50 protein-coding genes and 2 tRNA genes (2 of these 52 cut by a window edge) are annotated in these 57,671 nt (G+C 50.5%); 17 read left to right on the forward strand and 35 right to left on the reverse strand.

The genetic code is table 11. The features are described 5' to 3' along the window. A protein-coding gene (locus ABD852_RS13525; protein WP_345029750.1) for a transketolase crosses the window boundary here: on the forward strand, positions 1–10 show its final stretch. Its footprint begins 818 nt before the window's first position; the window shows 10 of its 828 coding nt (coding positions 819–828); the start codon falls outside the window, past its left edge; its stop codon occupies positions 8–10. Next, entirely contained in the window at positions 3–1,994 is a 1,992-nt protein-coding gene (locus tag ABD852_RS13530; RefSeq protein ID WP_345029751.1) for an NAD-dependent epimerase/dehydratase family protein, read from the forward strand. Before ABD852_RS13525 ends, ABD852_RS13530 begins: the two co-directional genes overlap by 8 nt. 516 nt (positions 1,995–2,510) lie before the next feature. Here the strand turns inward: ABD852_RS13530 and dgoD are convergent. Beyond that, positions 2,511–3,677: a galactonate dehydratase gene (gene dgoD / locus ABD852_RS13535; RefSeq protein ID WP_345029753.1), complete on the reverse strand. Its 1,167-nt coding sequence runs from the start codon at positions 3,675–3,677 to the stop codon at positions 2,511–2,513. Between the two features lie 157 nt (positions 3,678–3,834). Here dgoD and ABD852_RS13540 point away from each other — a divergent pair, with 157 nt between their 5' ends. From ABD852_RS13540 to ABD852_RS13565, 6 genes are all read left to right on the forward strand, one after another. Further along, a complete protein-coding gene (locus ABD852_RS13540; RefSeq protein WP_345029755.1) occupies positions 3,835–4,788 on the forward strand; it encodes a sugar phosphate isomerase/epimerase family protein in 954 nt (317 codons plus the stop codon). 23 nt (positions 4,789–4,811) lie between these two features. Beyond that, entirely contained in the window at positions 4,812–5,849 is a 1,038-nt protein-coding gene (locus ABD852_RS13545; protein ID WP_345029757.1) for a Gfo/Idh/MocA family oxidoreductase, read from the forward strand. 98 nt (positions 5,850–5,947) lie between these two features. Further along, positions 5,948–7,111 (forward strand): AIR synthase related protein, encoded by a 1,164-nt coding sequence (locus ABD852_RS13550; protein WP_345029759.1) that lies wholly within the window; start codon positions 5,948–5,950, stop codon positions 7,109–7,111. An 83-nt stretch (positions 7,112–7,194) separates the two neighbouring features. Then, positions 7,195–8,643 (forward strand): M28 family peptidase, encoded by a 1,449-nt coding sequence (locus ABD852_RS13555; protein WP_345029761.1) that lies wholly within the window; start codon positions 7,195–7,197, stop codon positions 8,641–8,643. Between the two features lie 39 nt (positions 8,644–8,682). Then, on the forward strand, positions 8,683–9,489 hold the full coding sequence (gene ispE, locus ABD852_RS13560) for a 4-(cytidine 5'-diphospho)-2-C-methyl-D-erythritol kinase (RefSeq protein WP_345029762.1): 807 nt from the start codon (positions 8,683–8,685) through the stop codon (positions 9,487–9,489). 33 nt (positions 9,490–9,522) lie between these two features. After that, complete coding sequence (locus ABD852_RS13565; protein WP_345029764.1) at positions 9,523–10,146, forward strand: cytochrome c oxidase subunit 3; 624 nt, start codon at positions 9,523–9,525, stop codon at positions 10,144–10,146. 121 nt (positions 10,147–10,267) lie between these two features. Here ABD852_RS13565 and ABD852_RS13570 read toward each other — a convergent pair whose 3' ends face one another. Next, positions 10,268–12,499 carry a tetratricopeptide repeat protein gene (locus ABD852_RS13570; protein WP_345029765.1) on the reverse strand — a complete coding sequence of 744 codons (2,232 nt, stop codon included), beginning with the start codon at positions 12,497–12,499 and terminating at the stop codon, positions 10,268–10,270. A 307-nt stretch (positions 12,500–12,806) separates the two neighbouring features. On the opposite strand from ABD852_RS13570, the gene ABD852_RS13575 reads away from it, so the two are divergent. The 8 genes from ABD852_RS13575 (at position 12,807) to ABD852_RS13610 (ending at position 21,319) form a co-directional block, all read left to right on the forward strand. Further along, positions 12,807–13,748: a 3-keto-disaccharide hydrolase gene (locus ABD852_RS13575; RefSeq protein ID WP_345029767.1), complete on the forward strand. Its 942-nt coding sequence runs from the start codon at positions 12,807–12,809 to the stop codon at positions 13,746–13,748. Positions 13,749–13,825: 77 nt separating this feature from the next. After that, complete coding sequence (locus ABD852_RS13580; protein WP_345029769.1) at positions 13,826–15,853, forward strand: OmpA family protein; 2,028 nt, start codon at positions 13,826–13,828, stop codon at positions 15,851–15,853. Between the two features lie 51 nt (positions 15,854–15,904). Next, a complete protein-coding gene (locus ABD852_RS13585; protein WP_345029772.1) occupies positions 15,905–17,650 on the forward strand; it encodes a glycosyltransferase family 39 protein in 1,746 nt (581 codons plus the stop codon). Between the two features lie 11 nt (positions 17,651–17,661). Next, positions 17,662–18,396 carry a glutamine amidotransferase-related protein gene (locus ABD852_RS13590; protein WP_345029774.1) on the forward strand — a complete coding sequence of 245 codons (735 nt, stop codon included), beginning with the start codon at positions 17,662–17,664 and terminating at the stop codon, positions 18,394–18,396. Further along, on the forward strand, positions 18,384–18,902 hold the full coding sequence (locus tag ABD852_RS13595; RefSeq protein WP_345029776.1) for a phosphoribosyltransferase family protein: 519 nt from the start codon (positions 18,384–18,386) through the stop codon (positions 18,900–18,902). Before ABD852_RS13590 ends, ABD852_RS13595 begins: the two co-directional genes overlap by 13 nt. Before the next feature lie 20 nt (positions 18,903–18,922). Then, entirely contained in the window at positions 18,923–19,798 is an 876-nt protein-coding gene (locus ABD852_RS13600; RefSeq protein WP_345029777.1) for a flavin reductase family protein, read from the forward strand. 110 nt (positions 19,799–19,908) lie between these two features. Then, positions 19,909–20,205 carry a YtxH domain-containing protein gene (locus tag ABD852_RS13605; RefSeq protein ID WP_345029778.1) on the forward strand — a complete coding sequence of 99 codons (297 nt, stop codon included), beginning with the start codon at positions 19,909–19,911 and terminating at the stop codon, positions 20,203–20,205. A 58-nt stretch (positions 20,206–20,263) separates the two neighbouring features. Beyond that, positions 20,264–21,319 carry an AI-2E family transporter gene (locus ABD852_RS13610; RefSeq protein ID WP_345029780.1) on the forward strand — a complete coding sequence of 352 codons (1,056 nt, stop codon included), beginning with the start codon at positions 20,264–20,266 and terminating at the stop codon, positions 21,317–21,319. A gap of 3 nt (positions 21,320–21,322) precedes the next feature. Here ABD852_RS13610 and ABD852_RS13615 read toward each other — a convergent pair whose 3' ends face one another. Together ABD852_RS13615 and ABD852_RS13620 are read right to left on the reverse strand one after the other, a co-directional pair. Then, positions 21,323–21,643 carry a heavy metal-binding domain-containing protein gene (locus ABD852_RS13615; RefSeq protein ID WP_345029781.1) on the reverse strand — a complete coding sequence of 107 codons (321 nt, stop codon included), beginning with the start codon at positions 21,641–21,643 and terminating at the stop codon, positions 21,323–21,325. Between the two features lie 147 nt (positions 21,644–21,790). Next, positions 21,791–22,732, reverse strand: coding sequence for a ComEA family DNA-binding protein (locus ABD852_RS13620; RefSeq protein WP_345029782.1), 942 nt, complete (start codon positions 22,730–22,732; stop codon positions 21,791–21,793). A gap of 235 nt (positions 22,733–22,967) precedes the next feature. On the opposite strand from ABD852_RS13620, the gene ABD852_RS13625 reads away from it, so the two are divergent. Continuing rightward, positions 22,968–24,422 (forward strand): glycine--tRNA ligase, encoded by a 1,455-nt coding sequence (locus ABD852_RS13625; RefSeq protein ID WP_345029784.1) that lies wholly within the window; start codon positions 22,968–22,970, stop codon positions 24,420–24,422. Between the two features lie 55 nt (positions 24,423–24,477). Here ABD852_RS13625 and ABD852_RS13630 read toward each other — a convergent pair whose 3' ends face one another. The 31 genes from ABD852_RS13630 to ABD852_RS13780 all read right to left on the reverse strand — a co-directional run. Further along, positions 24,478–24,990: a cupin domain-containing protein gene (locus ABD852_RS13630; RefSeq protein WP_345029785.1), complete on the reverse strand. Its 513-nt coding sequence runs from the start codon at positions 24,988–24,990 to the stop codon at positions 24,478–24,480. Positions 24,991–25,133: 143 nt separating this feature from the next. Further along, positions 25,134–26,423, reverse strand: coding sequence for a citrate synthase (locus ABD852_RS13635; protein WP_345029788.1), 1,290 nt, complete (start codon positions 26,421–26,423; stop codon positions 25,134–25,136). Positions 26,424–26,489: 66 nt separating this feature from the next. Continuing rightward, positions 26,490–27,230 (reverse strand): YggS family pyridoxal phosphate-dependent enzyme, encoded by a 741-nt coding sequence (locus ABD852_RS13640; protein WP_345029790.1) that lies wholly within the window; start codon positions 27,228–27,230, stop codon positions 26,490–26,492. 168 nt (positions 27,231–27,398) lie between these two features. After that, on the reverse strand, positions 27,399–28,289 hold the full coding sequence (locus tag ABD852_RS13645) for an OmpA family protein (RefSeq protein WP_345029792.1): 891 nt from the start codon (positions 28,287–28,289) through the stop codon (positions 27,399–27,401). Positions 28,290–28,554: 265 nt separating this feature from the next. Next, positions 28,555–29,313: a GLPGLI family protein gene (locus ABD852_RS13650; protein WP_345029794.1), complete on the reverse strand. Its 759-nt coding sequence runs from the start codon at positions 29,311–29,313 to the stop codon at positions 28,555–28,557. A 95-nt stretch (positions 29,314–29,408) separates the two neighbouring features. Further along, complete coding sequence (locus ABD852_RS13655; protein WP_345029796.1) at positions 29,409–32,198, reverse strand: TonB-dependent receptor domain-containing protein; 2,790 nt, start codon at positions 32,196–32,198, stop codon at positions 29,409–29,411. Between the two features lie 536 nt (positions 32,199–32,734). Next, complete coding sequence (locus ABD852_RS13660; RefSeq protein ID WP_345029798.1) at positions 32,735–33,409, reverse strand: carbohydrate-binding family 9-like protein; 675 nt, start codon at positions 33,407–33,409, stop codon at positions 32,735–32,737. A 42-nt stretch (positions 33,410–33,451) separates the two neighbouring features. Then, positions 33,452–33,667: a hypothetical protein gene (locus tag ABD852_RS13665; protein ID WP_345029800.1), complete on the reverse strand. Its 216-nt coding sequence runs from the start codon at positions 33,665–33,667 to the stop codon at positions 33,452–33,454. 390 nt (positions 33,668–34,057) lie between these two features. Then, positions 34,058–34,624, reverse strand: coding sequence for a hypothetical protein (locus ABD852_RS13670; RefSeq protein ID WP_345029802.1), 567 nt, complete (start codon positions 34,622–34,624; stop codon positions 34,058–34,060). Between the two features lie 311 nt (positions 34,625–34,935). After that, positions 34,936–35,009, reverse strand: a tRNA-Arg gene (locus ABD852_RS13675). Between the two features lie 65 nt (positions 35,010–35,074). After that, positions 35,075–35,148: transfer RNA gene (locus ABD852_RS13680), tRNA-Pro, on the reverse strand. A gap of 145 nt (positions 35,149–35,293) precedes the next feature. Beyond that, positions 35,294–37,546, reverse strand: coding sequence for a sodium-translocating pyrophosphatase (locus ABD852_RS13685; protein ID WP_345029803.1), 2,253 nt, complete (start codon positions 37,544–37,546; stop codon positions 35,294–35,296). Positions 37,547–37,828: 282 nt separating this feature from the next. After that, positions 37,829–38,887, reverse strand: a complete 1,059-nt coding sequence (locus ABD852_RS13690) for a response regulator (protein ID WP_345029805.1) — start codon at positions 38,885–38,887, stop codon at positions 37,829–37,831. Between the two features lie 65 nt (positions 38,888–38,952). After that, positions 38,953–40,218, reverse strand: coding sequence for a PAS domain-containing sensor histidine kinase (locus ABD852_RS13695; protein WP_345029807.1), 1,266 nt, complete (start codon positions 40,216–40,218; stop codon positions 38,953–38,955). A gap of 143 nt (positions 40,219–40,361) precedes the next feature. After that, positions 40,362–41,714: an oxygen-independent coproporphyrinogen III oxidase gene (gene hemN, locus ABD852_RS13700; protein WP_345029809.1), complete on the reverse strand. Its 1,353-nt coding sequence runs from the start codon at positions 41,712–41,714 to the stop codon at positions 40,362–40,364. A 116-nt stretch (positions 41,715–41,830) separates the two neighbouring features. Further along, positions 41,831–42,526, reverse strand: coding sequence for a sulfite exporter TauE/SafE family protein (locus ABD852_RS13705; RefSeq protein ID WP_345029812.1), 696 nt, complete (start codon positions 42,524–42,526; stop codon positions 41,831–41,833). Positions 42,527–42,535: 9 nt separating this feature from the next. Beyond that, complete coding sequence (locus ABD852_RS13710) at positions 42,536–42,982, reverse strand: FixH family protein (RefSeq protein ID WP_345029813.1); 447 nt, start codon at positions 42,980–42,982, stop codon at positions 42,536–42,538. Between the two features lie 115 nt (positions 42,983–43,097). Next, on the reverse strand, positions 43,098–44,501 hold the full coding sequence (gene ccoG / locus ABD852_RS13715; RefSeq protein WP_345029814.1) for a cytochrome c oxidase accessory protein CcoG: 1,404 nt from the start codon (positions 44,499–44,501) through the stop codon (positions 43,098–43,100). Positions 44,502–44,597: 96 nt separating this feature from the next. Then, positions 44,598–45,629: a cbb3-type cytochrome c oxidase N-terminal domain-containing protein gene (locus tag ABD852_RS13720; RefSeq protein ID WP_345029815.1), complete on the reverse strand. Its 1,032-nt coding sequence runs from the start codon at positions 45,627–45,629 to the stop codon at positions 44,598–44,600. A 62-nt stretch (positions 45,630–45,691) separates the two neighbouring features. Then, complete coding sequence (gene ccoN, locus ABD852_RS13725) at positions 45,692–47,845, reverse strand: cytochrome-c oxidase, cbb3-type subunit I (RefSeq protein WP_345029816.1); 2,154 nt, start codon at positions 47,843–47,845, stop codon at positions 45,692–45,694. 45 nt (positions 47,846–47,890) lie between these two features. After that, positions 47,891–48,097 (reverse strand): cbb3-type cytochrome oxidase assembly protein CcoS, encoded by a 207-nt coding sequence (gene ccoS / locus ABD852_RS13730; RefSeq protein ID WP_345029817.1) that lies wholly within the window; start codon positions 48,095–48,097, stop codon positions 47,891–47,893. Positions 48,098–48,237: 140 nt separating this feature from the next. Then, positions 48,238–50,724, reverse strand: coding sequence for a heavy metal translocating P-type ATPase (locus ABD852_RS13735; protein ID WP_345029819.1), 2,487 nt, complete (start codon positions 50,722–50,724; stop codon positions 48,238–48,240). Positions 50,725–50,870: 146 nt separating this feature from the next. Further along, a complete protein-coding gene (locus tag ABD852_RS13740; RefSeq protein ID WP_345029821.1) occupies positions 50,871–52,025 on the reverse strand; it encodes a DUF2062 domain-containing protein in 1,155 nt (384 codons plus the stop codon). 3 nt (positions 52,026–52,028) lie between these two features. Then, a complete protein-coding gene (locus ABD852_RS13745; RefSeq protein ID WP_345029823.1) occupies positions 52,029–52,403 on the reverse strand; it encodes an ApeI family dehydratase in 375 nt (124 codons plus the stop codon). Positions 52,404–52,410: 7 nt separating this feature from the next. Next, positions 52,411–53,058 carry a flexirubin biosynthesis/transport protein LolA2 gene (lolA2, locus tag ABD852_RS13750; protein ID WP_345029824.1) on the reverse strand — a complete coding sequence of 216 codons (648 nt, stop codon included), beginning with the start codon at positions 53,056–53,058 and terminating at the stop codon, positions 52,411–52,413. A 28-nt stretch (positions 53,059–53,086) separates the two neighbouring features. Next, positions 53,087–53,830, reverse strand: a complete 744-nt coding sequence (locus ABD852_RS13755; protein ID WP_345029825.1) for a polysaccharide deacetylase family protein — start codon at positions 53,828–53,830, stop codon at positions 53,087–53,089. Further along, complete coding sequence (locus ABD852_RS13760; protein WP_345029827.1) at positions 53,820–54,761, reverse strand: beta-ketoacyl synthase chain length factor; 942 nt, start codon at positions 54,759–54,761, stop codon at positions 53,820–53,822. The genes ABD852_RS13755 and ABD852_RS13760 overlap by 11 nt, the downstream gene beginning before the upstream one ends. 4 nt (positions 54,762–54,765) lie before the next feature. After that, a complete protein-coding gene (locus ABD852_RS13765; RefSeq protein WP_345029828.1) occupies positions 54,766–55,947 on the reverse strand; it encodes a beta-ketoacyl-[acyl-carrier-protein] synthase family protein in 1,182 nt (393 codons plus the stop codon). Continuing rightward, positions 55,948–56,211, reverse strand: coding sequence for a phosphopantetheine-binding protein (locus ABD852_RS13770; RefSeq protein WP_345029829.1), 264 nt, complete (start codon positions 56,209–56,211; stop codon positions 55,948–55,950). 31 nt (positions 56,212–56,242) lie between these two features. Beyond that, entirely contained in the window at positions 56,243–56,845 is a 603-nt protein-coding gene (locus tag ABD852_RS13775; protein ID WP_345029831.1) for a hypothetical protein, read from the reverse strand. Beyond that, positions 56,842–57,671, reverse strand: the 3' portion of a protein-coding gene (locus tag ABD852_RS13780) for a beta-ketoacyl synthase N-terminal-like domain-containing protein (RefSeq protein ID WP_345029833.1). 259 nt of this gene lie beyond the right edge of the window; 830 of the gene's 1,089 nt are visible here — the last part of the coding sequence; its start codon lies off the right edge, out of view — the gene reads right to left on this strand; the stop codon is at positions 56,842–56,844. The genes ABD852_RS13775 and ABD852_RS13780 overlap by 4 nt, the downstream gene beginning before the upstream one ends.

Genomic DNA, 57,671 nt, shown 5'->3' on the forward strand with positions numbered 1-57,671 from the left:
GAATGCCTGAAAGCTTATCTGCTCACGATAAAATTGCCCGGCTTAAAGGGCCTGTTTTTGTTTTCGGCGCCAGCGGATTTATAGGAGCCAATCTCTTCGAAGCTATTCTAAAGGTCAGGAAGGATTGTTACGCGCTCACGCATGATGCAACCAAGGCCTGGCGACTGAAAGCCTTGAATGTACCGTTTGACAATATTGTACATTGCGACATTGTCTCTCCGAATTCCGTACGGGAGGTATTTGAGAAGTACAACCCCGGCACGGTTTTTAACCTGGCTGCCTACGGTGCGTACAGCAAGCAAAGCAACCTGGCGCTCACCTACGAAACCAATGTAATCGGCACCGTCAATTTACTGGAACAGTGCCGGGCCGGGATCACTTACGTCCATGCAGGCAGCAGCTCCGAATACGGCCTGAATTGCACGGCGCCGGGAGAAGAGGATAAAGCCGAACCCAACAGCCACTACGCAGTTTCTAAGGTTTCGGCCTCTTACCTGATTGAATTTTATGCCCGGACCTACCAGGTCCCGGCGATCAACCTGCGGCTCTATTCCATTTACGGCCAATGGGAGGAGCCTGACCGGCTTATTCCCAGGCTGATTGAAAATGTCCGGCAAAACCGGCTTCCTTCCCTGGTATCGCCCGACATCAGCCGGGATTTTGTCTATATAGACGATTGCGTGGATGCTTTCCTGGAAGTTGCCCTGCAGATCAGTCCCGCAACCTCAGGAAAATCCTATAACGTCGCGACCGGGAAGAAAACCACCATCGGCGACCTGGTTGCGCTAGCCAAAGAGCGTTTTTCTATCCCGGAAGAACCCCGCTGGGGAAGCATGGGCAACCGGAAATGGGATCTGGCAGACTGGTACGGAGATCCTACCCGAATTTCTGAAGACTTTGGCTGGAAAGCGAAAACTCCGCTTGCTGAAGGTCTTGCAAAATACCGGCAATGGCAGGATGACATCCACTACGAAGCCACCATTATTCCTGCCTTCGAAAACCCGAAGCTGAACCCGGTCATCACCGCCATCATTGCGTGCTACAAAGACGCGAAGGCAATTCCGCACATGTATGACAGGTTGGTGAAGACGTTCAACGAAATGAAGGTCCGCTATGAGATCATTTTTGTGAATGACAACTCCCCCGACAACCAGGAGGAAGTTATCGATGCCATTTGTGAAAAAGATCCCAACGTAATCGGGATCAGCCACTCCAGGAATTTCGGATCACAGTCTGCTTTCCTGAGCGGGATGGAGATTGCGACCGGTGATGCAGTGGTGCTGATGGACGGCGATTTACAGGACCCGCCGGAGGTGATCCCTCAATTTTACGAAAAATGGATGGCCGGGAACGACGTCGTCTACGGAGTGCGCGTGCAGCGGGAAATGAAACCCTGGCTTCATGTTTTCTACAAGACGTTTTACAAGGTCTTCCAGAGCATGAGCTACATCCCCATTCCCCGAGATGCCGGCGACTTTTCCCTGATTGACCGGAAAGTGGTAAAAGAACTCGTGGCCCTGCCGGAAACCGAACAATTTCTGCGGGGGCTCCGCGCCTGGGTGGGCTTCAGACAAACCGGCGTACCCTATGTGCGCCCGGAACGGATGTTTGGCGTTTCCACCAACAACTGGCGTAAAAATATAGGCTGGGCCCGCAAAGCCATTTTCAGCTTCAGCTTTACGCCGCTAGAAATGATGAGCTATGCAGGCTTCCTGCTTACCGGTGTTTCCATTCTGGGCATTATCTGGCAGATACTTGCGAAATTCGTATTCTTCCCCGATACGCCGCGCGGTATGAGTACTGTCATCATCCTTATTGTTTTCTTTGGGGGGCTTACCATCCTGGGTATCTCCTTCCTGGGGGAATACATTTCCAAGATTTTCGAAGAGACCAAGAAGCGGCCCAAGTTTATACGGACAAGAATCCGGGCCGGCCAACGTCTCTACCACTCCGCGGATGCTATCCGGGAACTTGTGGAAAAGAGAAAAAAGTAAGTAGTGATGGCCACGAATTCACGAATGAAATTGCTTTTTCGTGAATTCTGTACAACGAAGTACAAGTGCCTGATCGTCACACGCTGGGTTTCTATTGAGTTTATGTTCAAGGATAAAAGGCCTTCGACAAGCTCAGGCACCATCCGGAGAACACCATCCGGAGAACACCATCCGGAGGACACCATCCGGAGGACACCATCCGGAGGACACCATCCGGAGGACACCATCCGGAGGACACCATCCGGAGGACACCATCCGGAGGACATCATCCGGAGGACACCGTCCGGATGGTGGGTGAGCCCGTCGAACCCTTTTTATGCCCCAAACCCACTGCCTTCGTATGTTCAAACAGGGCAAAATCAAACACTTGAAGAATTTGTTGTACAACTAAATCAGGTCGTCCGGCCCGCTGGAATTGGTGGCTCTTACAATCCCCGGGGCCGCACTATTGACAATAACCGGGATGAGGTGATTTTTTCAAAAGAACCTTTTTTTCACGACGCCACGGTCCATTTCTCACCATTCTGCAAAAGAACCGTCGGCATTCCTCCAGATCGGGTTCTTCCAGTCGTGGCCTGTTTTTGCCATTTCAACGACTTTTTCCTCATCGATTTCCAACCCGAGACCGGGTTTGTCCAATAGATGAATATACCCTTCGTCTACCCGAAGCGCCTCCGGATTTTTCACATAGTCAATCAAATCAATTTCTCCGTTATAGTGGATGCCCATGCTGGTTTCCTGGATAAACGCATTGATGCTCACAAAGTCGAGGTGCAGGGCCGCAGCAAACGAAACCGGGCCGAGCGGACAGTGAGGCGCCACCGCTACATCATAAGCCTCCGCCATGGTCGCAATTCTCCGGACTTCGGAAATCCCGCCGGCGTGGCTCAGATCAGGTTGCACAATATCCACCGACCGGTCTTCAAACAAACGCTTGAAATCCCAGCGGCTGAACATCCGCTCGCCGGTCGCAATCGGTGCGCTGGTCATCTGCTGCAATACCTTCAGCGACTCATTGTTCTCCGACAATACCGGCTCTTCTATAAACATAGGTTTTACCGGCTCCAGCTCCTTCATAATCACCTTTGCCATCCCGCGGTGAATCCGGCCGTGAAAGTCCAGCCCTATCCCCACATCGTCGCCTACGGCTTCCCTTACCACCATGGCCCGATCAATAATCTCAGACACTTTTTTCGGTGTGTCAATCCATTCCATATCGGACGAAGCATTCATCTTAACCGCTTTAAATCCGGCAGCCACGCGTGCTCTTGCCGCTTCCGCTACATTCTCGGGACGGTCCCCTCCTATCCAGCTATAGATCTTCATTTTATCCCGGACCGGGCCGCCCAATAACTCATAAACGGGAACACCGAGAGCCTTCCCGCGAATATCCCAAAGCGCCTGGTCAATTCCTGAAATCGCGCTCATCAGTACAGGTCCGCCCCTGTAGAAGCCACCGCGGTACAACACCTGCCATATATCTTCAATCCTGCGCGCATCCTGGCCGATCAGGTAACCGGAGAGTTCCTCTACCGCCGCCTTTACCGTATCGGCCCTCCCTTCCACAACAGGTTCGCCCCAACCGGAAAGACCGTTGTTCAGGGTAATTTTCAAAAACAGCCACCGCGGTGGCACTTTGTACAACGAAATACTTTTAATAGAAAAATCCTTCTGCTCTGACATGGGTAGGTCGTAAGGTGAATAACAATCAAAGGGTGATAAATGACTTGTTTACTGAAGCCAGGCTTCCGTAATTACACGTAATATTCGTAAATAGAAGGCAAAAACAGTATTTTGGAGTTTTCAAATACCTTTTTCTGCCGATCAAACTACTTTTCACATGCGTGATTCACAATTTTCCCGGCGCGCTTTCATCAAAAACACCACCGCTCTGGCCGCCATCCCCTTTCTTTCACCGGAGCTGCTGAAAGCCGAAAACAAGACCAGCCAGGAGTTTCCCAAAATCCATATTTTCTCGAAGCATCTCCAGTTTCTCGACTACGAGGCCATGTCGGACGTGGTCCGCGAGATGGGATTCGACGGCATAGACCTGACCGTTCGCCCAAAAGGCCACGTACTGCCTGAACGGGTCGAAGACGACTTGCCGAAAGCCGCCGAAGCAATGCGGAAAGCCGGCCTCTCCCCTTCCCTTTTCTGCACGGCGGTAGAAAGCGCCGTCAATGCGCAGGACGTCAGGCTGCTTCAGACCGCCTCGAAACTGGGCTTTCAATACTACCGCATGAACTGGTACCGCTATCCGGAAAACCAGACGCAACCAGCGGCGCTTTCGAGCTTCAGTCAAAAAATCGGCGGACTTTCCAAACTCAACAAGAAGCTGAACCTGGTAGGTTGCTATCAAAATCATGCGGGGTTGCTGATCGGATCCTCCATGTGGGAGGTATTTCAATTGCTTAGCAGGGCCGATACGCAGAGCATGGGCTCTCAATATGATATCCGCCACGCGGTAGTGGAAGGCGGCCTTTCCTGGCAAAACGGGCTCAGGCTCATCCGGCCGCACATCAAAACCGTAATCCTGAAAGACTTCCAGTGGAGTGACCGGACCGGCAAATGGGCCGCCCAGAATGTCCCTCTGGGACAGGGAATGGTAGACTGGCTGACCTATTTTAAACTTTTAAAACAATACAACGTACAGGTGCCATTTTGCCTTCACCTCGAATACCCGCTCGGAGGCGCTGAAAGCGGGTCATCCAAAATCAACGTCTCGCCGACCACGGTCTACGAAGCCATGAAACGGGACCTTGCAAAGGCAAAAGAACTTTGGGAAAAAGCATAGAAACCCAGACAAATTTCAAGAACATGTCCGATACAATAGTTAACGTAGGATTGGTTGGCTTTGGCCTCTCCGGCAGGTATTTTCATGCCCCCTTTCTTTCAACAATTCCCGGCTTCAAAATAAAGGGAGTGGTTGAACGAAACCGGAATGATGCGCAGGCATATGATCCGGCCATCGAAAACCACAAATCGATTGACAGTCTGCTAAATGACGACGCCATACAGGTTGTTTTTATTTGTACACCAAACGAAACCCACTTTGAATATGCCATGAAAGCCCTCGAAAAGGGCAAGCATATTGTCATAGAAAAACCTTTCGCCAACACCGAAGCGGAAGCCGCTGAAATATTCCGGCTTGCAGAAAGCAAGGGGCTCGTCGCTACCGCCTACCAGAACCGGCGGTGGGATTCGGATTTCCTGACGGTAAAACGTCTTATTTCCGATGACCGGCTCGGGAATATTTTCGAATTCGAAAGCCGCTACGATCGCTACAGGCCCGTGCCGGTTACCAATACCTGGAAGGAACAGGGCGGGGTCGGCGCGGGAAATGTATATAACCTAGGGCCGCACCTGATTGATCAGGCCCTGGTTTTGTTCGGAACGCCCGAAACCGTTACGGCAAATATCAAGTCGCTTCGTGGCGGCAGCGCTATCGATGACTATTTTTCGATCGTTCTTGGGTATCCCGACAAGGTGGTAACCCTTAAATCGAGCCTGCTGGTCTACCACAATGAACCGCGTTATCTGCTTCACGGAAGCAAAGGGTCGTTTTTCAAAGGCGGACTCGACGTCCAGGAAGAAACGCTCCGGAAAGACCAGCTCCCGACAGGAGAAAACTGGGGAGCAGAGCCCGAAAACCGCTGGGGAACGCTCTACTCCGACGCATATACGGGCATTGTTAAAAGTGAGCCCGGGAACTATTCACCTTTTTACCGGAACATTCGTGACTGCGTTGCCGCCGGCGCCCAACCTTTGGTGAAACCCCGGGAGGTGCTCAACACAGCGCGGGTAATCGACCTGGCGTTTAAAAGCGAAGCCGAAAAATCGGTACAACCTTTCTGATGTTCTGTGGTCAATACCTTATTTCCTCCCGAACTATCTCTCTCTGAAATTTGGTTCGTACCTTTGCAGGGCAAATATTGAAAAATGTACCCGGCAAAATGACTGAGCGTTATATGCAGAGAGGCGTTTCGGCCTCAAAAGAAGATGTGCACAAAGCAATCGAGAAGCTTGACAAAGGGTTATTCCCAAAGGCTTTTTGCAAAATCGTGGCCGATACGCTGACGGGGGATCCCGACTATTGCACCATCATGCATGCAGACGGGGCAGGGACGAAAACTTCCCTGGCCTACCTGTACTGGAAAGAAACCGGCGATCTCTCGGTTTGGCGCGGAATCGCCCAGGATGCCATCGTCATGAATACCGATGACCTGCTCTGTGTCGGGGCTGTCGGGCCAATGCTTCTTTCTTCTACCATAGACCGGAATAAAAACCGGATACCGGGAGAAGTCATTGCCGAAATCATCAACGGTACCGAAGAAGTGCTGGAAATGCTCAGAAACCACGGCGTGGACATCCGGAGTACCGGCGGCGAAACGGCTGATGTCGGCGACCTGGTTCGAACCGTAACCGTAAACAGCACAGTGGTAGCGCGGATGCGCAGAAGCGAAGTAGTTGACAACGCGCGCATTCAGGCGGGCGACGTTATCGTAGGCCTTTCCTCTTACGGTCAGGCGACCTATGAAAAAGAGTACAATGGCGGTATGGGCAGCAACGGGCTTACTTCCGCCCGCCATGATGTTCTCGCGAAATATCTTGCCGGAAAATATCCTGAAAGCTTTGACGGAGAAATTGACGAAACATTGGTTTACGCCGGCTCTAAAAAACTGACCGACCCGGTGGAAGGCTGTGACCTCGATGTCGGAAAGCTTATCTTATCCCCCACCCGGACCTATGCTCCGTTTGTGAAAGCATTGCTGGAAGCACACCGGAGCGACATCCACGGGATGGTACATTGCAGCGGCGGCGCGCAAACCAAAATTCTTCATTTCGTCGAAAATTTGCACATTATCAAAAATAATCTGTTACCCGTTCCTCCTCTTTTCCGTCTTATTCAAAGTGAGAGCAAAACCGACTGGAAAGAAATGTACAAAGTATTCAACATGGGTCACCGATTGGAGTTGTATCTTCCGGAAAAGATTGCCGGGGAAGCCATACAACTATCGAAGTCTTTTGGAATTGAAGCGCAAGTGATAGGCCGGGTGGAGCCCTTCCCTACCAAACAGGTTTCTATTCACAGTGAATACGGAGATTTCGTTTACTAGCTGAAGATCAATTAATAAATACCCTCCTGATATCTGCACACGCTGAATAGTCGGATTTCACAACTCGATTAAGGAAAGCTTTCATGAAAAGACTATTACTACTACTTGCCGCGTCCTTCGGGGGAATTTTCCCCTGCAAAAGTCAAAACGAATCGGCTTTCCGAAAGATTGACGAGGAGGTTTCCAAAAATTCCAAAGTATACGAATCGCTTCAGAACGCGGTTAAGACCGTCGGGCACCGGCTGACCGGCAGCGCCAACGGCAGCCATGCCGAAGAGTATGCATTCAACCTTTTTAAGTCCTTCGGGTTCAAAGATGTCAGGTACCAGGCTTTTGAAGTCGAAGCGTGGTCGAGAGATACGGTAAGTCTGAGCATCGCGCCCCGGGCAAGCGATAACTACCGGGAAGTCCCTGTGACAGCGCTGGCCTTTTCGCCCGTATCTGCCCAGGTGAAAGGTGAAATTGTGGACGCAGGGAATGGGCTGGCGGAAGATTTTGAAGCATTAAAAGACAAGATTTCCGGTAAAGTAGCCCTGGTTAACCTTCATTTGGCCGGAGCGCCGGGCAAGACCAACATTCACCGTTCGGAAAAAACTGCACTGGCCATCCGGTACGGTGCAATGGCAATTATTTTCATCAACAGCGCTCCCGGAGAAACGCTGCTTACCGGGACCGCCTCTATATCAGGAGCGCTGATCTCAATTCCGGCAGTCTGCATTTCCAGCCATAGCGGGAAGGAACTGCGGGCCTGGGCGGAAACAGAAAAGCCGCTGGTTGCAGAGATTGACATGCAGAACACTTCCCGAAAAACACAGGCGCGCAATGTAATTGCCACACTGAAAGGGAAATCCAAAGAGAAAATCGTTATTGGTGGCCACCTTGATTCTTGGGACCTGGCCACCGGGGCCATCGATAATGGAATCGGGTCGTTTTCCGTTCTCGACATCGCCCGAACTTTCCAGAAATTAAAAATCAAGCCGGAAAAGACCATCGAGTTCGTCCTGTTCATGGGCGAAGAACAAGGGCTTCTCGGCTCAAGACACTATGTCAGAGAAGCCATACGCCGCAACCAGCTACAGGAAATCGGTTACATGATCAACCTGGATATGACCAACAACGCCAACGGAACCATCTCTTACGGACGCCCGGAAACGGAGTCGTTTTTTAAGAATATCGGCGAGCAGGCAGCCAGGTTTGACACCACCTATAAAAACACGATCAACAACAGTGCCGGGCTCCATTCCGATCATCAGCCCTTTATGCTGAATGGCATCCCGGTTTTGGCTTTCGCGGGATCTTTGCCGCCCAAAGTGAGTTACTGTTACCACGCAGACTGCGACAACTTTGACCTGGTAAACCGCACGGAGGTGGAAAAAACAGTTCGGATCGTATCGATGTATCTCTACGCCCTGGCGTCGAGCAGACAGCTTCCCGCACAGCGGCTATCGTCAACCGAAGTCCGCGACCTTATGATCCAACAGCATCTCAAGGAACCACTGATACTCGGAAACGACTGGCAGTGGGACCAGTAACTTCTTTCCGGTCAGATTTAACCAGAAGCTTATTTCAAGGTGCTTACATTTCCGAACGCCAAGATCAACATAGGATTGAATATCCTCCGGAAGCGGCCCGACGGCTACCATGATCTGGCGTCCTGCTTTTATCCTATCGGGTTATCAGACGCGCTCGAGGCAATTCCTGCTCAGAAAGCCGCTTTTAAAACCGTTGGACAGGGCATTCGTGAAAGCGAAGTAAACCTGGTATCAAAAGCCATTAACCTTCTGGCGAAAGATCACCGCGTGCCACCCTTGTCGGTTTTTTTATTGAAGGGAATCCCGATTGGCGCCGGGCTGGGCGGCGGGTCTGCAGACGCCGCATTCATGATCGGGATGCTGAATGACATGCTGAATCTTCGCCTGTCTGCTGATCAGCAAGAAGACTATGCACGCCAGCTGGGAAGTGACTGCGCCTTTTTTGTGCGGAACGTACCCATGTATTGCTACGAAAAAGGGGACCGCTTTGAAGAGATCGGCCTTTCGTTAAAAGGCCTGCAGCTCTTCCTGGTCAACCCGGGCATTCACGTTTCTACACCGGCAGCTTACGCCGGCGTAACGCCGGCCATCCCTCCCCTCGACCTTCGTGAAGCGTTGGCCGGGCCAATATCCGGCTGGAAGGACAACGTAGTCAATGACTTCGAAAAATCGGTATTCCAGGCCCACCCCGAACTTGCGATAATAAAAAACCGACTATATGACGCCGGCGCTCTTTATGCGAGCATGAGCGGATCGGGATCGTCGGTTTACGGGATTTTCCAGAATCTTGAAACGATGCGCAATAAATTCAAAAACTGTTTCGTTTGGCAAGGAGAATTAAATTAATTTTGATCAGCAATTGTTTCTTAGCAGCGTAAAGTGCCAGCCAATTCTTCAACCCAATTAAAGGATGGATTACATGCCCGTAAGCGGGAGCCCTATCAGTTTATGATGTGGCTCGGGCTTGCCGGGAGCTCGCTTCTTTTCCTTTCGCTGGTCATTATATCTTTTTTCAGAAAGGAATCTATCGGCTGGGAAGAGCTCTCTATGCCGGGGGCATTCTGGCTCAGCTCTCTTCTGATTTTTTCCAGTAGCGTCACGCTTTTTGAAGCGGTACTGGCCTTCAAAACAGAACGTTTCAAGCACTACCGGGTTTGCCTGGCGCTCACTTTTGTATTGGGAGTTATTTTCATTACCACCCAGGCCATTGGCTGGCTTGAGCTTTTCGAGCTTGCAGACGCTGTTTCAGACCGTTCGTCGCTGTCGTTTATTTACCTTATAACCGGGCTTCATTTTCTTCATATTCTCGGCGGGCTTGCTTTCCTGGGCATCTTGCTCACAGAAGCTATCAGGAACAATTCTTATATAGATGCCTTCGTCTACAGTGTAAACGGGCCTAACCTGATCCGCATCAGGCTTCTCAGTATCTACTGGCACTTTATCGGCGCCCTCTGGCTGGTGCTTTTTTTCGTAATGCTTTTTTTGCTTTTGCCGTCACATTAGGGGTGAGGGGTGAGATATGAGGTATGAGGGTGAATTGTAAGTATGAGGGGCGCAATATCGGCTCAAACTCACATCAACCTGAGTGCAGGCTCAAACCCCAAACCTCACGGCTCATACCTGCTTAAAAAACCGGACATTGCGTTCCGCTTCGGGAGCGTTTTCCTTTTGTCCGCGGCATTCGTACTGACCTTTTCTTTACGTTGGTCTGCTTTTCTTTCGGGCTATACGGGAGGAATGAAAAATCAAATTCCGGGATAAGGTAGTCGTCCGTGAATGCAACACGGGGCAATTCTGCCTGATGACGCCCTTTGAACAGGATCCGCTCATACAGGTAATCGTACAGGTAGATGGTTACGTAGCCATCCAGGCTGTACTTCAGGCTTATTTCCGAATAGGGGCCGTCATCACGGGCCGAGGCTACAAATTTCGCCGTTTCTTTCGATCGGCCGTTCGCCAGGAGGTTCATGTTGTATTGAAATGCTCTATGCGTAGAGTCAATCTGAAGCGCAACGCCCATATAATATTTGGCGTCTTTCAGCCGCTCCAAACCCGCCAGGAGCACCGCTGTGTTGTTGAGCGCACTTTTGTCCTGATACGATTGATAACTGTCGCGGGCATCCTCGTATTGTTGCCAGTACCGCAGCACATTACCTTTATTCACGTTGTAGAACTTCTTTTCCGGCGCAGATGCCATAGCAGCCTCGAAATCGTTTTGCGCCCTGGTGTAACTCTTGTTTGCCACTGCGGCCTCTTCCCGTTGACTCGCACGGTTACCAAGATAGGCACTTACAATACCGCGGTTGTTAAGCAAAAACGATTTTCCGGGGTTGGTCTTCACCAAACTATCGAAAAGCGCTTTCGATTCCGGCAGCAGGTCCCTTTCCAGCAAAGTGATCCCTCTCCCGTTTTGGGCGTTCAGACTGTTAGGATTAAGCTCGGAGGCAGTTTTAAATACCGAAAAGGCCTTGTCATACATATCAAAATGCATCAGCAAATTTCCATAGTTGGTCCAAAGCCGGTCATTTTTCTTTTCATAAGCCAGTGCCGCAAGCAAATGTTTACCGGCTTCCGGGTACTTTCGCCGGTCAATGGCGATCATCCCCAATCCGGCATGCGCTTCAAACCAGGACGGATCAATCTTGATGGCCTGTTGAAAATCCCGGGCCGCTTTTTCAGGCTGGCCGGTGTTGTAGTAAGAATAACCGCGACACACCAGCAAATCGGCCCGGATGGCTGCCGGCATATCCGCTTCGCCAACCAAGGCTTCAAAACCCCGAAGCGCCCCATCATAATCGCCTACCCCGTATAACGATATCGCTCTGCCACGTAACGCAGACCGGTTGGTCGAATCCCTGGACAAAACCAGCTCCCAAAGTTTCCTTGCCTGGGCATACCTGTTTTCGACTAACGCGATGTTTCCCAAACCGCATATCCCCCCGATCCTGGTGGAAGTATGCGTAGCCGCCCTTTCATAATAGTTTCTGGCCGTTTCATATTCACCAAGGCTATACATCGAGTTCGCAATACCCAGGCTGGCTTCGGCCCGGTAATGCTGGTCTCCTGATTTCAGGTAAGCATCAAACAAGGCTTTTGCCTGTTCATATTGCCCGAGAACCATATACGCATTTGCCATCCTGACAGTTCCGCCGGGCATTTTTCTTCCGAAAGCTTCAAAATCTGCAGCGGCCTGCGCTGTAAGTCCGAGTTCCATCAGCAAATCGGCACGCCTGATCCTGTACCAGGCGCTCTCACTTTGCCCGGCAGCGCGGTCAAGGTACGTCCTGGCTTTTTCTTTCTCGCCTGCCCGCTCCAGCAGGATCGCAGCGTTATAAGCACCCTTCGCCTGACTGCCGCCGTACCGGCGTGCCAACGCCAGCCCATCCGCCGGTTCAGGCAGTTTCCCCAAGGCAACCAGTGCATTTAAAGATGCGTTTTCCTGAGCGCTTTTTTGAAGCAGGCCTGCCGCCCGGCGGTAGTCTCCCTGCCCCAGAAGGCTCAATCCTTTGTGATATTCGAGTAGAGGTACGGGGTCTCTAACCATTGAAAGCTGATGGAAAGCCTTACCATATTGCCTGCCCAGGAACAGTAGCACAGCCTCGTTGTTGGCCTTTGCTACGGAGTCGCCTTCGTCAAAATAAGCCCTGTGGTAGGCCGAATATGCCTTTCTCAGCTTGTGAAGCTTTCGGAGGTAAGCCCTTGACTTAAGTTTTGAGAGGTCGTTTTGTTCAAAAGCCTGATTCAAACCCTGCTGCGCTTCGGCCAGTAGCTCCTCACATTTCCGGAAAGACTGCGCAGAGACAATTCCCGAAAAAAGGAAGACAAAACAGGCCGAAAAAAAACCGGGGTGTCGCATTGGCTTCGGGCAACTACAACAGAGATTGACAAGCGCCGGAATCGCATACAGCATACCGGGGCGGATAACCAAAGTTAGTGAACTTCGAACGATTATCCGGTTTTGCCGGGCAAAAGTTATATTTCGGCAAGGATCGGAAAGTACAGCCTTAAAATTCTTTCTGCATCGTTTCAGCAATCTTTCACAAGGGCTCATTTAGCCCGTAATTCTTATATTTGCATATTCAGGGAATTTACGGCCCGGCAAGCGGTGAAATCCCGAAAACCAATCAACCTGGCCCACAGCGGCTCAAATCTATTTTATGCAGATGAAGAATATTACAACCAGACTCAGCCTGTTGACCCTGTTTATCGCGGGTTTGCTTTCTTTCAGTTTCGCGGCGGCACCCAAGCCTCCCATAGAAGGCAGATGGGACATTACCGTGGATGTGAAAGGCACTCCGCTACCCTCGTGGCTGGAAGTACGTCATTCGGGATATAATACATTGGTAGGGCAGTTCGTAGGTACGTCCGGAAGCGCTCGTCCGGTTTCACAGATACATTTTAAAGACGGGAGCTTCAATTTTTCTATACCGACCCAATGGGAAAAGGGCAACTCCGAAATCAAAGTTTCAGGGAAAGTGAATGGTGACAAAATCTCCGGGACCCTGGTTTCGGCTGAGGGTGAGACCTTTCAATGGACCGGTCAGCGGGCGCCGAAACTCAGGAAGTCGGGCGAGCCGAATTGGGGGCAACCTATACCGTTGATAAAGGCTAACTCGTTTGCCGGCTGGAAAGCATTGGGCAAGAATAACAACTGGGTTGTAAAAGACGGTGTGCTGAGCAACCCTAAATCCGGCGCCAATATAGCGACAGAGGCCACATTCGAAGATTTCAAGCTGCACGTGGAATTCAGGATCCCTAAAGGCAGCAACAGCGGCGTGTACCTTCGCGGGCGTTATGAGATCCAGGTGACCGATAGTCACGGAATGGAGCCAGAATACGATCAGCTGGGCGCTATTTACGGTTTCCTTACACCGATTACCCTTCCGGCCAAACCTGCCGGCGAATGGCAGTCCCTTGATATCACCCTCGTGGGCAGACTGGTAACGGTCGCTTTAAACGGCGTGACCATTATTCATCCTCAGGAAATTCCGGGTGTTACCGGGGGAGCACTCGACAGCAATGAAGGCGCGCCGGGTCCGCTTATGATCCAGGGCGACCACGGCGCGGTAGACTACCGAAACATTACCATTACGCCAGCGAGGTAATTCAGTTGCCAGGTGCGCCGCCTTCCTGAAACGATTTTGTAAAAAAGTTACAGAAGGATTTACCCGTTTGGCCTTATTTGATCAAGGCTTTGCGTTTTCAGATCGTTACCCTCATCATTTTCCTGTCCGTCGGAAGTATCACGCTCTCCGTCGGACAGGAAGTGTTATGGGGGCACCGGCTGCTCGGGTTTTCTTCGGAATACCGGCCGGGCCAGTACGGTCAGCAATACCGTGCCGTTCAGCTTCTCGGGCCGCCTGATAAGCTCCCCTCTTCCGGGAACAGCCCCTGCGCCTGGAGCCCTGCCACTGCCGACGGCAATGCCGAAGAATGGGTAAAAGTTGCGTTTTCCAAAGCAATCCATCCCAAACAGGTAGTTATTGCCGAAAATTATAACCCCGGCGCACTGGTGCGCGTGCTGTTATATGATGTAACCGGGAAAGAATACCCGGTCGGGGAAGCCGCCCGGTTTGAGCGGGGGCACCAGGCGGCGAGATTGCTCAGGCTTTTTCCGAAAATCCCGGATAACGTTCGCATCAATGCCCTCAAAATTGTACTCAATCCATCGCGCATCCTCGGATTTAACCAGATAGACGCTGTCGGCTTGTCTGATTCCGAGGACCCTGTAAAAATTGAAGTCGACCTTGCGCCCGACTATCCGGCCAGTCTCAGCAAATCACCGCTTTCGAAAGCCATTAATTCCGAAAGCAGGGAAATTGCCCCGGTAATTGCCGCCGACGGCCAGACTCTGTACTTTACACGGGAGCACCCCGACAATATCGGCAGCCCGACCAAACAGGATGTCTGGTTTTCGGTCCTTCGCTCCAACGGACAATGGGAAAATGCAAAAAACATAGGACCGCCTATCAACAACGGTGGCGATAACGCCGTACTGGGTGTTTCGGCAAACGGGAAGACGCTCTACCTGCTGAACGCCTACCGTCCCGACGGAAGCATGATAGAAGGCTTTTCGAAATCTCAATGGACCAAAAACGGTTGGTCTTTCCCCGCCTCGTTTCAAGTCGAGGACCATTACAACGACATCCGGCCTAAAAATACCGAGATGGCAGTCTCCCCGGATGAAAATGTGCTGATCTTATCGGTACAACGGCGTGACACCGAAGGTCATAAAGACCTGTACGTGAGTTTCAAGAAAAGTGCTGACAGTTGGAGCGCTCCTGTCAATCTCGGCAAGACCATCAATACGGCCGACTATGAAGGCGCTCCGTTTCTCGCCGCAGACAACAAGACCCTTTACTTTACTTCTTCCGGTCATCGCGGCTTTGGCGGAGGTGATATCTTCGTAACCCGTCGGCTGGACCATACCTGGACCAATTGGTCGAAACCTCAAAATCTGGGCCCCGCGATCAATTCATCCGGCTGGGACAGCTTTTTTACAATTCCTGCTTCAGGCCGGTATGCCTATATGAGCTCGTATAATGCGGCCAGTCAGTCAGATGACCTTTACCGTATTGAGCTTTACCCTTCGGTTCAACCCCTCCAGCTCCTGGCGCTTTCAGGCAAAATCACCGACAGGGAAACCGGAAAACCGATCTCCGGGACAGTATGGACCAACGGAAAAGAACCGGACCGTACGGGAGCTGGATTTGAAAATGGCGAATACGGGCTCCTCGTTCCTTTTGACAGTGTTTTAACGCTATACGCAAAAAGCCCCGGATATTTTGCTTTTGAGGAGCCCTTGCTCACCGGGAAGTCCACAACACACCTGTCAAAAAATATCGAATTGACCCCGATCCGGAGCGGACAGCGCCTCCCGCTGGACCAGGTCCGTTTTAAGCAGAGCAGCGCTGAACTTGACTCGGGTTCGGTGGAGCAGCTCGGCAAATTACTGCTGGTAATGCAGGAATACCCGACTATGGAAATCCTGTTGGAAGGTCATACCGACAACCAGGGCGACGCAGAAAAAAACCTGTTGCTTTCCGAAGAACGGGTGAAGGCCGTCAAACAATTTTTGCTATCGGGCGGAGTAGCAGCAAGCCGGATCAACCTGAAAGCCTGGGGCGCCACAAGGCCCGTAACCCACAATCTGACCGAAGAAGGCAGACGACAAAACCGTCGGGTTGAACTTACCATTCTTAAGCTTTAGTAGGGATAAATTACTAGATTTGGTACTTTGTTCATGCGATTCAAAAAACAAATGCGCACATCTTTTTCATCTTCCCGGTCGCTTTTTCTCCTGATCGGTATTATGTTGCTCGGAACCTTCCTGAGGTTTTATCGCCTCGATACGTTCAGTATTTTTTTCGATGAAAAAAGCAGCATGGTCGTCAGCCAGGGAATTGTCCTGGAAGGGGCCAACCAAAAAGATGTTTTCAGCAAACCTTCGTTTACTCCGGCAGATTTCTGGAAACCCAAATCGCTGGCGGACTATTACGAGGCTATGACCCGGAGTGACATCGGCAACAGCCCGTTTTACTACCTGGCACTTCACCTGTGGATGGATGTCTTCGGCCTTTCGGACTTTTCGGCACGGTCGCTTTCAGCGGTATTCAGCGTGTTGATTATTCTTTTGACCTATCATTTTGCCAGGAAATACTTTTCCGAAAAGACCGCGTTAATTGCTGCGTTTATTGTAGCAATTGAACCGTTTTTTATCGCTTACAGTCACCAGGCACGGAATTACTCCCTCACATTTTATCTCACGCTGCTAAGCACTTACTATTTGCTGCGGATCGTGGAAAATGAAAACCAGGGAAAAAGAAGTTATGGCGACTATGCCGGCTATATTGCCGCGTCTTTTCTTTGTCCGCTTACCCATTTCCTGACCGTATCTGTATTTCTCGGACATGGCTTGTACGCGCTTTTCTTCCTGAAAGCAAAATCCTGGCTGCGCCTGGCGCTGGCAGGGCTTATCGCCATTTCAGGCCTTGCCTGGTGGCTCACGCTGGGCGGAGGGCAGTGGACCCTGCATACGCTGGACTACCAGGCGAAAGAATACAAAAGAGTAGCAGAAACCATGCCGTACAACAATCCATACGGCACCGTCTTGCCGGCCACTCCTGCCAACGTCGCTGCGAAATCAATCCCGATTTTCAGCGATCTGCTGATTTTCACCAATGGCCTCAGTGAGGCCCTGGTTGGAAAAAAGAACCTCATTGTGGCTTTTCTCGCCGGTCTGGTACTCATTTTCCTCTACCATAGCCGGGTAATGCACACGCTATCGCTCCGGCTGCGGAGCCTTATCCTGGCGGCCGTCGCGTTTGCCCCCATCCTATTTTACTCCCGGAATAAACTTCAGTTTGTCGTCTTTTCCGTGGCGATGCTGATCATCACCCTGTTCCCGGCAGTTCACAAACGGGCCGGGCAACAAGAGAAAAAACGTCTCTGGCTGCTGTATATCATGGCGTTGGTACCTACCTTTTTCCTCATTGCATTTGCATTCAAAAGCGGCCATACTTTTGGCCTTACCCAACGCTACTCCGGCTTTTCGTTTCCCTATGTGATTATTTTCCTGGCTTTGCTCGCCCAATATATTTACACCCTGAAAGCCGACTTCAAATCGTTGATTGCAGTAGTAATGCTTGTGCAGCTGGGTTTTGTTACCTTAAGACTCCGGGAATTTTTCCAGGACCGTTCGCTCAAATACGGGTATTTCAGTGAACCGCGCCCACGAAACCCCTACTACCTGGCCGCCCAGAAAATTAAAAATCATTATCAACCGGGAGACACCGTATTTTACGGGGCCCCGCGTATCCAGCCTTTCAATGAAATGGGTAGAACTTTTTTCTCTCATTCCGTGCAGGATGCACAGCTTACCAATCTTTACCTGCCGAAAGATGCCGCCTTTATACAAGTTCTGGACACAATCAGGACCAATAAAATTATTTTGCGGCAAAAAGGGAAGGATATTGAACTTGCCGACCTGACGAATCTGAGATTTTAAAGCGGATACGCGTGAAAAAACTAACGATAGGGCTTCTCGAATGCGATCATGTGCGCGCGGAACTCCGGCCGGTACACGGCGACTACAGGGATATGTTTCCGAAACTGTTTGGCCCTGATCTGATCAGCTTCAGATTTTATGACGTGATCAATGACCGGTTCCCCGAAAACCCCTCCGAATGCGACGGTTATATCTGTACCGGCTCCTCGTTTTCAGTTTATGACGATGTTCCCTGGATTCACAGGCTCTCCGCTTTCGTTAGAACATTGAGAGAAGATAAAATCCCATATGTAGGTGTCTGTTTCGGTCACCAGATGCTTGGTTTTGCATTGGGCGGGATAGTCCACAGGGCGGACGCGGGTTGGTGTGTGGGTGTTCATACGTTTACCGTGTTGTCCCGGGAATCCTGGATGCAGCCCGAAAAAGGCACTGTCAGCTTGCTGATGATGTGCCAGGACCAGGTGATATCGCTTCCGGAAGGCGGCGTTCGCCTGGCTTCGGCACCTGGTTGCCCCAATGCAATGATCGGTGTGGGCGAGACGATGATAGGCATCCAGGCCCACCCGGAATTCACGCGCGAATACGACCAGGCGCTAATGGAGATCAGGGAGGAGCGAATAGGCTCGGAGAAGGTAAAAGCGGCCATAGAAAGCCTTCGTCAGACAACCGATGAAAGTGCCGCAGCGCGTTGGATTGTCAATTTTTTCAGTAATTTGCAGCAAAGGAATCAGATATGTCACCAATAGAGGAAGCGCACAGAATCCTGACGCCCGTTCAGATCGGACAGAAGATCAGAAGGATGGCGTACGAGATATACGAGCGGAATTTTACCGAAACGGAAATTGTCATTGCCGGTATCGTGGGAGAAGGGTATGAATTCGCCAAACGTTTGTCTGCCGAGCTCAACCGGATTTCCCCTCTGGGGGTGAAACTGATTGAGCTTCGCTTCGATATTCATGCGCCCAAACAAAGCTATATTGAGTTCGGCGATGACGACGAAGTCGTTTTGGAGGACCATGTGGTGGTGGTGGCCGATGTAGTTCTGAACACTGCCCGTACCATGACTTTTTCGTTGCAGCCCTTTTTACAGAAAGGAGTCAGAAAGCTCCAGGTGGCGGTCGTAGTCGACCGGAGCCACAGGCTGTACCCGGTATCGGCAGATTATGTAGGATATTCGCTGAGCACTACCATCAACGAACATATCCAGGTAATTCTGAGTGATCCCGGTAAAGAAGGGGCTTATCTTTTGTAACCTGGTAGTTTTTCCGACCCATGAAGTCAGTTGACCCGGCTAAGACAGAATCCCGCGCATTCTACCGCTACATGGTCAACTCGGTTGCACCGCGGCCGATCGCCCTGGTGAGTACAATTGACAACGAGAGCCGGGTAAACCTGAGTCCCTTTAGTTTTTTTAACTACATGGGGATCGATCCGCCCATACTGGCCTTCGCCCCTAACCGGAGAAGCGGAGATAGCAGCGAAAAAGACACCATACTCAACCTGAAGGAAATACCCGAAGCAGTGGTGAACCTGGTAGACGCGGACATGGTGCAACAGGTTTCGCTCGCCTCATCCGTCTACGACCGCGGCGTCAATGAGTTTCAAAAAGCAGGATTTACTGCGTTACCCGCCAGTTTGGTGCGACCACCCAGGGTCGCCGAATCGCTCATTCAACTCGAATGCAGAACACTTGAAATTATCGAGAAAGGTACGATGTCACTGGTAGTTGCGGAGGTAGTGATGGCGCATTTTTCGGAAAAAATCCTGGACAGCAAAGGCCAGATAGACCCTTTAAAAACCAGTTGGGTGGGGCGATCGGGAGGAAACTGGTATAATTTAAGTGACAAAAATACGCTATTTGAAGTACCCAGGCCCGTGTTGGGGATTGGAATAGACGCCCTGCCTTTATCGGTACAACGTTCGGCCATTCTGACCGGCAATGACCTGGGAATGTTGGGAAGTTTACAGTTGTATCCTGCGGCAGATGCTGTAAAACAATACCGTTTCGACCCCATTGTTCAGGAGCTCCGGAATCAGACCAACGGCGTATGTGAAAACTTCAACGAACTTCTTCATATCCGCGTGAAAGAACTACTCGCTGCCGGAAATGTGGAAGAAGCCCTGTTGGCAGCCTTGCAGTCGCATTGACGGTTGAACAACCGCCCCTCATAAAGTCCGCTGCCGAACATCCTTTTTCCCGATATTCTTGCTATTTTTATGAATCAATCATGTTGTTTCACTTAACCGGGATAAAGACCATGAGCCTTAATTCAAAGCATTTGGCAACATTCATTATAGGAGCCGCTGCAGGCGTTGCCCTACATAAATACCTGCAAACCGAGGACGGAGAAAAACTGCTCGAAGACCTGAAAACAAAGGCCGGGGAGCTGAAAGGTGAGGCCGAAGAAGCACTGGACAAAGCCCCCGAGTATTTTGAGGAGTTGAAAACCAAAGGAGCTGAAACTCTGAAAACCAATTTCCCCGATGCCGACAAGTTCCTTCGGGACCTTTTGAACAACATTTCCGGCAAAAAAGACGGACCGACCCCAGCATAGGCTTCGTATTTCCAAACGTTTTCTCGTCTTTTAGCCTGTCCGAATTCGCTTTTTGTTGATGTTAAACAATCGACTGCTTCAAACTCTGCTGCTCATTTTATGCAGCGGGTTGATTTTGTACCTGGCTAGTAGCGTCCTGGTACCTCTTAGTTTCGGACTCTTTATTGCAATGCTGCTCTACCCGGTCTGCGCATGGCTTGAGCGGAAAAAAATGGGGCGGGCCTTCGCCATTCTCCTGAGTTTGCTCACGCTGATGGTGCCGATCGGCTTCCTGATTACACTACTTGTGTTGCAGGTCATCAGCCTGCGCGAATATTTCCCGGATCTGCAGCTGAAGTTACTGGAGTTGGCCAATGACATCATGGCCTACAGCGAGAACACATTCGGAATAGAAAAAGGGAAATGGCGTATCTGGGCCCTTCAGGGTGTGGAAAGTTCCATCCAGTCGATTTTCCAGTTTGTTAGAAATACCATCAAAGCTTCCTTGTCCGGTACTGTCCTTCTCATTATCATCCCCGTTTACAGCTTCCTGATTCTTTACAGCAGGGAGCGGCTCGTGCACGTGGTTGAGCTGCTGGTACCCAAAGACCTCAAAGGCCGGTTGAAAGGAATTCTTCACGAAGCAGTGAGTTCCTATGCCCAATTTATCAAAGGGATGGCCACGGTTTACCTGATCGTCGGCATTCTGAACAGCGTCGGCCTGCTGATCCTTGGGATTCCCAATGCCCTCTTTTTCGGCTTTGTAGCATCCATCCTGACATTTATTCCCTACATCGGCATTATGATCGGCGCATTGCTTCCGATCGTCGTTTCATGGACGCTTTACGATTCCATCTACTACCCTATCGGCGTTGTGGCCATTTACGCCTTCGTGCAATATCTTGAAGCTAACCTGATATTTCCCTGGGCCGTTAGCAAAAGAATCAACCTGAGCACTTTAAGCACACTGATCGCCATTTTTGCCGGCGGCCTTATCTGGGGCGCTTCCGGCATGATATTGTTTGTACCTTATATGGCCATTGCCCGCATCATTGCTGATCAGATAAAAGGCGGGGAAGCCGTGGCACTGCTGCTTGGCGACGACCCCGTACCGGTTGCAAAATCAGATCACTGAACATTACTCAATCTGGACGGCAGTACCGTTAGCACTCACCATTAGCATAGATCCGTTTGCGCCGATGGTTTCGTAGTCAAGATCCACCCCTATGATGGCGTTGGCTCCGAGGCGTTGCGCCTGTTCTACCATTTCCTTGACGGCAATACTTTTCGCTTCCCGAAGGCCTTGCTCGTATGCTCCGGCCCGACCGCCTACGACATCACGGATCCCGGCAAAAAAGTCTTTTACAATATTGGCGCCGATTATGGCTTCGCCATTCACCAAACCGACATAACTGACAATTTTTTTCCCCTCGACGTTGGGTGTTGTGGTAACTAACATAGGTTGAAGTATTAAATATTTCAAATGTTCTTACGAAGATACCCGAAGCTAAAATAGTTTTGGTATCATTTGTGCCCAACGGAAAAATAACTTTACAGGCCCCCTGTTTTCGCTTAAATACGACGCAAGCCGCCTGTTCGGCCCTGATTAATCTACTCCGGTTTCACTGGCCGCCCGGAAGTCAAGATAGGGAAACAGTTGTGCAGCAATCGCCGGAGGTACCCCGATGATCTTACTGAGATCAGCGGTCGAGGCAAACGGCCCGTGCTGCTCCCGGTACCGGACAATTGCCGACGCCGACTTGCGGTTCCGCCGAAGATACGGGTGTCTTGCCAACTCTTCGAACGTTATGGCATTAATTGCAATTTGCGACGGCGGGCTCAGAATGCGCGCATACTTGTACAGAGAACCCAGCGCTACAGAATCCAGGCCAAAGATTTCCTCAAACTGGCTGGCGCTATGAAAACCGCCCAATGCATTGCGGTAATTCACAATCGTCCTGGCGCGTGCCGAGCCAATACCCTTCAGTTTCTGAAGCAGGACGGTGTCAGCTTTATTGATATCAAAAGGCACCAAAACCGGGGGAATACGTCCTTCCCGCCCCTGTTCCGGCTTCCTGTCCTTGGTACCCGTTATCACGACAAAAGGCGCAACCCTTTTAAACAGACTGTCCGGAAAGCCGTATATACGCTTCAGATCTTCTTTGTTCCGGAAGCTCCCGCCCTTCTCACGATAACTGATAATTCGCCGCACAAGGAAAAAGGGAATGCCAGCTCCGGCCAGCACAGAGTCAGTCGCAACATTTGGGTCAAAAGGGGCCGGAGCACGGACATTGGCAGCCGGACCGCCACGTGGCTCCGCCGGCTGATGGACCGGCTGCCGCTCTCCGATGAAAACCCGGAGCGCACTGTCGAGCCGCAGGCGCTCCCGGTCCGCTTCTTCCGGCGTCTGCCTGTAGAGCTGGTGCTTCAGGAAAGCCGGGAACACCAGCAACAGTCCTGAAAAAACCGTCATACCCACGATTCCCCGGGCTTCCCGGGGCGAAACCGAAAAAAAATCCTGGAGATAACCCAACATACGATGCCACATCCCGATAGCGATTAAAAGCCCCTTCGACGGTTTCAAACTTAGTGACCGCAGCCGCAATTAGCAACCTTGAGCATACCTCACTTTTTGCCCTTTTTCTGAGGTATTTCTCAATGCTGCTTCGTTTCGGGTATAGCAAGCAATAGTGCACAAAAATCATTAGCTTTGCACCTCGTTTGAGGCAAGGTATGGCCTTATTGGAAAGAGATACCATCACTGTTACTTAAGTTTTTAGATTATGTCATCGGCTCCGTCTACTTCTCTGCAGGACATCATTTCGCACGCCAAGGAATATGGGTTTGTTTTCCCTTCATCGGAAATTTACGACGGACTTCAGGCCGTTTACGATTACGGCCAGAATGGCGTTGAACTTAAAAACAGCCTGAAAAGTGTATGGTGGAAGGCAATGACCCAGCTTCATGACAATATTGTCGGCATTGATGCCTCCATTTTCATGCACCCGCTTACCTGGAAAGCTTCCGGTCACGTGGACGGTTTCAACGACCCCATGATCGACAACAAGGACTCTAAAAAAAGATACCGGGCCGACCAGCTGCTTGAAGGAAAAGCGGAGGAATATGCAAACGCCGGTCAGCAGGAGAAAGCTTCAGCGCTGCTTGCAGAAATGGGCCGTTTACTGGGCGCCGAAGATCTCGCCGGGGTTCGGGAGCTCATCATTGCGGAAGGCATCGTCTGCCCCATTTCAAAGACTTCCAACTGGACGGACGTACGGCAATTCAATCTTATGTTCAGCACGCAGGTAGGTTCTGTTGCGGAAGACGCCAGCCTGATTTACCTGAGACCGGAAACGGCACAGGGTATCTTCGTAAACTTCCTGAACGTGCAGAAGAGCGGCCGGATGAAGGTTCCCTTCGGGATTGCGCAGATCGGAAAAGCGTTCCGGAACGAAATCGTAGCCAGGCAGTTCACCTTCCGGATGCGCGAATTTGAGCAAATGGAAATGCAATTCTTCGTTCGCCCCGGGACGGAAATGGATTGGTACGCTTCCTGGAAAGAACAACGGCTCAAGTTTCACAAGGCAATCGGGCTTCCCGCCGAAAGCCTGCAATACCATGACCACGAAAAGCTCGCCCATTACGCGAATGCAGCGGTCGATATCGAATACAAATTCCCGTTTGGCTTCCGGGAAATCGAAGGGATCCATTCGAGAACCGATTTTGACCTGAAAAACCACCAGGAGCTTTCTAAAAAGAAACAGCAGTACTTCGACCCTGAAATCAATCAGAACTATATCCCTTACGTGGTCGAAACATCTGTCGGGGCGGACCGTCTTTTCCTGGCCGTCTTCTGTAATGCTTTCACCAAAGAATCCGATGGCGAAAAGGAAAGGGTATATCTCAAGCTTCACCCGGCGCTTGCACCGGTGAAAGCCGCCGTGCTGCCGCTGGTTAAGAAAGACGGGCTTGCCGAAAAGGCGCAGGAGATTGTCAAATCGCTTAAATCATCTTTCAGAACGGTATACGATGACAATGCCGCTATCGGCAAACGTTATACCCGCCAGGACCTCATCGGCACACCATATTGCATTGCGGTCGACTACCAGACCATGGAAGACGATACGGTAACCATCCGGCACCGTGACACCACGGAACAGGAAAGAGTACCAGTGAGTCTGCTCAAGGAAAAAATCGGCTACGAAGTTTCTCTTGAGAGAATACTGGAATCCATATAAAAAAGATGAGTTTTCCGGCTATTGTAAATGGCCGGAAAACTCATCTTTTGCCCTCCTACCGGCCGAAATCGTCCTGTACTCTTACTATATCCGATTCGTCCGAGGGATTGGCCGCGTCTGTATGCTGCCAGATCTCGGCAACAATTCCGTAACCATCGGTTCCGATCAGCCGGTGCCGCTCACCTTTTTTCAGGCTGATAACCGTCCCCAGCGGCAGCGCCCGCTCCGGAGTTTCTTCGTCGGTATCGCTCACCACGATAGCCGCATCCCCACCGATTACCTTCCATATTTCGGCCCTCCGGTGGTGATATTGCCATGACAAGCGCTTTCCCGGCGCTACAATCAGAATTTTCGGGCTAAGCTTATCAAAGCCTTCGAAATCCTTCATCGACAGGTGCGAAAAAAAAGTATTCACAAACTCAGGCGCCTGGCTTTCCGCCAGCACGAGAAACCCGCCCCACGGACGGTTTTCATCTTTACCGGCTATAGAAAAGCCCAGCTTTGTAATATAGTCTTCTGTCTTCCTGAAAACGTCCGCCTTTTCCGTGGAGGCGCTGAAGTGTTCCATTTGCACTATTTCCGATTAAATTAATGGTTGAATACCGGATAAACCGGCTACAAAATAGACAATTAAACAGCAGGCACAAAGGAAAGGGGGTGGTTCACACGGAACACCCCCTTTTTTATTGCTATACGCTGAAACGACAACCCTTACTTGCGGTCGTTTATCGCTACGAAATCCCGCTGTACAGGCCCGGTATAGATCTGCCTAGGCCGTCCAATAGGCTCCTTGTTTTCACGCATTTCCTGCCATTGGGCAATCCATCCCGGAAGCCGTCCAATGGCAAACATTACTGTAAACATATTGGTTGGGATTCCCAGTGCCCGGTAAATAATCCCGGAATAGAAATCAACATTGGGGTACAGTTTGCGCTTGATGAAGTATTCATCTTCCAGTGCGGCTTTTTCCAGGCGCTTTGCAATGTCCAGAACCGGGTCATTCACACCCAGTTTACCAAGGACATCATCAGCAGCCTTCTTAATAATCTTCGCACGCGGGTCAAAATTCTTATAGACCCTGTGACCAAAGCCGAACAGCCGGAACCCGCTGTTCTTGTCTTTCGCCATATCGATATATTTCTGGGTATCGCCGCCGTCTGCTTTGATATCTTCCAGCATTTCGATCACCTCCTGGTTAGCTCCGCCATGAAGCGGCCCCCACAGTGCCCCTATGCCGGCAGAAATTGACGTATACAGGTTGGCTTGGGAAGATCCCACGAGCCTTACGGTCGATGTCGAACAGTTCTGCTCGTGATCGGCGTGTAGAATCAGCAGTTTATTCAACGCCTTGGACACTGCCGGATCAACTTCATATTTATCAACGGGCAACGCAAACATCATGTGCAGGAAATTAGAGCAATAGTCCAGCGCATTGTTCGGATAGTTGACCGGGTGCCCCTGCGATTTCTTAAATGACCACGTAGCGATTGTCGGTAGCTTGGCAAGCAGCCGGACAATATGCAGGTTGGTAGCATCGGGCTGCTTGGAGTCGTAAGAATCCGGGTAGAAGGCACTCATCGCGCTCACGAGCGATGAAATAACGCCCATTGGGTGAGCATTCACCGGAAACCCTTCGAAGATCTTCCGCATGTCCTCGTTCACCAGCGTATGGGTCCGGATTTCATTTTCGAAATGGGCATACTGCTCGGTCGTCGGAAGTTCTCCGTAGATAAGCAGATAGGCTACTTCCAAAAATGTAGCCTTCTCCGCCAGGTCTTCAATGGAATACCCGCGATACCGGAGAACACCCTTCTCTCCGTCCAGGAAAGTGATGCTGCTTTGCGTCGCACCAGTGTTCTTGTAACCGCTGTCTAGTGTGATGTACCCGGTTAAATCTCTGAGCTTACCAATATCAATCGCCTTCTCTCCTTCCGTGCCTTCGAGGGTGGGGAACTCAAATTTTTTATCGTCGAGGATTATTTCCGCGTTCTGACTTGACATAATATTATTTTGCTATGAAGATTAAAGTATAAAAGAAAGTTTGATGGTTAAGTAATGAATGCAAACTTATGATGAATTTCCTGTCGGTTTCACGCTTCCTTCGTTCCAATAGAAAGAGTCGGGATAAACCCTCGGCCCGAAAATAGCGGTACCCACTCGAATGATGGTGGCACCTTCTTCTATGGCAATTTCAAGGTCCCCGCTCATGCCCATTGACAGTTCCAGGTGTTCGAATCCCAGTTCAAGTGCCTGGTTCCTGATCCCGGCAAGCACCTGGAAACATTTACGAACCCGTTCTGCCTCAGCAGAAAAAAGCCCGATTGTCATCAGTCCTTTCAGGTTCAATGTATCGTACCGCATCACTTCACGGATGAGATCAAGTGCTTTTTCCGGTTCAACTCCAAACTTACTGGGTTCGTAAGAGGTATTGACCTGCACAAAAACATCGGTCTTTCGCTGTTCAAACTGCAGCCTTTGATCCAGTTTTTCCACCAGATCCGTCCTGTCTACCGACTGTATACAGGTAGCCCAGCGTAACACCTCCTTGATTTTATTGGTTTGCAAGTGACCGATAAAATGCCACTCAACGGGCAGATCCTTAATTTTCTCGGCCATGCGGCTGCCGTCCTGCACCCGGTTTTCTCCCAACAGCACCTCCCCTTGCCCGACAGCAAACCGCAAATTTTCTTCGCTGACAGTTTTAGTAGCCAGAAGTAATCTCACCGCATCCTCTGGTCTGCCGCTTTGCAGACAGGCATTTTTCATGCGTTGATGAATCACATCGAGATTATGTACTATATCCTGCATTAAAAAAAAACTATTTCGTGCGCATACGCTCACGAACTATATACTGACATATCCCAAATATAGGAATATATACCCGATCAGAGCGCGTATTTTTTCAGTTTTTAAGAAAACGTAAAAGGGATACCGGCAACGGTATCCCTTTTACTATTTTTTGACTTGTCGCCCGGATTATTTGTTTTGATCCGGATCTGTGTACAAGTTGAAGTACTGATCCATCTTCGGTGTGATGATGATTTCTGTACGACGGTTCACGCTTCTGTCAGCGCTGGTAGCGTTGCTTGCTTTAGGCGCATACTCACCACGGCCACCGGCGGTCAGACGAGCAGGATCAACTCCGTATTTTTTCTGAAGAAGACGAACTACTGAAGTAGCGCGTTTCACACTAAGATCCCAGTTATCTACCAGGTTTTCGCTAGCGAACGGAACGTTATCAGTGTGTCCTTCAACCAGGATTTCGATTTGCTTGTAGTCATTCAGGATTTTAGCAACGTTTCCTACTACACCTTCAGCCTGCGCATTGATGATCGAGCTTCCTGAACGGAACAGCATCTTGTCGGAAAGAGACACGTACACTACGCCTTTTTTCACCTCTACCTGAACGTCGTCTTCGCTAACACCTGACAATGAACGCTTCAGGTTGTTTACCAGTACCATGTTCAGAGAGTCTTTCTGCTGGATGCTCTTGTTCAGGTCCTGAATATACTTTCCTTGCTGGTTCAATGTTTCCATTGATTTCTTGATACTTTCAGCACCCTGCTTTGTTACGATAGACAAATCAGAGAAACGATCAAGAACCTGCATGTTTGCTTTTTTCAGATACTCGTTCTGCTCTTCCAACTCTTTCAAACGGCGATTTCTCGCTTCCACCTCGTCAGACTTCTTTTTCAATTCAGTCGACAAACCGGCGGCCCTTGTGTCACAGTCGCTCAAAGCAGTTCTTGCTTTATCGAGCGCTGCCTGGAGTTCACTCTTCTCGTTTTCCAATGACAGAGCTTTCTTCTTGCTCACGCAAGCGCCCATCATAAACACAGCTACAATTGCTACTAAAATACTACGCATAAAATTAGTCAAGATTAAAAGCTTTAATGTTACAAAGAGGTTTTTGATAAATACTATGTTACGCCCAAAAAAGACAGATTTGCATCCGGATTAACACGATCCGCATGCAAAATGCTGCACAAATTTACATAACGTGAGGGTAACATGGGTCTTTTTATTCAGAAATATTAACAATATTCCTGCCAGTCAGCCTTACCTCGCTGCAAATGCACTTCGAAGGGTCTTTTTTTAGGGAATTTTCAAGATCAGGAACTTCCGGCGTGGGTCAGAACGGCATCGACCAGTACGGGTTCCGTCTTGATTTCATGCTGTCCTTGATGTGATTGTAAATCAGGTCGTCCTGCGCTTTTCTGGAAATCTTTCTGCCCTTCAGCTTTTTCGACGGTATGATTTCGTCGCCGACCGGCTTCATTTCTATTTTGTTAGCGGTTATCACCACGTCCCCCTCGTTGATTTCAAGCTCCAGGATAGCCCCGGGTAATCCGTAGTAGGCGCCCGGCCCGACCGAGACCGGGAGGTCATCGGCAAACCAGGCCGTTATCGATTGCTTCTTGATCGTATCCTCCGTAACAGCCATCATACACACATGCCCCTGGATGTCCTTTATTTTGTTCATGATCTTCCAATTGGGCATTTTCAGCGAATCCTCAACCTGGTAAACCCGACCGAGCATTTCGATCCAGTCAGTTTCTTTACCAGTTGCAAAATCCCGGTAAACCACGTACTCATCCTCCTTCCAGCTATATCGTCCGTCCTCGGTCTGTCCCTGTTTCGACACATAGGTATACAAACTTTTGTCGGGGGTAAACACCAGCTTCATATCCTTGTCATACTTGTCGTTGGCGCCCCAAGTCAGCTTGATCCGGTCCTTTTCCTCCTTGCTCAGATAGTCAAGTCTCGAATAAATGCGCGTCCAGTAATTAGACTTGGTATAGGTAATTACCCCTTCCATCCTTTGCGCATAACCGGTAGCCGCCTGGAGAACGAGTAAAACAAAGACGGAAAGTTTAATAATATTCTTCATACGAGATGGTAGGTTTGAGGTATGAGGTATGAGGTATGAGGTGTGAGGTATGAGGAATCAACCGCTCACACCTTACAGCTCACACCTCACCTCTGTCAGTAATAGTTATTACGCTGCATTTTAGCCGTTATACCCCGCATGTTGTAGGTAAAACCGAGCATGAAATAGCGGCCGAGGGTCTGAACCTGCTCCCGGGAGCTGAAGTTTTGCGAAGTATAGACCCGCACTCCCTGGTTTTTGTTAAACAGGTCGAAGGCGGTTAACCTGATTTCCCCTCGCTTATTTTTCAATATCAATTTATACAAGGCCAGGTTTAAAATCGGTTGATCGAGGTAGAAGCCCTGGCGCGGGTTTTTGAAAATATTATAGTTCAACGCGCCGTTCAGGTAAATTTCCTTGGGCATTTTAAGATTCATTTCGCCGCTGTAAGTAATATTGGAGATCTTCTGGTTCTGAGAGGTACTCACCGAATATTTTGTATTGTTTACATTCCACCTGGCGCTAGGATAGAATGTAAAATTCTGGCTCGGTGTAACGTCAAAACCTATCCTGACCGGAACGCCGAAAGTGCGGGTTTCATTGTCTACACCATTGATGGGTGTCAATTGATAAAACTGCGAGATTCCCCCATCCACACGGAACGTGAGCTTGGTTTTGACCAATGGGATACTCGAATAAACGTTCAGGTTGACTCCCTGCCCCCCGGAAATATTCTGGGGTTTGGTGTAAGTCACGAGCTTCGAGTCAACTGTTTGTGCATAAATAATTTGGTTCTCGCGGTAGTTGTAATTCCCCCAAAGCCCTATACTGAAAAACGAACCGGAGTTAAAATAGTTAAGATTGATGTAGGCATTGTGTTGGGTCTCCGGACGCAGCCCCGGGTTCCCTTCCCGTATGAACAACGGGTTGCTGTTGTCTACAAAAGGTTGCAGATCTACAATATTCGGCAACCGCATAAATGGCGAATAGTCAACATAAGCCCTTAGGTTCCTGGTAATCTGGTGACTGAAGGACACATTTGGAATCCAGCCGAAATAAGACTTGTTGATTGATGCCGGCTCGGAATTTCGCCCGTAAAATCTTCCGTTTAACCCGAAATGCTGCGCGGCAATACCCACGCTCATGTTCAACCCAAGGTGTGTGTAACGCAACTTGGTTCCGCCACGGTTGGAGTAAAATTCGTTGGTATAATCCCTCGAGAGAAAATCATTGGGAATATTCCCATTGTCTGCTACGTCAAAGACCGCTCGCTCCACTTCTGACTTTGAAAGCCCGAAATTGTAAAAGGTCTCAATGAAAAATTTCTTACCGATCGGTTCCACATACTGAGTCCCGGCCTTTATCTGGTTGTTGAGACTTTCGGTATCGTTGTGCTGGTTAAGCACATAGATGGAATCTCCGACAATCGGCGTCGCTCCAAAAAATGTATTGTGCGCAAACTGATCACCCAGGTTTGACGAATTGTTGATATTATATTGCCCACTTACCGCCCAGCTCCGCCCCTTTTTGCGGAACTTGTGGTTGTACATCAGCTTGGTATTGATCAGGAACGACTCAAAAGAGCCGGCATTGTTTCTTTTGGATAAATTCCTCAGTCCTCCTCCATCTAAAAAATACTGTTCAACGCCATCGTACCGGTTGTTGCCGTTGCCAATCCTGATCTGATTTTCCACCACGATCGTGTTCAGGGAGTCAAGCTGTTTTTCGAAGCGGATGGAAGTCCGATGATTACGATTACGGTTGATCTGGCTGTTTTTATCGTCCGACCGGTAGCTCAATTGATTGAGAAAATTCTGCTTTTCCGTAAAGGCATCCAGCGTCTGCCTGGTTTGGTTGTAATAGTAATAAGTACTGAATTTGGTCTTCTTGGTTTCGTAGTTATAGTTCACTCCACCCGCCCAGTTTTCTGAAAAACCCCGGTCACGATTGCCGCCCCAGTCCACGTCTATACCCTCATACATGTCCCAGCCACCACCAAAACCGAATTCCCCACCACCCCAGTTGAATGACTGGCTGCCACGGAAATCCTGGTAGTCATCGCGCGAGATACCGGTTTGATTTACATTATTTCCCATCCCGATCACGGCCAATTGGTTTTTATCGTCAAACCGGTTGTAATTGACCTTTCCCATGGCACGCTTGTCAGTCCCCAGTCCGAGTGTTGCCTTTCCGAATCCACCCTTTTTATGACTGTCTTTCAGTTCAAGGTTGACGGTTTTCTCCCGTTTTCCGTCATCGACCCCTGTGAGGCGCGCCTCTTCGGTTTTGCTGTCAAATACCTGGACTTTTGTGATCGCTTCAGCCGGCAGATTCCGGGTAGCCGCCTTGGGGTCGTCCCCGAAGAACCGCTTTCCGTCTACCGTTACACGTTTTACTTCCTGGCCCTGCGCCTTAATGTTCCCCTCCTGGTCCACTTGAACTCCGGGCAACCTTCGCAAAAGGTCCTCTACACTGGAGCCCGGCGGCACTTTGAACGACGATGCATTATACTCCACCGTATCTCCCCTGATGCTCAACGGTGCCCGCGCCGTCTTGATAACGACCTCCATCAGGTCCTTGTTGAGAACCTTCATTTTTATGGTACCGAGATCCAGCAAATTGCCTTCCGGCGCCTTGAGAAGCTGCTGAAAAGGGAGATATCCTACGTAGTTCACTTTGAGCAGGTAATTGCTCCGTTTTACGTTCCTGAATTCAAGCGCGCCTTTGTCGTTGGTACGACCAAATGTAACCAGCGCCGAGTCTACCGGATTGAGGAGCATCACAGTGGCATGAGAAAGCATCCCGCCTGTGGTATCGGCGACAGCGCCTTTTATCGTGTATCTTTCATTTTGTGCGTGTACCTGCTGGAGGATCAGCAAAAACAGCAAGGGTAGGATTTTTCTCATGGAGTATAATAGCTAGGACAAAGTCAACATAGATAAATGACGAATGGAAAGCTCAAATAGTTGCATATCAATTTTCAATAAAACGCAATAGCATGTAAACAGCGTCCAACAAAACTAATAATTTAGTTTTAAGTCGGAAATAATTTTAACATTATTTAGAAAAATAATGGGAGCCCGCCACGGCCGATTACAAAGTTGGACGCGGTGGCAGGTTAAACAGACGGATCCGGAATGACTCGTCCGCAGAATGGGGTTAAATGTTGAAATATAGAACGAACCCCTGAGGAGCAAACTACACGAAATACCACAATCAAAAGCACAACAAAAAAAATAGCCCTGATTATCAGATATTTACAGACAACCCCTCCGGATGGAACATTTTTATTATTATATTTGGCATGTGAGGTTTGCTATCAGTCAACTCTGACTTAGGCAAACCAGCAATCACAGATAGAGGAGGGTTTACACGAAATGGTCCACTGTACTTACGGTGGACCATTTTTATTTTCTTTCGGTCCTGAAACCAGCATCAAGGGCTATTTCAGAGACACCTTGCGAAGCGACGACGGTACATGGAAATCAGGTTTCGTGGTAGCAGGATTTACCCACGTCAGCCAGTTTTCCTCCACAACCGAATCCCGACGGCTGAACTCGGCCCGATAGGCGCCCATATAAAGCACGCCGGCAGTGCCGAGATTTTCCAGGAAATCGACGGGTACAATGCCTTCGACAGCATAGCCCCCTTCCTTTCTCCGGGCCGCTACACGAAACCCCACCGGCGGTTCCCAATCGTAATCCATTTTCCGGTAATGCCGAGCCGCATACGACAGTACCCTGCCGGCTGCATCGACCTCAAAACAATAGTATGCTCCCATGTTTTTATCCTTTGAAAAAAACAACTCCACACGATCGCCCTTCTCGATATCCCGTTCCTTTCGGAAATCATTTGCCAGGATCACCTCGTTATCTCTGACGTCAAAGTGGAAATACAGGCCGTCTGCACTGTACGCCAGAGAAAGAGCGGTTGCCGGCTCCACTTCCCTGTTCCAGGGATTCACAAAACCGGTGACAGGTTGCACGGCCTGCCAGAATTTTTCGTCACGCCGTCCATCGAGGACCGGCTGCTGACCCTGGATATGAGCCACCTTGTACACTTCCTCACTGGCGCCGCAGGAGAAAACAAAACAAACGCAGAAAAGAAAATATTTCATTTTTTGAGATGGGACCTGCAGGGTTACAGAGAAGTTGAGATTTTATCGGGCCGCTCGCTCCCAGAGCTGAAAATGAAAGGTCCCGTCCTTTTCCTCAACAAGATGCGGGTAAAAGAACAAATCAAAACGCTGATGATGGTCGAGGGTCGATTGCATGAAATTAATCGCATCGTCCAGGGTCTCCCCCTTATCCGGTATCAGTTCCTGTGTGGTTCCGTTTTTCCAGCTTTTTACCTGCTCGGCTTGTAATGCTTTCATGACTGTTCAGGTTGGTTAGACCGAAAAGGTATCATTTTTAAATCTGAAATAACTAAAACAGGCCGGAAAAACAGGCTCGGCTCAGATTACCTGGTCGTCCCTTTTTTATTTGCCCCTAAAGTCTCCTCGGGCCCATACTGCCCACTTTATGTCCGAGACAGGCTACAATAATCAGGAGGTTACAGAATATAGACATCTCTCTCATGGTATCCCCAAATACCATATGGACGAGATAAGGGAGAAAAAACAGATACCTGTATTCGTGTTTCATATCCGGCGCTTAGCCTTACAATAATAGGGATTAGACAGTAAAAGAACAAGAGATAAATAAGCCACTAATTCTATAGAAGCGACACTGGCTTTTTGGGCCTAAATAAACAACATTTAGCTTTAAAACTGGCTGATTATCCAACACTTGTAAGGTTGCAGGACCGAAAAGGTTTCGACGGGCTCACCCACCCCCCGCAGCACCATCCGGACGGCGCCGCGCCCTTCGAAGACCTTTCTATACTTGGATGTAAATTTAATAAAGCCGAGACGCTGTACTTTAGTTGCAGAGAATTCACGAATAAGGTCGGTCATTCCCAGAAAGAAGTTTTTTGCGAAACACCTTGAAGTGGAGATGACGACTTGGTTCATAAAATCAGCACAATACCTGGTGATAAGCATATTTAACCGGTTTTTATACCCGTAACAGATAATGGTAGGTGGGTAGCCGGAGGGGGTGGTCGGACGGTCATCCTGAGAAAAAAGCAGTGGAGCCGAAGGATCTCCCGTTGCTATAAAAAACTCCTCTGAAAGGGGTTTGGTGCTGGAAGCGGGAGATCCCTCCATTCCGCTGCGCTTCAGTCGGGATGACCCTACGGCCGGCGTACCCATCCCAATTCGTAAATTCTGTACAACGAAGTGCAAGTGCCTGATCGTCACACGCTGGGTTTCTATTGAGTTTATGTTCAAGGATAAAAGGCCTTCGACAAGCTCAGGCACCCTCCTTCGACAAGCTCAGGCACCGTCCGGAGGGCACCATCCGGAGGACACCATCCGGAGGGCACCGTCCGGAGGACACCGTCCGGATGGTGGGTGAGCCCGTCGAACCCTTTTTATGCCCCAAACTCACAGCCTTCGGATGTTCAAACAGGGCAAAATCAACACTTGAAGAATTTGTTGTACACCTAAATCAGGTCGTCCGGCCCGCGGGAATTCGTGGCGAATGTTGCAGATCAAACAAAAAAGCACTTAACATTTCTGCTAAGTGCCTCGTTTTCAAGTGATCCCGTTTGGATTCGAACCAAAGACCTACTGCTTAGAAGGCAGTTGCTCTATCCAGCTGAGCTACGAGACCCTACACTTGTTTGCTAAAAAAACAGGCAGATAGCAGTATAACAAGTTACTACTAACTGCCTGTTGTCGGGAAGACAGGATTCGAACCTGCGACCCTCTGGTCCCAAACCAGATGCGCTACCGGGCTGCGCTACTTCCCGATTCCTACTCCAACTCTTTCGTTGTTTCTGAATACGGATGCAAAAGTAGCGTTATTCAGGATATTGCGCAAGCAGGGACCCCTAAAAATTTTGTAATATTTTCCCCCACCCACACAATATCCTGAGAACCAATCGCTTTATTTGATCACTCCGATTCTTTTTTTGTAAAAACAGCCAGCGTATGCTGATGCCCCTCCTTTTCACCCGCAAGCGATGCCGTCGCCGTGATCGGACGGCACTCCGGAATCTTCCCGACGGCCACCGTCTTCGCCGGCTCCAGGTTTGCATGTGCAGGTTTCTCCGAAATATGCGGTGCTATTACCAGCGATACAATCGACATCAGCTTGATCAGGATGTTCATCGACGGGCCCGAAGTATCTTTAAAAGGATCACCCACGGTATCGCCTGTCACCGCCGCCTTGTGTGGTTCTGACTTTTTGAAGAACTTCTCTCCGTTGATCATTACACCTTTTTCAAAAGATTTCTTGGCGTTGTCCCAGGCGCCGCCCGCGTTGTTCTGGAAAATTCCCATCAAAACGCCGGAAACGGTCACACCGGCCAAAGTACCGCCCAGCACCTCCGGCCCGAACAGGAACCCGATCACTACCGGTACAAGCAGCGCGATGAGCCCGGGGGCAATCATCTCACGGATGGAGGCCTGCGTTGAAATAGCTACACATTTGTCATATTCCGGCTTCGCCTTTCCCTCCATAATGCCCGGGATCTCACGGAATTGACGGCGCACTTCCTCGACCATTTTCATCGCAGCCCTGCCCACGGCAGCTATGGCCAGCGAAGAAAAAATAAACGGTATCATAGCGCCTACAAACAACCCAGCCAGAACGTTCGCTTTGTAAATGTCAATGGCACTGATTCCGGCGACTCCGCAGAACGCAGCGAACAGGGCCAGCGAAGTCAAAGCAGCAGAAGCAATTGCAAATCCTTTGCCCGTAGCGGCAGTCGTATTTCCCACCGCATCAAGAATGTCGGTGCGCCCGCGTACTTCCTCCGGCAAATGCGACATTTCCGCGATACCGCCGGCATTATCGGCGATCGGGCCAAAGGCGTCAATAGCCAGCTGCATAGCGGTAGTTGCCATCATACCGGCGGCAGCGATCGCCACACCGTATAAACCGGCCAGCTCATAGCTTCCGAAAATACCGGCCGCAAGTACCAGGATCGGAATCACGGTAGACTCCATCCCCACGGAAAGCCCGCCGATGATATTGGTAGCATGGCCCGTCGACGACTGGTTTACAATCGACTGTACCGGGCGTTTTCCCATAGCGGTATAGTACTCGGTAACAATAGACATAATAGCACCCACAACGGATCCCAGCAAAATAGCCAGGAATACGTCCATGGAGGTGAAATCAACGCCGCGTATTGTCAGCACGCTGTCCGGAAGCAGCATCATCGTAATCGGGTAGGCCGCGATCAGGGTAATCACAATAGACCCCCAGTTCCCGAGGTTAAGCGCACTCTGAACGTTTCCATCTTCGCTGTTAATTCTTACAAACAGCATTCCGATGATAGAAGCAATCAACCCGACGCCGGCTATCACCATAGGCAAAAGAATCGGCGCAATCCCGCCAAAGTTATCTGCCGATATTATTTCGCGTCCCAATACCATGGTCGCAAGAATAGTCGCCACGTACGATCCGAAAAGGTCTGCACCCATACCGGCCACATCGCCTACGTTATCGCCCACGTTGTCGGCAATGGTGGCAGGGTTACGCGGGTCGTCCTCCGGGATCCCCGCTTCTACCTTACCTACCAGGTCGGCCCCTACGTCGGCTGCCTTGGTGTAAATCCCGCCGCCTACCCGGGCAAACAGGGCTATTGATTCGGCGCCCAGCGAAAAACCGGCGAGCACCTCCAGTACGCGCTCCATAGCAAGGCCGTTAACGTCCCCGCTGTCGCCTATGAATAAATTATAAAAGACAATAAAAAGAGACCCCAGACCCAGTACGGCAAGACTCGCCACCCCGATCCCCATCACACTTCCGCCTGTAAAAGATACCTCCAGGGCTTTTTTCAAGCTTGTGCGCGCCGCCTGCGTCGTACGCACATTCGATTTAGTGGCTATATTCATACCGATATAGCCGGCAAACGCCGAGACGAACGCGCCTATTAAAAAAGAGAGCCCTATCAGGGAACTCGAGTTTTCAACCAGGGTACCCGAATAACCCAATAATATACTGACCACTACACCAAAGACGATCAAGACCCGCCATTCCGCCCTTAAAAAGGCCAGAGCACCGGCTGCAATCGCATTGGCAATTTCTTGCATACCCGGGTCGCCGGCATCCTGCCTGACTACCCACCCGCGTTTAAAAAACATTACCAACAACCCCGCTAATCCGAGTGCCGGCACCAAGTACGTAACTGTATTCATATATTAATTTTAATAAATAATTGAACTTAACTCGTACAAATATATATTTTCCGTCCTAATAAAAAACCAGGCCACCAACTAATTAAACGAAGAATTAACATTTCTCCGAAATAATCACGCAAGAACAAATAGAATCGAGGTTAGAATCCGCGGTAAAATGGCCAAAATACAAAACAAATACCCTACCGGACAGGCGGGAACGCCCATTGCAAAAACCAGCCATGCTACAACCGGTGAGGTATATAGGTATAAAAAAAGCGGCCCGTAAAAGCCGCCTCCGTTTCAATTTTTCATCCGCCGTAAACGCTCAAGCTCGAGCACTGTAATATTACTCCCTTTAAGCGATATGAGGTTTTCATCCTTGAAATCCGACAAGGTGCGAATGACGGTTTCGGTGGCGGTTCCCACAATTCCGGCAATATCTTCCCTCGACATCGAAACGGAAAACGGGTCTTTCCCCTCTTTGCCATACATCTCATACAAATAGACCAGCGCCTCAGCCACCCGTTTTCGCACAGAATTATAGGCAAGCTTTAAAAGGCTCTCTTCGCGGTCTTTGACTTCATTCGAGAGCATCCGGATAAACTTTCCGGACAAGTTTCGATCCGATTCGAGTAACTTAAAAAAATCATGTTTCGGAATAAAGCTTACCGTTGCATCTTCGAGCGCAACTACCGAATCCTGGTAGGTATTTCCCTTGATCAGGTCTGCATACCCGAAAAAGTCTCCAACTTTGTACAATTCAGTGATATATTCTTTGCCAAGATCGTTGATCCGGCGTGCTTTTGCCCGCCCGCTCTCAAGAAAATAAACCCCTCCCGGATAAGTATTTTCGTTATAGATACTTTCTTTTTTCTTGTAGGTATGGGTCCTTCTGTTTTCAGCCAGGTGCCTCAGTTCCTGGAAATGTCGCACTTCGCCGAGAAATGCGCTTAACCCCTCTGCATTTCTTGAAAATTGTGTTTTCAGAAGCTCGCTTTTATGCAGCCTTACCTCAACGGCCTGCAGAAGCTCCACATCGTCGAAAGGCTTGGTGAGGTAGTCATCTGCCCCGAGGAGCATGCCTTTCCTCAAATCGGATTTTTCCGCCTTGGCCGTCAGAAAAATAAAAGGAATACTCGCTGTCTCCTGTGTGTTGCTCAGCAAATGAAGTACACCGAAGCCATCCAGCTCGGGCATCATAATATCGCAGATGATAAGGTCCGGAAACTCGGTTTGCGCCAGGGCAACGCCTTCTTTTCCGTTCACTGCCGTCACCACTTTGTAGCCGGAGAGCTCCAGAATCTCCTGAGTGTTTTCCCTTACGTCGTCGTTATCTTCTATTAATAGTATTTTTTTCATGTTTGTAGTGAGGTTTGGAAGGGGTGAGCGGTGAGGTTGGAGGTATAAGGGGTGAGGCTCACACCTCATAGCTCACCCCTCAAACTTTTCTTCCTCCTCAGAGGTATTTCCAGAAAAAAAGTAGTTCCCTGTCCGACCTGGCTTTCAACCCGGACGTCCCCGTTCATCAATTCAAGATATTTCTTTACAATATTGAGCCCAAGGCCGGTCCCCTGGACGTTACCGCTGTTATGCGCCCGGAAGAAACGGTTAAATATATGCGGCAGGTCGCTTTCCGGAATGCCGATACCTGAATCCCTGCAGATCACCTTTATCTTGCTTTTGGTAACAATGGTTTTCAGGCTCACGTCTGCACGCGAATATTTAATACCATTTGATACCACGTTGATAATGACATTTTTCATCAGTTGGTCGTCTGCAAAAACAAGAGATTCCCCCTCGTGGGCATACAAAATGTTTTGCCCCGGCTTACATACACCCCTTAGCTCGTCAGTAAGCTGCGAACAGAAAATTTCCAGGTTAAACTGAACGGGAATACTCCGCAGCAAGCCCTCCTCCAGCTTCCCCAACGACAGGAAATCATTCAGTATTTCAGTGAGGTTATTAATGGCCGACTTAATACGCTGAACATGTTTCTGGCGCTTGTCGTCTTCCTCGGTTAGTTTATAGCGCCCTATCAGCGAAACAGACGACAGCATGGTCGCCAGCGGCGTGCGGAACTCATGCGAGGCAATCGTAACAAACTGAGACTTCAGGTCATTGAGTTCCCGTTCGCTCTCCAATGCGCGAAGCACTTCGGCTTTGGATTCATTCAGCTCTTCCAGCGTTTGTGCCAACTCCTGGGTACGCTGTTTCACCCGTGCCTCAAGTTCTGCATTTAGCCTGACAATGGCCTCGTTCGCCTCAAAAATAGCCTTTTCGTGTTTCTTTCTATCGGTAATATCAATAATGAAGCTGACAACAAACTGGCCTTCGCTGGTAGAAAAAGGACTGAGGCTCACTTCTACAGGGAACTCGGAACCATCCCGCCGGAGTGCGAGAAGCTCCCGGCCTATCCCCATCTTCCTGGCAAGCGGCTGGTGCATAAAACCGCTCCTATGGGCCATATGTTTTTCCGAAAACCGCCTCGGTATCAGTAACTCAATACTCTTCCCGATGATGTCCTCGCTAAATTCATACCCGAAAAGACTGAGCGCCCGCGGATTTACCATCGCAATATTTCCCACAGCATTCACAACCACAATCCCTTCAGTAGCATGCTTAAACAGGGAATCCAGCATTTCAATATGTCCTTTCAAAGCTTCGGCTTGCTTGATAAAACTAGTTAACATTCCAAACTTAGAACTAGTTGAAGTCACGGCCAACCTTAACTCCGGTTTTTTTTTATCCAATGCCATACCGCTACAGATATTCAACTGCTGAGCCTTATCCTGAAATTCCACGAAAGCCGATCGTTTATGAAAGCGACTTAATGTTATACCGCCTGACTAAATAACAATTTCCCTGTTTTTGATAACCAGTATTTCTGATCAAACGCCATACAAATATTTCTTAAAAACGACCTGCCGAGGGGTGTTACCAACAGCGCACCGGTGCCCAACTCCAACAGTCCGTCCCGTTCCGCATCCTCCAGTTGGGTGCGCGCAGCCGCCACGAGGGGATCGCCGGGATTCCATTCGGTCTTAAATCTACACATGATGTTAAGAATATGTCTCCGAAGCTCCAGGTCAGTCGGGGACATCAGGTGCCCTTTAAAAAACGGGAAGCGTTTTTCTTCCAGGCTTCCGTAATATTTCTCTACTACCTTTTCATTCTGTACGTACCCTTTCCCTGCATCACTGATCGCAGAAACTCCCAAACCAATCAGCAGCCTGGTGCTGCTGGTGGTATATCCCATAAAATTACGGTGCAGCGTTCCTGAAGCCGCCGCCTTGTTCAGCCTATCCCCTGGAAGAGAGAAATGGTCCATGCCGATCCCGATGTAACCGGCCTCCAGCAAACGTTCACAAGCCGCGCTGTACAGCGCCAGTTTCTGCTTCGGAGAAGGCAAATCGGCCTCCGTGAACTTACGCTGCCCCGGCTTGATCCAGGGCACATGCGCGTAGCTGTACAGTGCTATTCTGTCCGGTCGTAGTTTGCAAACGACTTCGATGGTACGCACAAAGCTGCCATGCTGCTGAAGCGGCAACCCATACACGAGGTCAAAGTTTATAGACTGATACCCCATTTCCCGCGCATCAGCAGTAAGCTTTTCTACCTCATCCCGGGTCTGAAAACGATTGATAATTTCCAGAACTTTGGGATCGAAATCCTGGACACCAATGCTGATGCGGCGGAAACCATGTTGATAAAAAACCCTGAGATGGTCTGACGTCGTATTACCGGGATGTGCCTCGAAACTGAACTCATACCATTCTGCCAGGTCGGCATCCTGCAACAATCCGTTTAACAGGATATCCAGATTTTCGGCACTAAAAAAGGTGGGTGTCCCGCCACCGAAGTGCAGTTCCCTGATGCGGGGGCGTTGGCCGAAAAGTGCCCTGTAGCGCGACCACTCTTTTAATACCGCTGCGATATAAACCTTTTCAACTCCATGATTAATTGTAATACGGGTATTGCACCCGCAGTAAGTACAAAGCCGCTCGCAAAAGGGCAGATGCACGTACAGGCTGATCCCGTCAGAAAGATTGGTGCTTTCAAACGTCTCCTGCACCATGGCTTCCCAACTGCCGCTATCAGGAGGAATTGTATCCCAGAAAGGGACAGTCGGATAGCTGGTATACCTGGGTGCAGGAACGTCGTACTTTTCTAAAAGAGCGGTACTCATTGCTTTCTTATTTTGTCAAAAATATTCCCGATAATATTTAAAAAATATGATCTTGATCAGGAGCCACAAAAACGGCTCACCGGCAATTGGCCTGTCAGAAGTGAAGTCCCAATCGGTTATTTTCCGACACAAATCGGGATAGTGTGCCGGTGGTCTTCGGCATGAGCATCCTGTCCCTGAATCACTCCACGGACAATGAGAATGATACCGGCAACGGCTACAAGGTAAGGTGTCGCCCGTTTGAACGCCGCACGCCATTTCAAAGAAACCCATTGCCCCGCCAGGCCGGTAGCCAACATAGCCGGCAGTGTGCCCAGTCCAAACAGGAACATGTACATTGCACCGGCCCCGGGACCAGGCATAGTGAGTGCAGAAACCAGCGCCAGGTAGACCATACCGCAGGGAATCAGCCCGTTGAGGATCCCCATGGCAAACAGCGACGGAAGCCCCGGCCGCCCCATCCTTTCCCTGAGGCTTTTCAGCACCCAGCCCGTTTGTTTTTGCAGGAAACGAGGTGCAGACCACCTCTCCCACCAACTGAAAGATCCCAGCGCTCCTGCTGCCATCAAAATACCGATAGTAATCGAGATGCCGCGCTGCCAGCTGCCTGCAAATGCCACCCCGCCGATTCCGCCGATCAGGAAACCGAATAAGGCGTACATTGCAATCCGCCCGAGGTTGTAGCTAATAATCCCGAATACCTTTCCGACGGCACTACGCCGGTGAACCGGTAGCGCAAGCGCTATGGGACCGCACATACCGACACAGTGCAGGCTGCTGGTTAATCCAAGGATAAAAGCGAGGTAAAACATGCGATCGGGTTACAAATTCACAATACCTTCGTTCCAGTAAGCCGCGTCATTCGCGACCCAGTCGACCTGCAGGTGGTACCGCCCGCTCCGAATGGTTGAGCGAGGTATGCGTTGCGTCATTTCCCCATCCAGTTTCAGCGGCAGAGAAAGATCCTTCCGGTTATCCGACGGGCAGTACAACATGATCTTCCCCGTGACGACTTTTTGTTTGAAACTCGCGGGGAAAACAACTTCCAGGTATTCATTTTCCACTTTCCAGGTGACACCTTCCGGCAACGCCGCCGCCCGGGCTATTTTGTCTATTTTTTGCTGATGGACCAATTCCATCGCATAATAATCGTCCGAAACGAGGTCGATTTTCTGGGACACGCTTAAACCGACCAGCGCAATAATCATTACCACAAATCCGATGTACAAAAGGGCGATTCTCCAACCCCAGCTTATTTTTGTTGTCATGGTTGATTAGGTTTGAGTGGTGAGGTGTGAGGGAGATCGGAAATCAGAAATCGGAGATCGGGCTTTTACTATAGTGCTGATTTCTGATTCCCGATTTCTGATTTCCGACTTCCCTTTACGGCCCCATCAAAGTCGTTTCGAAAGATTCCAGCATTTCACCCTGTTGGAAGACTGCCACGGGTACATAATTTTTCCGACCCTTGAGTGCTTCCCTCGGCATCGCAATAAAAAGCGTCCCCTGGACGCTCCCTGCCGGCTGCAGCGTAAGGTCAGGCACGCCTGCAAAACGCAGGCTCCCCTCCTTCCCGAGCAACCGCAGCTGTGGCTTCAAAACGGCATTTGTCTTGTTGTAAATTTTAAAATTGTAGAGGTTGCTGATTGTCCCGTCGGGGTTTTCAATAAACCGGGTTCCGGGTACGCGGAGCAGGGTCGTTTCGGTGGACGAGCGGGTCAGCATGGCATAGGCCAGGCCGCCCCACAGCGCGAGCAGAACAATAGAATACCCGACTGTCTTGAGCGAAAGCTTTTTCTCCTTTTTACCGGAATTGATCGTTTCTTCAGAAGCATACCGGATCAGCCCCCTTTCGAAGCCAACCTGGTCCATCATGTGGTCGCAGGCGTCGATACAGGCAGTACAGCTGACGCATTCCATCTGTGTACCGTTACGGATGTCGATACCGGTAGGGCAAACCCTGACGCACTGAAAGCAATCGATGCAGTCTCCTAACTCGCGCTCCTGCCCTTTCCGGAGTTTGCCGCGCTGCTCGCCGCGCACATGGTCATAGGCCACCACGGCCGACTTCTTGTCAAGCAACACCCCCTGCAAACGTCCGTAGGGGCACACGACCGTACAGGCCTGGTCTCTCAGCCAGGAAAAAATAAAAAAGAAAATCAGGGTAAAAATGACAACCCCCGCAAATAGCCCGGGGTTGTCAGAAACGGGATGCGTGACAATCTTTTTCAGTTCGTCGACCCCTACCAGGTAGGCCAGCAGCAAATTGGCGATCAGGAATGAAATCATCACGAAAATTGCCCACTTGCTACCTTTCTTGACAATTTTCGATGTATCCCAGGGCGCCCGGTCCAATGCCTTTTGCTTGTTCCAGTCCCCTTCGATGGCATACTCGATTTTCCGGAAAACCATTTCCATAAAAACGGTCTGCGGGCAAGCCCAGCCACACCACAATCGTCCGAAGAGGTTGGTAAAAAGCGAAACAAATACCAGGAAAGAGAGCATCAGCAGGCCGAAGATCCAATAATCCTGGGGGCCAATAAAGATGCCGAAGATAAAAAATTTACGCTCCAGGATATTAAAAAGGAAGAGCGGGTTGCCGCCCACCCTGATAAACGGACCGGAGAACATCAGCGCCAGCAACACGATCGTAAAAACCACACGCCGGTTGTGCCATTTCCCCCTGGGCTTCTGCGGGTAAAACCAGACCCTTTTCCCGTAGTCGTCTACAGAAGAAAAGTGATCCCGGAAGGAATCTTCTTCAGCAGTATTGGATGGATTTTTCATAGTAATTTGGAAGTCGGAAGTCGGCAATCAGAGATCGGAGATCGGAAATCGGAAATGGGTTAGCCTGATTTCCGATTTCTGACTTCCCCTTGCCATTTAATTTGCAACAGGAGCGGTTTCCGCTTTATACAATTCACCCTGGGGTTCCTTGGGAGCTGCCGGTTTTGAGCCGTGCAATTCCGACACGATAAAGCTTGCGACATACTGAATTTCCTGCGGCTTCAATTGCTTCTCCCACGCGATCATCCCTTTTTCCGGAACCCCGTGCTTGATGACCCTGAATACGTCTTTTATGTCTCCGCCGTGTAGCCAGTAGTCGTCTGTCAGGTTAGGGCCGACCGTTCCGCCGCCGTCTTCGGCATGGCAAGCTGCGCAATTGGTCGTAAAAATCACCTTCCCTTTTGCCAGCGCCTCGGGCTCGTTCACGAGGGTAACAGTGGTTTCATCAATTTTGGCACCTGCTTTTTCCAGAAAAGCCGCCTTTTGAACTGCCGCTGCCTGAAGGTCTTTTTCCAATTCAGCCGCCGGCAGATCCCCAACCGAGAAAACATGGTAGATGAGAAGATAAATTACAGCAAACACAATAGTTCCCTGGAACATAAGCGCGAGCCAGGGCGGCATGCGGTTGTCCAGTTCCTGGATACCGTCGTAATCGTGCTCCTTGATAAGAATTTTGTCCTCTTCTGACAATTCCACTGTAACACCGCCAAACCTTTTCCACCATTTTTCGGAAAAAATAGTACTTTCCTGGTGGTCGGCTTCAGTATGTCCGGACATTCGCCGGGCCAGTGAAAATACCTGGATCAGAATAGAAACGAGAAGTAGTGCCACAAAAAAGACGACTACCAAAACCACGTACATAATGAGCTCGTCGTTCCCGGCTGCGGCGGGTTTTTGCGCATCCTGCGCCATTGCTGCGGTACCGGCGAAAACAAACAGTACGGTTGAAAGCACCCGTTTAAGCGTTCCGTCATCCAGGGGCAGGTTACTCATCTCTTTTACATCTTTCTTTTTCAATGCGAAGACATAGGCAATCAACCCGGCAAAAAACACCACGAAGAGGAGCAGGGACACCATCGGGTAAAGTCCGATATCGGCGATCGTATCAAGATAATTTCTGAATTTCATAAAAGTTCTTCTTATGGTTGTAAACCGTTCAGTGCAGGGGGGAACAAATCCCCCCGTTCTCTTTAGCGCGGATTATTTTCAGCTTTAATGTCGGTTCCCAAACGCTGCAGATAAGCCACAAGGGCTACGATTTCCCTGGTCGGCTCAGTCTGGATTCCCGCTTCGCCAAGCCTTTTTACAATCTCTCCGGCCTGGTTGACCAGGTCCTGGTTGGCCCTGTCTTCAAACCCTTTTTCGTAGGGAACGCCCAGGATCTGCATGGCTTTGATCTTCTTTTTCGTGGTGGTCGTATCCAGCACATCGTCGAGAAGCCACGGATAAGCAGGCATGATCGACCCGGGGGACATGCTCGTAGGGTCTTCCATATGGTTGTAGTGCCATGAATCGGGATACTTCCCTCCGACCCGATGCAGGTCCGGCCCGATCCGCTTTGACCCCCACTGGAACGGGAAATCGTATACAAACTCGCCGGCTTTGGAATATTCCCCGTAGCGTTCAATTTCGTCTCTGAACGGCCGGATCATCTGGGAATGACAAGTGTAGCACCCTTCCCTTACATAAATATCCCGTCCCTGCAATTCCAACGGCGTATAGGGTTTCACACTTTCGATGGTCGGGATATTCGAGCTGATCATAAAAGTGGGGATCATCTCAACGATTCCGCCGATAGCAACTACAACCAGGGAACCTATGGTAAGCAGGACCGGTTTTCGCTCGAACCATTTGCGGTGCCAGTACTCACCCGGGTGCTGCCTGGCCTGCAAAGACGGCGCCTGTGCGGTTTCTGTCTCCTTTAACTCACCTGCCCGGGAAGTTTTGTACAAATTGAAGATCATTACCGCCCAACCGATCAGGTACAACGTGCCGCCGATCCCCCTGAGCGCATAATACGGGATAAGCTGCGTAACGGTTTCAAGGAAGTTGGGGTATTTCAGGAACCCGTCTTCGGTAAATTCACGCCACATCGCGCTTTGCGTCCAGCCGGCCCAGTACATCGGAATCGCATAAAACAAAATCCCGATCGTACCGATCCAGAAGTGGAAATTTGCCAGTTTAACTGAATAAAGCGGGCGGTTGTAAAGCCGAGGAAACAACCAGTAAAGGATACCGAAAGTCAGGAAACCGTTCCAACCGAGCGCGCCGACGTGCACGTGCGCTACAATCCAGTCGGTATAGTGGGCTATGGCGCTGACGTTTTTCAAAGAAAGCATGGGACCTTCGAAGGTGGCCATCCCGTAAGCCGTTACCGCCACCACCATAAATTTCAGTACAACGTCGTCACGCACTTTGTCCCAGGCGCCGCGAAGCGTCATCAACCCGTTGATCATGCCCCCCCAGGAAGGCGCAATCAGCATTATCGAAAAAACAGTTCCGAGCGACTGCGCCCAATCGGGAAGCGCGGTATACAGAAGATGGTGCGGTCCGGCCCAGATGTAAATAAATATCAGTGACCAAAAGTGAACGATGGACAACCGGTAGGAATAGATCGGCCGGTTGGCCGCTTTCGGCAGAAAGTAATACATAAGTCCCAGGTAGGGCGTTGTGAGGAAGAATGCGACCGCATTGTGCCCATACCACCATTGCACAAGCGCATCCTGCACACCGGCATACACCGAATAGCTCTTCGTAAGCGAAACGGGCAGCTCGATGCTGTTGACTACGTGGAGCAGGGCAACGGTTACAAACGAGGCGATATAGAACCAGACCGCCGCATAGATATGTTCGGTCCGGCGGTTGAGAGTGGTCATGATCAGGTTGATCATCGCAATCACCCACACGACCGCTATTGCAATATCAATAGGCCATTCCAGCTCTGCGTATTCCTTCCCGGAGGTGAGCCCGAGGGGTAAAGTAATCGCAGCAAAGACAATAATTGCCTGCCAGCCCCAGAAATGGATTTGCCCCAGCAATCTGCTGTACATGGGAGTTTTCAGCACACGTGGCGCCGAATAGTACATCCCGGTGAAAAAACCATTGCCCACAAACGCAAAAATGACGGCGTTGGTGTGTAGCGGCCTCAACCTTCCGAACGTACTGTAGGGAATACCCAGGTTGAGTTCGGGGAAAACGAGCTGAAATGCGGCGATTACGCCCACCAGCATCCCCACTCCACCCCACAGCAAAGTAGCCATAGCGAAATTCCGGACGAGTTTATTATCGTACGAGAACTCCTCCAGCTCCAACGGGGATGTGTTGATTTTAGCAGAAACTTCCATAAATGGATGGTTAAAAATGATCAATTTGGATTATTGAGAAGGCTTTTACCCCTGATTTTGAATGCTTTTGCGCCCGGGCGGTTTTTGCCCGGATCCGCCGCCGGGATGAACTTCCTCATCGTCGAACAGGATCCTGACAGATGGCGTATAGTCGTCCTCAAACTGCCCGGATTTTACCGCCCAGAGAAAAACGCCCAGGAAACCTCCCGCTATCACTAATCCCACGCCGATTAAAATATAGATCGCACTCATTTTGAAGCACTGATTATTGAACCTATCGTTGTTTATCTTCAAAAATCACCAGCAAAAGTATCAGAGCGGCGCCGCCCCGGACATGATCAATTCCACCCCGAAAACTGACATTTGTCATACCGGGAAACTACCCTCGGATTTTACCCGGTCGTGGCCGGAGCGGTCCTCTCCTTCCTAAAAATCTGCCTTGCCTTCCAGGAGCTTATTAACGTTGTAAAAAGAATAATACTGATGGAGCTGGCAGGCATCAGAATGGCCGCCACGACGGGTTTTAAATCTCCCCGGACAGCAAAATGAAGCCCAATGACATTGTAGATAACCGAGATCGCGAAGCTGCCGAGCACAATTAACTGCCCGGCCCTGGCTAACCTGACAAACGCCCCGATTTCACGCAGGCGGCGGCCTTCCAGAATAGCGTCGCTGGCGGGCGTAAAGTTATTGAGATGGTCGGACACCGCCACCCCCACATCACTCTGGCGCAACGCACCGGCATCGTTTAGCCCATCGCCCAGCATCATGACCCCGTCCCTGAAGCGCTCCTGGAGACCGGCTATGAAGCGAAGCTTCGTCTGGGGTGTCTGCGAAAAATTCAGTCTTTCCTTTGTGCCGAAGAAACCGGTCAGAAGCGGCACATCGGTCGGCTGGTCGCCGGAAAGCAGATAAGTTTCGAAATGTTTCTTCGAGAGTGATTTTACCGCCTCACCCAGTCCTTCGCGGTATTCGCTGCGAATCTCAAAATATCCTTTCACCCTGCCGTCGAAAGCCAGGTAAACGCGCGAAGTGACTGCCCGGACTTCTTCGGGCGCCGCCCCTACCCATTTTGCTGAACCCAGCTGTACACAGACACCGCCATAAGTGGCTTCGAGTCCCGCCCCGGCCTTTTCCCGGAAACGGCTCGTTACCAGCGCAACCGGCCGCTGTTGAATTTCTTTTTCAAGCGCAAGGCTTACCAGGCGGCTAAGCGGATGAACCGACTGACCGGCAAGATGAGCGGCCAGCAGCTTCTCTTCGGAACTGAGCGAAGCGCCTCTAAACTGAACGTTTGCGGCCTCCGGGAGGGTGAGCGTACCGGTTTTGTCGAAAACTACCGCCTTCACCTTGGCAAGACGCTCCAAAACGTGTGCGTTCTTGACGTAGAAGCCGTTTTTGCGGAGCAAGCGTAAAATATTGCCATTGGTAAATGTTGCGGACAGCAGCAAGGCACAGGGGCAGGCGATGATCCATACGGTGGTCATGGCGTCAAAACCTCGCTTGAAATCCCCGGCCAGGGCCCAATAAACCCAGCCGGCAGACCCGATCAGGAAGACCAGGATGGTGAAGTACCGGTTGATAAACGAGGTAAGACGGTTTTCCTCCTCGTCGCGGGAACGCGTAAAAACGTCATTGTTCCACAAAGTGGTGAGATAACTCTGCGCCACCTGGCGGGTAGCTTCAATTTCAACAGCTGCGCCAAGCACTTTCCCTCCCGCATATACGTTATCATTTCGGCTTTTGGCTACCGGCACCGACTCCCCGGTAACGAAGCTGTAGTCTATGGCGACTATTTCGGATACCAGACGGCCGTCGCAGGGAATCATCTCGTTGCTGTGAATCAGCAGCCGGTCGCCGGGCTGAATTTCCGAAATCGGGAGCTTCTCTTCTTTCCCGTTTCTCAAAAGGGAAACCGCGATGGGGAAAAAGGATTTGTAATCGCGGTCAAAGGACAAAAGCGAATAGGATTTGTCCTGGAAATACCGGCCTATCAGCATAAAGAAAACAATGCCGGTCATGGAATCGAGGTAACCGGAGCCGGTCCCGGTCAGAATTTCGGCGAGGCTGCGCAGAAAAGTAACCAGGATAGCCAGCGCTATAGGCGCATCAATATTCAGCTGACGGCTTTTTATGGCCTTCCACGCTGAAACAAAAAAATCAGATGAGCAGTAAAAGAAAACGGGGAGAGCCAGCAGGATCGACAATACTCCGAAAACCATCTGCATGCCGGCTCCCAGGCCTGTGCTGCCATTAATAGTAAAATAGTCGGAAATACCCATGAACATGATATTCCCGAAGGCAAACCCGGCCACCCCGATTTTGTAAATGCGGGTCCGGTCAAATTTGCTTTTCTTTTTCCCTGCCAGGTCATCAAGGCTGATATAGGGTTCGTACCCGACCGAACCCATCAGGCCGGCAAGCTCACTTAACCGGATTTCGGCATCCCGCACACTGATCCTGACGGTCTTTTCCGGGAAGTCAACCAGCGCCGCCATTACACCGGGGTGAAGCCGGTGAAGATTTTCGAGCAGCCAGACACAGGAACTGCAATGCATACCCGGTACAAACCAGCGGACCTGGGTAACCCCGCCCTCGCAAAAGCTCACCACTTTCTCCCTTATTTCGGGAAGGTCGAGGTAAGCATATTTGCCGGCGTAGAAACTCCGGTCCGGGCTATTTCCACGCGCATCCGGCAGCTGATAGTAGGTGCAGAGGTCTCGTTCTTTCAGAATGCTGTAAACAGCCTGGCAGCCCGAGCAGCAAAACTCTTTTTCATCGAAAAGGATAGGTTCGGAATCGCAGGGCAAACCGCAGTGGAAACAGGAATGTTCATTTGCTTGTGAAACAAAATCCGTCTGCAACGCTTCTTTTTCCATGCCTGGGCCGCTTTGGTAAATAATCTGTCAGCGCCTCCGTAAGCCACTGATTATGAACCCAAAGTTGAGCCTTCGCTTGCGCGATTTTTATGACTTTCGTCATACATTAGCCTGAAAAATATCAGTTTATATCGCCGGACTTTCTACTACCGCCTGGACCGCAGCCACAGGTAGGACACTACGAAACCTGCGCCGGCCGCCAGCAATGCAAGCAAAACTGCCCCTACCATATACTGGGCAAAATGATAGTGGATGCTTTCCAATGTAAAATCGCGCCAGTTCCGGATTTCATACGCGTTGCGGGAAAAGAAAGGCGCGCCAACCTTATAGCTGGCAAAAATGATGACGGGGATCATCGGGGGAATGCTGATATTCGCCGCCAGGAAAAACAAAACCTTATTGAGCCGGAGGGCTACCGCCCCGGGAATTCCGACCAGCAATTGGAACCCCCAGATCGGGGCGATCCCGATAAAAAGCCCGAAGGCTATCGACGCCGCTTTGCGTTCTATCGACTCACCGGGTTTGAAAAGCTCGGCTTTAATCATATTCCACCCTCCTTTCTTTCTCAACGCTGCGACTACTCTCCAGGGGAGGTACCAAAGCATGGTCTGAATAAAGAACCAGGTATTGAGCACACTGATCCTGGAAAAATCTTTGAAAGGCCGGAAATGCGTCACTCGTTCATCAGGGTCGTATTTAACCTGAATCGGAATACTGCGGAAACCGACTCCTTTCCAGGCCATTTTAACAATAACCTCAATTTCCGTTTCAAATTTACTGGTAACCAACCTGATGCGCCGAAGAGGGCCGAGGGGGTACGCCCTGAAGCCGGTTTGGGTATCGGGTAGCTTTATCCCGGTATGCACGCGGAACCAGAAGCTGGAGAATTTATTGCCAAATGAGCTTTTGCCGGGCACACCGTTCTGGCTCATATTGCGGCTTCCCATAATAACTTCGCCGGGATACGCCTGCACAGCCGATACAAAGGCCGTAATATCCTCCGGGAAATGCTGCCCGTCGGAATCGAGTGTGATGGCATAATCAAACCCGCGTCGGACAGCTTCTCCGAAACCTGTCCTCAGTGCCGCCCCCTTACCACGATTCGAGGTATGCGTCAGCAGAATAATACGGTCGCCAAAGGCTTCCAGGATAGCGGCAGTCCGGTCGGTTGCCCCATCATTTACCACGATCGTGTTGACAGGGCCGGTATATTGCAGCACTTCGGCCAGCACCCGGGCCAGGGTACGGTCGTTGTTGTAAGTGGGAATAATCACGCAGCCGTTGATCGGTTCGAGCACCATGCTTCAGAGAACAGTATCGGAGAGCCGGTAAACCGCCGAAAGTTTAAAGTAAGTGAGTTCGCCGGCGCTGGCACTCGCCTGAACAATTGATTCCGGCTCGTCCGTCCAATTCACTACGACACTGATGGTCGGTACCGCAACAGGATCGTGCGCGGCCAGGAACTTGACCTGCCGGAGCTGAACCATGACCAGGCGCTTTTCTACCCTACTCTCAATCAATTCCTTAACGATTTCAGTAAGCACAACCCCGGGGGTGACCGGGTGCCCCGGGAAATGCCCCGCATACAACGGGTGATCGGGCCGGATTTTAAGATCCGCTTTCAGTTCGCCTGGCGAAGACAAAGCACGCTCTATTTCGTATAGGGAATGTAGAAACATGTGGGATTCAGAATTGGGTAAACAGCGCCTGGTTAATGGCGCCGTTAATTTTCTCGTCATGGAAAGACATTACCTGCCGGTCGCCGCCTTTTTCAAAAAAAGTCAGCTGCCTGAGCCCGGCGCCATTCTTCGAAAACTGCATTTCCAGTCGCTCAAATCGTTGCTTCAAGCGTTTCTCAAGCGGCTTCATAACCACCAGGTAATGAGCGGAATTCTGGTATAATTCCTTCGCAAACCCGCGCGAATTCTGGTAGTCTCCATTCACCATCATAAGCAGCATCTCCCGCACCATACCGGCCACCGGCCCGGCCGACTTCACATTCTTTTCTTTCCCGCCATCGTTCACACGCAAGCTGCTGCCGTTAATGAGGATGACATAAGATGCAGGCACGACCTGCTCCCACCTCATTTTATCCTTTTTCTCGTACACAAAACGCCCGGACGACTTCTGCGGCTCCTTCAGATAAGAGAGATATTTCACCTCCCTGAACTGCGCTTCCAAACTATTTATGCGCTCGGAATTTTGCCTCAACTCCCGGTAAACTGCATCCGGGTCTGTCACTTTTTTAAATTCCTGGGCGCCTGACCATGCCGGCAGAAGGATCGCCCCGCACCAAACCGCAAAAACCGTGACCGCTTTCAACCTGTATTTCATAACCGAATTCATATGGAAACCACCTTATTCATGACAAAGGTAATTTAACAAAGTCCAGTTGCCTACTTTTACAATAAACTATAAACGGCGCGAGCACCGATACTGTTGCAGGAACGGAATCATGCAGCAGCACAATATGGCCGCCCCGGACTTTGCTGCGCAGGCGGGCTGCCAGCTTTTCTTCATTTTTTATAACCGTGTCGTAGCTCCGGAGCGACCATCCGATACTCCGCAACCCGAGCGCTGTAAGTACCTTTGCATAACGCGGATTGGTAACACCGAAAGGCGGACGGAACAACGGCACCGGCCTCCCTAAATTCAATTCCAATACCCGGTTGGCTTTCCCGATATCTTCCCGCAGACGATCAATCCCGAAAAAACCGATGTCTTTCCGGTGACTGAACGAATGGTTGCCTATACCATGGCCCTCCCGGGCGATCTGCCTGACAAGGTCCGGGTATTTCTCAGCCTTCTCCCCGATCAGGAAAAAAGTAGCAGTAACTCCGGCATCATTCAAAATCGACAGAATACGCGGTGTAGTGTCGGGGTCCGGCCCGTCGTCAAAAGTCAGCGCAATGGCGTTCGCCTCCACCCGGTGTACCGATTTCAGGTACCAGTCGAGCCCGATCCGGTAACTCCCGTAGGCAGCAGCGATCGTCCAGCAAATGATGAGCAGGGTGAGCCACAGGAGTTTCTCCGGTCCGGAAAATGGCCCGATCAGCAGAAAGCCGCCCAGCACAACGGCCACGATTATGGAGATCTTATGCTTCAATTGGCTTTAAGAGTACCAATCCCAAATTACCGGGATTTACTGTATTGACGATCAGCACACTCCCTTTTTCCCTCGCGGAATGCAAAAAGTCGGCACCGTAATGGAAGGCAAAGGCCGATGCGGTAGGATAAAGTCCGGAAAGCGAGAGATAGTTGACGAAGTCCGCCTTCTCTCCCGCCCATTCCGAAATCCGGTCATGGCTCCCGAGCACAAGCGCAATATCCTTCCATTGTACCTGGTTCCTTTCTAAAAACTGCTCCAGGAATTTCGGATAATCGTCTTTTTTTGCCCCTACCTCAACCGAGACTGCCGGAACCTCCGCCAGCGAGTTTGCATTGGCAGTAGGGGAGAGTACGCAAAAGGAGACGCCGGAAGCCAGTGGCACACCGGAATACCCCCATTCGGACGCCACCTGGTCCAGGAATGGAATGTGCTCGTCCGCGGCCCCTACCAGTACCTCCTGGCCGTCTTCGGCAATCTTCATCAAGGCATCGATGAGGGCCATTTCGAAAGACACAGAGTTCTGGGTATGGGTAATGTTATAGGCATGACAACCGAGGCTGAGCGAAATTTGCCCGGCGATGGTATTATGCGTCGAGAGGATGAACGCCGTAGGTGGTATCAACCCCTCAAGACTAAGAAAGTTATTCAGGAATTTTTCAGTATCCTGCAAACATCCCAGGCCGGTCCCGACGATAATGGCGCCGGGTTCCAAGCCTCCTGCCTGTGTTAGGGCATCTTTTGAACAGGCTACCCCCATCCTGAGAATCGCACTCATCCGCCGCAGCAGTACAGGATCGATAAACGCCTTATAAGATGGTTGAACAAGCTCGTTTTCGCCGGTCAGAGCCGCCAGGCGCGACGAAAACCCGGGCACGCCAAAGGTCGGCTGGTGCGAAATCGTAGAAGCTGCGTTAATATAGACCGGCATGGGTTTAATCTGTAAAAACCAGTGACGAATTATTTCCGCCGAAACCAAAAGAATTGGAGAGAACCGCCTCGACCCGGCCCGCAGTCAGGGAGGTGAGCGGTAACAGCTCTGTGCCGATGATCGGTTCGGAAAAATTGAGATTCGGCCACATCAGCGCCTCGCGTATTGAAAGAATTGAAAATACGGCTTCAATAGCGCCGGCAGCAGCCAACGTATGACCGGTGAAAGCCTTGGTGGAGCTAAAATAAGGCACCTGATCATTAAAAATATGCTTCAATGCTACCGATTCCGACTGGTCGTTGTTGGGTGTGCCCGTACCGTGCGCATTCACATAAGTGATCCCGGCCGGTTGGAGCCCGGCAGTTCGAATGGCTTCCGCCATGGCCAGCGACGCTCCCTTCCCCTCCGGAGAAGAGGCAGTCTGGTGATAGGCATCGGCAGCATTTCCCCAGCCCCTTACCCGGCCCATGGACTGCTTACCGGTTATTTTCAGGCTTCTTTCCGACTCCAGCACCAGGAAGGCAGCCCCTTCACCCAGGTTGAGCCCCGCGCGGGATTCGTCAAAAGGGCGGGTATTGCTGCTATCATAAATCATAAGCGAGTCAAAACCGTGTAAGGTAAAACTGGTCAGCGCATCTGTGCCGCCCACCACAACCCGGTCAAGCCAGCCCTGTTGCAGCAGCCTTGCGCCAAGCATAATCGCATTAGCGCCCGAAGAACAGGCGGTAGAAAGCGTATTGACATAGCCGGAGATGCCGAGGCTCCGGGCGATGCATTCTGAGGTAGAGCCGCTGTCGTGACAACGCAGCTGCCCGAAATCAGCCGGCTTCCCGCCCAGGTAGTCCTTGTAAAAAACCTCGCTCCGGTCCATTCCACCGACAGAAGTGGATGAAATCAATCCGGTTTTCAGCGCGCTGAAGTGTTCGTGCCCCTGCCATGCTTCCGCGGCAGCCCAGGCGCCGAGCAGGGAGGTTCTGGAAACCGGACGATCGGGGATCTGAAGTTTTTCAGCCATCTCCTCATCCGACACAGGCACCGGCCCTGTGATGACCGCCCCCTTTTTCGAGGGGATTTCGCGGCTTACCAGCCCGGAACGTTGACTTTTTAACGCCGAAAGGTTCTCTCCGACATTCAGGCCGATAGCCGAGATTACCCCGATTCCGGTCACGAAAACGTCCGTCCCCATTTATTTACGGTGTTTTTCAATATAATCTGCCATAGAGTCGATGGAATAAAACACTACCTTGCCTTCCTCCGGATTGGTCACGTTGATGTGGTAGTGCTTTTCGAGCAATACGATCAGTTCAAGGGCATCTATTGAATCCAGGCCAACACCTCCCTCGCCAAAAAGCGGGGCTTCGTCTACGAAGTCCTCTTTTTTTATATCTTCCAGGTTAAGTTGTTCGATGATATGTCCCTTCAGTTCGTTTTTTAACGTTTCGCTTGCCATTTTTAATAAAACTATTGCTTCAAAAATCGTATCAGTTATCGTACAGGTGCTGAATTCCGGTTACCAGTTCCGGCTCATGCAGCATGGCGTCATCCAGGGCAAAAAGTAGCACATCCAGTTTCTCCCTGACGTCTATCCAACCACAAATCCACTTCTTTGCGCCTTCATCCGAAAGCAGCCGCGCCTGGTCAGCGTAATAGGCAGGTGCGAAATTAGGAAAAACAGCAAACATTTGTGAGCCATACCATTTGTTTCGGATCGCCACCTCTCCCATTGCAATATTGGGAAGCGTGTAAACAAACAGCGACGGGCTGGGCAAACCGTTGTTTCCATAACTTTCCTCGAATTTCAGATCGGTGTCACTGCTGGATTCGGAGTTTGCGAAAAGCATTGCTGGGTCATCATCGGCGTCGCCGGCCAAATCCGGGCAATTCGATTTCAGGATCTCTACGCCCAGAAACGCAGCTTTTGCAAGCAGGTCCATTTTATAAAACTTCGGGTAATCCAACGCAAGGCCTTTATAGGCAGCACCAAGATTTTCGACCGGATCATCACCCGAAAACGGCTTCAGGAGCTGCCCGTCTACAAAAACACCACGGTTGGTAATTCTACACGAAGCCGTTATCCGGTTCATAGACTTTGAATAATTAATGCTGCATTTCCGCCTCCAAACCCGGAGGCGGTTTTCAGGAACGTCCCGCTTTCCGGCGCTGTATTCTTTGTCAGGATGTGAAGATTTTTGGACGTTCCGGGATTTTCAAACCCCTTGCTGGCAGGAACTATGCCATTTCTCAGCGACTGCAGGCACGCGGCGGTTTCAATTACACCGGCGGCGCCCAAGGTATGGCCCCAATAGCCTTTGCTGCTATTTAACGGTGTAGCTTCAAGCCCCATCCGGTCAAAGGCAATGGCCTCCATCTCGTCATTGAATTTCGTCCCCGTTCCATGCGCATTGATAAACCCGATTTCACTTTTTGGAATGGCAGATTTCCGAATTGCGGCTGAAACGGCCCTGACCAGCCCTTCTCCTGTTCGGGAGGGGCCCGAAATGTGGTTGGCATCGTTGGCGTCGGCACCGGCCAGGAAGCGTGCCGGACGCTGGCGGAACGCAGACATTTCGGAAGATACCACAACCGCGCCGCCGCCTTCGCCCAGACTGACACCGGAGCGGTCAAGATCGAAGGGCCGGCAAGGCCCTTCGCTAACGGCATACAGCGACTGAAAACCGTAAAGAACAAAATCCGAGACAACGTCGCACCCCAGCACCACTACGTGACGGTAATGCCCGGCTTTTACCATCCGGGCCGCGCAATTGATGGCAAGAACACCGGAAATACAGGCGTTGGATATTACCATAGGCGGATTGGCAAGGGTGTACCCGGCAACCAGTTCCGTTAACGGACCTTGAAACGGATTCCGGATATCCCCCGGCAGATCGCCTTTCGTAGAACTAAGCATAA

Source organism: Ravibacter arvi (assembly GCF_039540405.1).
Classification (GTDB): domain Bacteria; phylum Bacteroidota; class Bacteroidia; order Cytophagales; family Spirosomataceae; genus Ravibacter; species Ravibacter arvi.

Bases quoted from the DNA above. Each gene is read 5' to 3' on its own strand.
- ABD852_RS13660 (WP_345029798.1), bottom strand. From the start codon at position 33,409: ATGAAATATTTTCTTTTCTGCGTTTGTTTTGTTTTCTCCTGCGGCGCC.
- dgoD (WP_345029753.1), bottom strand. From the start codon at position 3,677: ATGTCAGAGCAGAAGGATTTTTCTATTAAAAGTATTTCGTTGTACAAA.
- ABD852_RS13655 (WP_345029796.1), bottom strand. From the start codon at position 32,198: ATGAGAAAAATCCTACCCTTGCTGTTTTTGCTGATCCTCCAGCAGGTA.
- ABD852_RS13605 (WP_345029778.1), top strand. From the start codon at position 19,909: ATGAGCCTTAATTCAAAGCATTTGGCAACATTCATTATAGGAGCCGCT.
- ABD852_RS13760 (WP_345029827.1), bottom strand. From the start codon at position 54,761: ATGCCGGTCTATATTAACGCAGCTTCTACGATTTCGCACCAGCCGACC.
- ABD852_RS13770 (WP_345029829.1), bottom strand. From the start codon at position 56,211: ATGGCAAGCGAAACGTTAAAAAACGAACTGAAGGGACATATCATCGAA.
- ABD852_RS13765 (WP_345029828.1), bottom strand. From the start codon at position 55,947: ATGGGGACGGACGTTTTCGTGACCGGAATCGGGGTAATCTCGGCTATC.
- ABD852_RS13645 (WP_345029792.1), bottom strand. From the start codon at position 28,289: ATGCGTAGTATTTTAGTAGCAATTGTAGCTGTGTTTATGATGGGCGCT.
- ABD852_RS13585 (WP_345029772.1), top strand. From the start codon at position 15,905: ATGCGCACATCTTTTTCATCTTCCCGGTCGCTTTTTCTCCTGATCGGT.
- ABD852_RS13620 (WP_345029782.1), bottom strand. From the start codon at position 22,732: ATGTGGCATCGTATGTTGGGTTATCTCCAGGATTTTTTTTCGGTTTCG.
- ABD852_RS13695 (WP_345029807.1), bottom strand. From the start codon at position 40,218: ATGTTAACTAGTTTTATCAAGCAAGCCGAAGCTTTGAAAGGACATATT.
- ABD852_RS13720 (WP_345029815.1), bottom strand. From the start codon at position 45,629: ATGAAATTCAGAAATTATCTTGATACGATCGCCGATATCGGACTTTAC.
- ABD852_RS13635 (WP_345029788.1), bottom strand. From the start codon at position 26,423: ATGTCAAGTCAGAACGCGGAAATAATCCTCGACGATAAAAAATTTGAG.
- ABD852_RS13690 (WP_345029805.1), bottom strand. From the start codon at position 38,887: ATGAAAAAAATACTATTAATAGAAGATAACGACGACGTAAGGGAAAAC.
- ABD852_RS13710 (WP_345029813.1), bottom strand. From the start codon at position 42,982: ATGACAACAAAAATAAGCTGGGGTTGGAGAATCGCCCTTTTGTACATC.
- ccoS (WP_345029817.1), bottom strand. From the start codon at position 48,097: ATGAGTGCGATCTATATTTTAATCGGCGTGGGATTAGTGATAGCGGGA.
- ABD852_RS13570 (WP_345029765.1), bottom strand. From the start codon at position 12,499: ATGCGACACCCCGGTTTTTTTTCGGCCTGTTTTGTCTTCCTTTTTTCG.
- ABD852_RS13705 (WP_345029812.1), bottom strand. From the start codon at position 42,526: ATGTTTTACCTCGCTTTTATCCTTGGATTAACCAGCAGCCTGCACTGT.
- ccoN (WP_345029816.1), bottom strand. From the start codon at position 47,845: ATGGAAGTTTCTGCTAAAATCAACACATCCCCGTTGGAGCTGGAGGAG.
- ABD852_RS13625 (WP_345029784.1), top strand. From the start codon at position 22,968: ATGTCATCGGCTCCGTCTACTTCTCTGCAGGACATCATTTCGCACGCC.
- ABD852_RS13740 (WP_345029821.1), bottom strand. From the start codon at position 52,025: ATGGTGCTCGAACCGATCAACGGCTGCGTGATTATTCCCACTTACAAC.
- ABD852_RS13545 (WP_345029757.1), top strand. From the start codon at position 4,812: ATGTCCGATACAATAGTTAACGTAGGATTGGTTGGCTTTGGCCTCTCC.
- ABD852_RS13775 (WP_345029831.1), bottom strand. From the start codon at position 56,845: ATGAACCGGATAACGGCTTCGTGTAGAATTACCAACCGTGGTGTTTTT.
- ABD852_RS13555 (WP_345029761.1), top strand. From the start codon at position 7,195: ATGAAAAGACTATTACTACTACTTGCCGCGTCCTTCGGGGGAATTTTC.
- hemN (WP_345029809.1), bottom strand. From the start codon at position 41,714: ATGAGTACCGCTCTTTTAGAAAAGTACGACGTTCCTGCACCCAGGTAT.
- ABD852_RS13600 (WP_345029777.1), top strand. From the start codon at position 18,923: ATGAAGTCAGTTGACCCGGCTAAGACAGAATCCCGCGCATTCTACCGC.
- ABD852_RS13575 (WP_345029767.1), top strand. From the start codon at position 12,807: ATGAAGAATATTACAACCAGACTCAGCCTGTTGACCCTGTTTATCGCG.
- ABD852_RS13595 (WP_345029776.1), top strand. From the start codon at position 18,384: ATGTCACCAATAGAGGAAGCGCACAGAATCCTGACGCCCGTTCAGATC.
- ccoG (WP_345029814.1), bottom strand. From the start codon at position 44,501: ATGAAAAATCCATCCAATACTGCTGAAGAAGATTCCTTCCGGGATCAC.
- ABD852_RS13665 (WP_345029800.1), bottom strand. From the start codon at position 33,667: ATGAAAGCATTACAAGCCGAGCAGGTAAAAAGCTGGAAAAACGGAACC.
- ABD852_RS13640 (WP_345029790.1), bottom strand. From the start codon at position 27,230: ATGCAGGATATAGTACATAATCTCGATGTGATTCATCAACGCATGAAA.
- ABD852_RS13610 (WP_345029780.1), top strand. From the start codon at position 20,264: ATGTTAAACAATCGACTGCTTCAAACTCTGCTGCTCATTTTATGCAGC.
- ABD852_RS13530 (WP_345029751.1), top strand. From the start codon at position 3: ATGCCTGAAAGCTTATCTGCTCACGATAAAATTGCCCGGCTTAAAGGG.
- ABD852_RS13745 (WP_345029823.1), bottom strand. From the start codon at position 52,403: ATGTTTCTACATTCCCTATACGAAATAGAGCGTGCTTTGTCTTCGCCA.
- ABD852_RS13650 (WP_345029794.1), bottom strand. From the start codon at position 29,313: ATGAAGAATATTATTAAACTTTCCGTCTTTGTTTTACTCGTTCTCCAG.
- ABD852_RS13735 (WP_345029819.1), bottom strand. From the start codon at position 50,724: ATGGAAAAAGAAGCGTTGCAGACGGATTTTGTTTCACAAGCAAATGAA.
- ABD852_RS13615 (WP_345029781.1), bottom strand. From the start codon at position 21,643: ATGTTAGTTACCACAACACCCAACGTCGAGGGGAAAAAAATTGTCAGT.
- ABD852_RS13540 (WP_345029755.1), top strand. From the start codon at position 3,835: ATGCGTGATTCACAATTTTCCCGGCGCGCTTTCATCAAAAACACCACC.
- ABD852_RS13550 (WP_345029759.1), top strand. From the start codon at position 5,948: ATGACTGAGCGTTATATGCAGAGAGGCGTTTCGGCCTCAAAAGAAGAT.
- ABD852_RS13685 (WP_345029803.1), bottom strand. From the start codon at position 37,546: ATGAATACAGTTACGTACTTGGTGCCGGCACTCGGATTAGCGGGGTTG.
- ABD852_RS13630 (WP_345029785.1), bottom strand. From the start codon at position 24,990: ATGGAACACTTCAGCGCCTCCACGGAAAAGGCGGACGTTTTCAGGAAG.
- lolA2 (WP_345029824.1), bottom strand. From the start codon at position 53,058: ATGAAATACAGGTTGAAAGCGGTCACGGTTTTTGCGGTTTGGTGCGGG.